General features: G+C 48.1%; 53 protein-coding genes (2 of these 53 cut by a window edge). 24 read left to right on the forward strand and 29 right to left on the reverse strand.

Annotation, left to right across the window (positions count from 1 at the left end):
* The 6 genes from GWC95_RS00275 to GWC95_RS00300 form a co-directional block, all read left to right on the forward strand.
* Nucleotides 1-110, forward strand: partial view of an amidase gene (locus GWC95_RS00275; protein WP_161816670.1) — the end only. Its footprint begins 1,549 nt before the window's first position; only the last 110 of its 1,659 coding nucleotides appear in the window; its start codon lies off the left edge, out of view; its stop codon occupies nucleotides 108-110.
* Between the two features lie 50 nt (nucleotides 111-160).
* On the forward strand, nucleotides 161-1,282 hold the full coding sequence (locus GWC95_RS00280; protein ID WP_161816671.1) for an esterase-like activity of phytase family protein: 1,122 nt from the start codon (nucleotides 161-163) through the stop codon (nucleotides 1,280-1,282).
* Between the two features lie 73 nt (nucleotides 1,283-1,355).
* Nucleotides 1,356-1,940, forward strand: a complete 585-nt coding sequence (locus GWC95_RS00285; RefSeq protein ID WP_161816672.1) for a peptidylprolyl isomerase — start codon at nucleotides 1,356-1,358, stop codon at nucleotides 1,938-1,940.
* A gap of 189 nt (nucleotides 1,941-2,129) precedes the next feature.
* A complete protein-coding gene (locus GWC95_RS00290; RefSeq protein WP_161816673.1) occupies nucleotides 2,130-2,705 on the forward strand; it encodes a DUF4136 domain-containing protein in 576 nt (191 codons plus the stop codon).
* Nucleotides 2,706-2,832: 127 nt separating this feature from the next.
* On the forward strand, nucleotides 2,833-4,872 hold the full coding sequence (gene uvrB / locus GWC95_RS00295) for an excinuclease ABC subunit UvrB (RefSeq protein WP_161816674.1): 2,040 nt from the start codon (nucleotides 2,833-2,835) through the stop codon (nucleotides 4,870-4,872).
* Between the two features lie 29 nt (nucleotides 4,873-4,901).
* The gene (locus tag GWC95_RS00300) at nucleotides 4,902-5,972 is read left to right on the forward strand and encodes a TlpA disulfide reductase family protein (RefSeq protein WP_161816675.1); all 1,071 of its coding nucleotides are present in this window, start codon (nucleotides 4,902-4,904) and stop codon (nucleotides 5,970-5,972) included.
* A gap of 36 nt (nucleotides 5,973-6,008) precedes the next feature.
* Here GWC95_RS00300 and GWC95_RS00305 read toward each other — a convergent pair whose 3' ends face one another.
* The 8 genes from GWC95_RS00305 to GWC95_RS00340 form a co-directional block, all read right to left on the reverse strand.
* On the reverse strand, nucleotides 6,009-6,452 hold the full coding sequence (locus GWC95_RS00305) for a DMT family transporter (RefSeq protein WP_161816676.1): 444 nt from the start codon (nucleotides 6,450-6,452) through the stop codon (nucleotides 6,009-6,011).
* Nucleotides 6,453-6,510: 58 nt separating this feature from the next.
* Entirely contained in the window at nucleotides 6,511-7,584 is a 1,074-nt protein-coding gene (locus GWC95_RS00310) for an iron-containing alcohol dehydrogenase family protein (protein WP_161816677.1), read from the reverse strand.
* A gap of 80 nt (nucleotides 7,585-7,664) precedes the next feature.
* Nucleotides 7,665-10,103, reverse strand: a complete 2,439-nt coding sequence (locus tag GWC95_RS00315; protein ID WP_161816678.1) for an outer membrane beta-barrel family protein — start codon at nucleotides 10,101-10,103, stop codon at nucleotides 7,665-7,667.
* A gap of 134 nt (nucleotides 10,104-10,237) precedes the next feature.
* The gene (kdsB, locus tag GWC95_RS00320) at nucleotides 10,238-10,963 is read right to left on the reverse strand and encodes a 3-deoxy-manno-octulosonate cytidylyltransferase (protein ID WP_161816679.1); all 726 of its coding nucleotides are present in this window, start codon (nucleotides 10,961-10,963) and stop codon (nucleotides 10,238-10,240) included.
* A 95-nt stretch (nucleotides 10,964-11,058) separates the two neighbouring features.
* Nucleotides 11,059-11,880 (reverse strand): sterol desaturase family protein, encoded by an 822-nt coding sequence (locus GWC95_RS00325; RefSeq protein ID WP_202630177.1) that lies wholly within the window; start codon nucleotides 11,878-11,880, stop codon nucleotides 11,059-11,061.
* Nucleotides 11,881-11,962: 82 nt separating this feature from the next.
* On the reverse strand, nucleotides 11,963-12,133 hold the full coding sequence (locus GWC95_RS00330) for a hypothetical protein (RefSeq protein ID WP_161816680.1): 171 nt from the start codon (nucleotides 12,131-12,133) through the stop codon (nucleotides 11,963-11,965).
* A 241-nt stretch (nucleotides 12,134-12,374) separates the two neighbouring features.
* Nucleotides 12,375-13,490, reverse strand: a complete 1,116-nt coding sequence (dnaN, locus tag GWC95_RS00335) for a DNA polymerase III subunit beta (protein WP_161816681.1) — start codon at nucleotides 13,488-13,490, stop codon at nucleotides 12,375-12,377.
* A 149-nt stretch (nucleotides 13,491-13,639) separates the two neighbouring features.
* On the reverse strand, nucleotides 13,640-14,044 hold the full coding sequence (locus GWC95_RS00340) for a response regulator (protein WP_161816682.1): 405 nt from the start codon (nucleotides 14,042-14,044) through the stop codon (nucleotides 13,640-13,642).
* An 81-nt stretch (nucleotides 14,045-14,125) separates the two neighbouring features.
* On the opposite strand from GWC95_RS00340, the gene GWC95_RS00345 reads away from it, so the two are divergent.
* The 4 genes from GWC95_RS00345 (at nucleotide 14,126) to nagA (ending at nucleotide 17,589) form a co-directional block, all read left to right on the forward strand.
* Complete coding sequence (locus tag GWC95_RS00345) at nucleotides 14,126-14,614, forward strand: regulatory protein RecX (protein ID WP_317164058.1); 489 nt, start codon at nucleotides 14,126-14,128, stop codon at nucleotides 14,612-14,614.
* Between the two features lie 24 nt (nucleotides 14,615-14,638).
* A complete protein-coding gene (locus tag GWC95_RS00350) occupies nucleotides 14,639-15,592 on the forward strand; it encodes a lipid A deacylase LpxR family protein (protein ID WP_161816683.1) in 954 nt (317 codons plus the stop codon).
* Between the two features lie 103 nt (nucleotides 15,593-15,695).
* A complete protein-coding gene (locus GWC95_RS00355; RefSeq protein WP_161816684.1) occupies nucleotides 15,696-16,496 on the forward strand; it encodes an amidohydrolase in 801 nt (266 codons plus the stop codon).
* Nucleotides 16,486-17,589, forward strand: a complete 1,104-nt coding sequence (gene nagA, locus GWC95_RS00360; RefSeq protein WP_161816685.1) for an N-acetylglucosamine-6-phosphate deacetylase — start codon at nucleotides 16,486-16,488, stop codon at nucleotides 17,587-17,589. Before GWC95_RS00355 ends, nagA begins: the two co-directional genes overlap by 11 nt.
* 18 nt (nucleotides 17,590-17,607) lie before the next feature.
* Here nagA and GWC95_RS00365 read toward each other — a convergent pair whose 3' ends face one another.
* From GWC95_RS00365 to GWC95_RS00380, 4 genes are all read right to left on the reverse strand, one after another.
* Entirely contained in the window at nucleotides 17,608-18,300 is a 693-nt protein-coding gene (locus GWC95_RS00365) for a hypothetical protein (RefSeq protein WP_161816686.1), read from the reverse strand.
* A gap of 128 nt (nucleotides 18,301-18,428) precedes the next feature.
* Nucleotides 18,429-19,907 carry a S41 family peptidase gene (locus GWC95_RS00370; protein WP_161816687.1) on the reverse strand — a complete coding sequence of 493 codons (1,479 nt, stop codon included), beginning with the start codon at nucleotides 19,905-19,907 and terminating at the stop codon, nucleotides 18,429-18,431.
* Nucleotides 19,908-19,913: 6 nt separating this feature from the next.
* The gene (gene thiL / locus GWC95_RS00375; RefSeq protein WP_202630178.1) at nucleotides 19,914-20,945 is read right to left on the reverse strand and encodes a thiamine-phosphate kinase; all 1,032 of its coding nucleotides are present in this window, start codon (nucleotides 20,943-20,945) and stop codon (nucleotides 19,914-19,916) included.
* 75 nt (nucleotides 20,946-21,020) lie between these two features.
* Nucleotides 21,021-21,800 (reverse strand): inositol monophosphatase family protein, encoded by a 780-nt coding sequence (locus GWC95_RS00380; RefSeq protein ID WP_237722012.1) that lies wholly within the window; start codon nucleotides 21,798-21,800, stop codon nucleotides 21,021-21,023.
* 161 nt (nucleotides 21,801-21,961) lie between these two features.
* On the opposite strand from GWC95_RS00380, the gene GWC95_RS00385 reads away from it, so the two are divergent.
* The 7 genes from GWC95_RS00385 (at nucleotide 21,962) to mtgA (ending at nucleotide 29,180) form a co-directional block, all read left to right on the forward strand.
* Nucleotides 21,962-23,881 (forward strand): glycosyltransferase family 2 protein, encoded by a 1,920-nt coding sequence (locus GWC95_RS00385; RefSeq protein WP_161816688.1) that lies wholly within the window; start codon nucleotides 21,962-21,964, stop codon nucleotides 23,879-23,881.
* A 108-nt stretch (nucleotides 23,882-23,989) separates the two neighbouring features.
* Nucleotides 23,990-25,519: a GH3 family domain-containing protein gene (locus GWC95_RS00390; protein WP_161816689.1), complete on the forward strand. Its 1,530-nt coding sequence runs from the start codon at nucleotides 23,990-23,992 to the stop codon at nucleotides 25,517-25,519.
* 19 nt (nucleotides 25,520-25,538) lie between these two features.
* Nucleotides 25,539-26,165 carry a peptidylprolyl isomerase gene (locus GWC95_RS00395; RefSeq protein WP_161816690.1) on the forward strand — a complete coding sequence of 209 codons (627 nt, stop codon included), beginning with the start codon at nucleotides 25,539-25,541 and terminating at the stop codon, nucleotides 26,163-26,165.
* Between the two features lie 133 nt (nucleotides 26,166-26,298).
* Nucleotides 26,299-26,955 carry a LysE family translocator gene (locus tag GWC95_RS00400; protein ID WP_161816691.1) on the forward strand — a complete coding sequence of 219 codons (657 nt, stop codon included), beginning with the start codon at nucleotides 26,299-26,301 and terminating at the stop codon, nucleotides 26,953-26,955.
* A 26-nt stretch (nucleotides 26,956-26,981) separates the two neighbouring features.
* Nucleotides 26,982-27,755 (forward strand): FkbM family methyltransferase, encoded by a 774-nt coding sequence (locus GWC95_RS00405; protein WP_161816692.1) that lies wholly within the window; start codon nucleotides 26,982-26,984, stop codon nucleotides 27,753-27,755.
* Nucleotides 27,756-27,808: 53 nt separating this feature from the next.
* Nucleotides 27,809-28,354, forward strand: coding sequence for a hypothetical protein (locus GWC95_RS00410; protein ID WP_161816693.1), 546 nt, complete (start codon nucleotides 27,809-27,811; stop codon nucleotides 28,352-28,354).
* Nucleotides 28,355-28,430: 76 nt separating this feature from the next.
* On the forward strand, nucleotides 28,431-29,180 hold the full coding sequence (mtgA, locus tag GWC95_RS00415; RefSeq protein WP_161816694.1) for a monofunctional biosynthetic peptidoglycan transglycosylase: 750 nt from the start codon (nucleotides 28,431-28,433) through the stop codon (nucleotides 29,178-29,180).
* 2 nt (nucleotides 29,181-29,182) lie between these two features.
* Here the strand turns inward: mtgA and GWC95_RS00420 are convergent, their stop codons facing one another.
* The 10 genes from GWC95_RS00420 to GWC95_RS00465 form a co-directional block, all read right to left on the reverse strand.
* Complete coding sequence (locus GWC95_RS00420; protein ID WP_161816695.1) at nucleotides 29,183-29,773, reverse strand: AAA family ATPase; 591 nt, start codon at nucleotides 29,771-29,773, stop codon at nucleotides 29,183-29,185.
* On the reverse strand, nucleotides 29,766-30,413 hold the full coding sequence (gene pnuC / locus GWC95_RS00425) for a nicotinamide riboside transporter PnuC (RefSeq protein WP_161816696.1): 648 nt from the start codon (nucleotides 30,411-30,413) through the stop codon (nucleotides 29,766-29,768). The genes GWC95_RS00420 and pnuC overlap by 8 nt, the downstream gene beginning before the upstream one ends.
* 18 nt (nucleotides 30,414-30,431) lie before the next feature.
* Nucleotides 30,432-31,532 (reverse strand): DUF2891 domain-containing protein, encoded by a 1,101-nt coding sequence (locus tag GWC95_RS00430; protein ID WP_161816697.1) that lies wholly within the window; start codon nucleotides 31,530-31,532, stop codon nucleotides 30,432-30,434.
* A 161-nt stretch (nucleotides 31,533-31,693) separates the two neighbouring features.
* Complete coding sequence (locus GWC95_RS00435) at nucleotides 31,694-33,205, reverse strand: hypothetical protein (protein WP_161816698.1); 1,512 nt, start codon at nucleotides 33,203-33,205, stop codon at nucleotides 31,694-31,696.
* A gap of 70 nt (nucleotides 33,206-33,275) precedes the next feature.
* The gene (locus tag GWC95_RS00440; protein ID WP_161816699.1) at nucleotides 33,276-33,875 is read right to left on the reverse strand and encodes a NifU family protein; all 600 of its coding nucleotides are present in this window, start codon (nucleotides 33,873-33,875) and stop codon (nucleotides 33,276-33,278) included.
* A 123-nt stretch (nucleotides 33,876-33,998) separates the two neighbouring features.
* A complete protein-coding gene (locus GWC95_RS00445; RefSeq protein WP_161816700.1) occupies nucleotides 33,999-34,277 on the reverse strand; it encodes a hypothetical protein in 279 nt (92 codons plus the stop codon).
* Between the two features lie 94 nt (nucleotides 34,278-34,371).
* Nucleotides 34,372-35,163, reverse strand: a complete 792-nt coding sequence (locus GWC95_RS00450; protein WP_161816701.1) for a hypothetical protein — start codon at nucleotides 35,161-35,163, stop codon at nucleotides 34,372-34,374.
* 25 nt (nucleotides 35,164-35,188) lie between these two features.
* Entirely contained in the window at nucleotides 35,189-35,779 is a 591-nt protein-coding gene (locus tag GWC95_RS00455) for a c-type cytochrome (RefSeq protein WP_161816702.1), read from the reverse strand.
* Nucleotides 35,780-36,024: 245 nt separating this feature from the next.
* The gene (locus GWC95_RS00460) at nucleotides 36,025-36,657 is read right to left on the reverse strand and encodes a response regulator (protein WP_161816703.1); all 633 of its coding nucleotides are present in this window, start codon (nucleotides 36,655-36,657) and stop codon (nucleotides 36,025-36,027) included.
* 99 nt (nucleotides 36,658-36,756) lie between these two features.
* Nucleotides 36,757-39,804 carry a sensor histidine kinase gene (locus GWC95_RS00465; RefSeq protein ID WP_161816704.1) on the reverse strand — a complete coding sequence of 1,016 codons (3,048 nt, stop codon included), beginning with the start codon at nucleotides 39,802-39,804 and terminating at the stop codon, nucleotides 36,757-36,759.
* Between the two features lie 465 nt (nucleotides 39,805-40,269).
* Between GWC95_RS00465 and GWC95_RS00470 the strand changes: the two genes are divergently transcribed.
* From GWC95_RS00470 to GWC95_RS00480, 3 genes are all read left to right on the forward strand, one after another.
* A complete protein-coding gene (locus tag GWC95_RS00470; protein WP_161816705.1) occupies nucleotides 40,270-40,461 on the forward strand; it encodes a hypothetical protein in 192 nt (63 codons plus the stop codon).
* Nucleotides 40,462-40,681: 220 nt separating this feature from the next.
* Entirely contained in the window at nucleotides 40,682-41,503 is an 822-nt protein-coding gene (locus tag GWC95_RS00475; protein WP_161816706.1) for a nuclear transport factor 2 family protein, read from the forward strand.
* Nucleotides 41,504-41,698: 195 nt separating this feature from the next.
* Nucleotides 41,699-42,472: a hypothetical protein gene (locus tag GWC95_RS00480; protein WP_161816707.1), complete on the forward strand. Its 774-nt coding sequence runs from the start codon at nucleotides 41,699-41,701 to the stop codon at nucleotides 42,470-42,472.
* Here GWC95_RS00480 and GWC95_RS00485 read toward each other — a convergent pair.
* Together GWC95_RS00485 and GWC95_RS00490 are read right to left on the reverse strand one after the other, a co-directional pair.
* The gene (locus GWC95_RS00485) at nucleotides 42,420-43,061 is read right to left on the reverse strand and encodes a hypothetical protein (RefSeq protein WP_161816708.1); all 642 of its coding nucleotides are present in this window, start codon (nucleotides 43,059-43,061) and stop codon (nucleotides 42,420-42,422) included. The two genes, GWC95_RS00480 and GWC95_RS00485, sit on opposite strands and share 53 nt — an antisense overlap.
* Nucleotides 43,062-43,069: 8 nt before the next feature.
* On the reverse strand, nucleotides 43,070-45,424 hold the full coding sequence (locus tag GWC95_RS00490; protein WP_161816709.1) for an ATP-dependent helicase: 2,355 nt from the start codon (nucleotides 45,422-45,424) through the stop codon (nucleotides 43,070-43,072).
* Nucleotides 45,425-45,541: 117 nt separating this feature from the next.
* Between GWC95_RS00490 and GWC95_RS00495 the strand changes: the two genes are divergently transcribed.
* Both GWC95_RS00495 and GWC95_RS00500 read left to right on the forward strand, forming a co-directional pair.
* On the forward strand, nucleotides 45,542-45,922 hold the full coding sequence (locus GWC95_RS00495; protein WP_161816710.1) for an SRPBCC domain-containing protein: 381 nt from the start codon (nucleotides 45,542-45,544) through the stop codon (nucleotides 45,920-45,922).
* A gap of 409 nt (nucleotides 45,923-46,331) precedes the next feature.
* Nucleotides 46,332-47,018, forward strand: coding sequence for a murein L,D-transpeptidase catalytic domain family protein (locus tag GWC95_RS00500; protein ID WP_237722014.1), 687 nt, complete (start codon nucleotides 46,332-46,334; stop codon nucleotides 47,016-47,018).
* Nucleotides 47,019-47,150: 132 nt separating this feature from the next.
* Here GWC95_RS00500 and GWC95_RS00505 read toward each other — a convergent pair whose 3' ends face one another.
* Nucleotides 47,151-48,770, reverse strand: a complete 1,620-nt coding sequence (locus GWC95_RS00505; RefSeq protein WP_202630180.1) for a L,D-transpeptidase family protein — start codon at nucleotides 48,768-48,770, stop codon at nucleotides 47,151-47,153.
* Between the two features lie 180 nt (nucleotides 48,771-48,950).
* On the opposite strand from GWC95_RS00505, the gene GWC95_RS00510 reads away from it, so the two are divergent.
* Nucleotides 48,951-49,808, forward strand: a complete 858-nt coding sequence (locus GWC95_RS00510) for a helix-turn-helix domain-containing protein (RefSeq protein WP_161816712.1) — start codon at nucleotides 48,951-48,953, stop codon at nucleotides 49,806-49,808.
* 87 nt (nucleotides 49,809-49,895) lie between these two features.
* Here the strand turns inward: GWC95_RS00510 and GWC95_RS00515 are convergent, their stop codons facing one another.
* The 3 genes from GWC95_RS00515 to GWC95_RS00525 all read right to left on the reverse strand — a co-directional run bounded on the left by GWC95_RS00515 (nucleotide 49,896) and on the right by GWC95_RS00525 (nucleotide 56,111).
* The gene (locus GWC95_RS00515) at nucleotides 49,896-52,349 is read right to left on the reverse strand and encodes an outer membrane beta-barrel family protein (protein WP_161816713.1); all 2,454 of its coding nucleotides are present in this window, start codon (nucleotides 52,347-52,349) and stop codon (nucleotides 49,896-49,898) included.
* A 213-nt stretch (nucleotides 52,350-52,562) separates the two neighbouring features.
* Nucleotides 52,563-53,642: a cytochrome-c peroxidase gene (locus GWC95_RS00520; RefSeq protein ID WP_161816714.1), complete on the reverse strand. Its 1,080-nt coding sequence runs from the start codon at nucleotides 53,640-53,642 to the stop codon at nucleotides 52,563-52,565.
* A 111-nt stretch (nucleotides 53,643-53,753) separates the two neighbouring features.
* The gene (locus tag GWC95_RS00525) at nucleotides 53,754-56,111 is read right to left on the reverse strand and encodes an ATP-binding protein (protein WP_202630181.1); all 2,358 of its coding nucleotides are present in this window, start codon (nucleotides 56,109-56,111) and stop codon (nucleotides 53,754-53,756) included.
* Between the two features lie 279 nt (nucleotides 56,112-56,390).
* Here GWC95_RS00525 and GWC95_RS00530 point away from each other — a divergent pair, with 279 nt between their 5' ends.
* A complete protein-coding gene (locus GWC95_RS00530) occupies nucleotides 56,391-57,260 on the forward strand; it encodes a serine hydrolase (protein ID WP_161816716.1) in 870 nt (289 codons plus the stop codon).
* Between the two features lie 13 nt (nucleotides 57,261-57,273).
* Here the strand turns inward: GWC95_RS00530 and GWC95_RS00535 are convergent, their stop codons facing one another.
* On the reverse strand, nucleotides 57,274-57,671 hold the 3' portion of the coding sequence (locus GWC95_RS00535; protein WP_161816717.1) for a response regulator transcription factor. 238 nt of this gene lie beyond the right edge of the window; the window shows 398 of its 636 coding nt (coding positions 239-636); the start codon falls outside the window, past its right edge — the gene reads right to left on this strand; the stop codon is at nucleotides 57,274-57,276.

The following is a 57,671-nucleotide window of genomic DNA, read 5'->3' on the forward strand; positions in this document are numbered from 1 at the left end:
CACTGATAGGCCGTTTGTACGACGAGGCCTCTATCCTCGCCGCTGCAAAGGCCTACCAGGATGCAACACATAGGGATGAGATGCACCCGCCTTTGTTTACGAACCCATAATGCCCGAGGCAAAAAAAATGAATGTACGGGCGACCAACAAAACAATCTACATGCGGAGACCTTTTGTATTCATATTGCTCCTATGCTCTTGCCTGTTGGCCGGCGCACAAACCAGCGTTGGTGGATTGAAATTGCTGGATGTATACGTTGTGCCGCACAGCCTATCGTTTCAAAACACAACCGTAGGCGGGTTGTCGGGCATTGATTACGATGCCAAAACAGGATTGTATTACATGATCAGCGACGACCGTTCGAGCATAAACGATGCGCGTTATTATGCGGCAAAGATCCACATCCATCAAAATAAAATCGACAGCGTTGTTTTTGTAAAGGCGGTAACGCTGCTCCGGAAAAACGGCCGCCCATACCCGGGCACCAAACAGGACCCGCACCACACACCCGATCCCGAAGCAATGCGTTACGATCCGGTGCGCAAACAATTGGTATGGTCCAGCGAAGGCGAGCGGATTGTAAAAGGAAAAGATACCGTGCTGGAAGATCCGGCCATTACCATCATCAAAACAAACGGAAAATACGTTGACACGTTTCCGCTCCCGGAAAATTTAAAAATGCACGCAACGGAGCAAGGCCCCAGGCAAAACGGTGTACTGGAAGGAATGACCTTCGCAGACAACTTCAGGTCGCTTTACATAAACCTTGAAGAACCGCGCTACGAAGATGGCGCGCGGGCAGAGGTAACGGAAAACGATGCCTGGGTGCGCATCTATAAATTTGATGTGGCATCCCGAAAGAACACGGCACAATATGCTTATAAACTCGATCCCGTTGCTTATCCGCCGTTGCCGGCAGACGCATTTAAAGTAAACGGCATCCCGGATATCCTTTCCATCGGCAATGGCAGGTTCATCGTTCTCGAACGGTCTTTTTCAACAGGAAGATTACCCTGCACCATCAAAATATTTCTTGCCGATACAAAAGGCGCAACAGATATAAAGAACAACCCTTCCCTCAAAAACAAACCCGCTGCAAAACCCGTTTCAAAAAAATTGTTGTTGAACATGGATTCGCTCAACGCGTATGTTGACAATGTAGAAGGCGCAACACTCGGCCCCCTGTTGCCGAACGGGCACAGGTCGTTGCTTCTCGTGGCCGACAATAATTTTTCGGATAAGGAACAGACACAGTTTTTCCTGATGGAGATATTGCCGTGAACTTTCAGCGGCCCGCGTTAATGCTGCCCGTTTACCAGGGCGCAGGTTTCAAAGCATCCACTATCTTTATTGCATGAAACAAGCCGCTCTTATTTTTCTCACGCTGTTTTTCTTTTCCTGCCGGGAAAAGAATACAACAACGCCGCATGTAGAAATACGAACAGACAAGGGAGATATTGAGATAGAATTGTATCCCCTTCAGGCGCCAAAAACGGTGGCGGCTTTTCTTTCTTACGTGGATTCCGGGTTTTACACCAATACAAGTTTTTACCGTGTGCTGAACGATGAGAACCAGCCATCCAATGCCGCCAAAACAGAATTGATACAGGGCGGCATGTGGCGCACGAGAAACAAGGAGGCCACGCGCATAAAGGGAATTCCGCATGAAACAACGGAACAGACAAAGATCCTGCATACAGACGGCGTAGTATCACTCGCGCGGCGCGAACCGGGAACAGCTACCACGGAATTCTTTATCTGCCTGGGCAAACAACCCGGCCTTGATTACGGCGGCGAAAACATTGAAGACAAACAAGGCTACGCCACTTTCGGAAAAGTGGTAAAGGGCATGGACGTGGTGCGCAAAATCTACCGGCAGAACGAGAGCGACCAGTATTTTGATCCACCCATTTCCATTTACTCCATCAAGCGGCTCTAACGCGCAGCTATTAGCGTTTCTTTAACGGGGCGCGCCAACAACTCCGGGCCATAATTTCAGTCTAACCAGTAAGGTATGTGTCAACGGCTGATGCGTATCGCTTTTAAGATTTCCTTGGCTTGCCATGGCATGTGTATTGCATGTGTATAAGCAGGCAGATTAACCTAACAATTAAAAAAAGGATGAGTTATGAAAAAGATTCATTGGTTGCTTGGCGTAGTGGTGAGCGCGATCGTCCTTGCAGCTTGTGGTAACAAGGCTTATGTACAGAAAGACCCAACAGTAGATTTTTCAAAGATCAGGACCTACGCCTGGGTAAGGGCGGAGAAAGAGAAAGGTTCGGCGAGACCGGGCCGTACAAATGACCTCACGGATAACAAGATCCGCGCGAGCATGGATAAAAATTTATACGCACAAGGTTGGCGCATGACCAGGAACAGGCCCGATGTGTTACTGGTGTATGATGTAGACATCCAGAAAGAAGTAAGGAACATAAAGGACCCGGTTTATTCACAACCCATGACGCGCTGGTATTACAGTCCGTACAGGCGTGGCTATTACCCGGTTTATTATCCATCAGAATTCCTGGGCTACAGCAACCAGCAGCAAACCGTTAACGAAGGAACGCTCACACTGACCATACTGGATGCACAGACGGAAAAAACGATCTGGCAGGGATGGACAACCTCCGATGTAAACGGCCGCCGCATGACGGACAAAGAAATTGACGACAATGTGAAGGCAATAGTAAAAAAGTTGGGATAACAATCTGTCTTCCCCATTTCCCAACAAGGCCACCTGTATCGGACAGGTGGCTTTTTAGTTGTGAGGTACCGCAGTGATTAACCAAACTCCTGGCTCCAAACTCTTAACTCTTAACTAACTTTGTAACATGCCTTTCAAACTTCATGCACCCTATGCCCCGGCCGGCGACCAGCCTTCTGCGATCAGGCAACTGACAGACGGGATCAACAGTGGCGAACAATTTCAAACCCTGCTGGGTGTAACCGGTTCGGGAAAAACATTTACCATCGCCAATGTGATCCAGAATACACAAAGGCCAACGCTTGTGCTTACCCACAACAAAACACTGGTGGCGCAGTTGTATGGAGAATTCAAACAGTTTTTCCCGGAGAACGCCGTTGGCTATTTTGTAAGCTATTACGATTACTACCAGCCCGAAGCCTACATGCCGGTAAGCGATGTGTACATCGAAAAAGACCTGAGCATTAACGAAGAGCTTGATAAATTAAGGTTACAGGCTACCTCGCAGTTGTTGAGTGGCCGCCGGGACATTATCGTGGTGGCAAGTGTTAGTTGTATTTACGGTATGGGAAACCCTACAGAATACGAGAACGGCATTGTACGTATTCAAAGAGGGCAACGCATTTCGCGGCAGGGTTTTTTGCATTCGCTCGTGAACTCACTTTACAACCGCTCACAGGAAGAGTTCAAACGCGGAACATTCAGGGTGAAGGGAGATACGGTTGACATCAACCTGCCTTACGTAGATTTTGGCTACCGCGTGACCTTCTTCGGCGATGAGATCGAAGAGATCGAAAGCATAGAAACGGCATCCAGCAAAAGAATAGGAACGATGGACAATGCCGCTATCTTTCCCGCAACACTCTACCTCGCTCCCAAAGACATGATCGTAAATGTGATGCACGAAATACAGGACGAGATGATGGCACAGGTAGAGTACTTTAAGGCCTCCGGCAAATACATAGAGGCGCAGCGCCTGAAGGAGCGCGTTGAATACGATATTGAAATGATACGCGAACTTGGGTATTGCAACGGTATCGAAAACTACTCAAGGTTTTTCGACCGGCGCAAACCAGGCACGCGCCCCTTCTGCCTGCTTGATTACTTCCCGAAAGATTATCTCTGCGTGATCGATGAGAGCCACCAAACCGTTTCGCAGGTAGCGGGCATGTATGGCGGCGACAGGAGCCGGAAACTGGTGCTCGTAGATTATGGGTTCCGTTTGCCAAGTGCCATGGACAACCGCCCGTTGAATTTTCATGAGTTTGAAAGTTTAACGGGACAAACCGTTTTTGTTAGCGCAACGCCCGGCGATTATGAACTTGAAAAAACAGGAGGCGTGGTGGTAGAACAGATCGTTCGCCCAACGGGACTGCTCGATCCGCCGATCGAGATCCGCCCAAGCGTAAACCAGATAGACGACCTGCTCGACGAAATAGACCGCACCGTAAAACGCGGCTTCCGCGTACTCGTTACCACGCTCACCAAACGCATGGCCGAGGAAATGGACAAGTACCTGGGCCGCATCAACATCAAATCAAAATACATTCACAGCGATGTGGATACGCTGGAGCGCGTGGAAATATTACGCCAACTGCGCCTGGGCGACATCGATGTATTGGTGGGTGTGAATTTATTGAGAGAAGGGCTGGACCTTCCCGAAGTGGCATTGGTGGCAATATTGGATGCAGACAAGGAAGGATTCCTGAGGAACGAACGCTCGCTCACCCAAACCGCCGGCCGCGCCGCGCGTAACGTGGAGGGTAAAGTTATTTTCTACGCCGATAAAATGACAGAAAGCATGCAGCGCACCATAGATGAAACATCGCGGAGAAGGGAGAAACAGGTTGCGTACAATACAGAACACGGCATTGTTCCAAAAACGATCATAAAATCGCGCGAGCAGGTTTTTGCACAAGGATCGGTGCTCGACATAAAAGGTTATGATCCTTCAAGACCCTATGCTTTGCAGGGCGACGAAGAGATCGTTCAGAAAGTAGCGGCGGAAGAACAGGAAACCTACAAAACAATTCCGCAGATGGAAAAGGCCATCGCCAAAACAAAAAAAGAAATGGAGAAAGCGGCGCGCGATCTTGATTTTATCGAAGCGGCGCGGTTGAGGGATGAAATGTTCAGGTTACAGAAAGAGTTGGCAAACATGAAATAGCAACAGGCTTTTCGAAAACAAAATTGCGTATGCACAAAAAAATTTTCCCGTTCTTTTTCATGTTACTGATTGCCGGCGCTTGTTTTTCGCAGGGCGACCGGTTTTTCGAGATAAATGGTTTTATCGAAAACAGGGCAAACGGAAAAATATTCCTGCAGTGTTACGATGAAAAAGGAAGCATTACCGACCAGGCCTCGGACATCACGGATCATAAATTTTATTTCAGGGGAAGATTGACAGAACGCGCAAAGGCCTCGCTTGCAATGGGCGGCGGCGGCGTGTCGGATTATTTTTTCTTAGATACGGGAAAGATCGATATGCGGTTAAGGGTCGATACACAGCAAATAAACGGCAACCGTGTATTACACCTCTCCGCAGCGATCACGGGCTCAAAGAGCCAGTTGATATGGGAAGAAACCGTTGATCATTTCGGAAAGATCAGCCGTTGCGAAGCGCCGGATTCTGTGAAGTCGGAAGACTTTTACAACGCGATGCTCAAGATCGCCAAAACCTATCCCGAGCTGTATGTAACGCGCGAACTTTTGTTTTACAACGATAGCTGGTCGTACGAACAATTGAACAACCTGTTCAGCCTCATTCCCAAATCAAAGCAGGAAACTGCTTTGGGTGAAAAGATCAAAAAGCGGCTGGCATTGCTGAAACAAACAAGGGCCAATACATACATCTTCTTTCCAACACAAAAAGACCCGCAGCAAAAACCGGTAACACTGGATGATCTTGAATTTACTTACCTCCTGATCGATTTCTGGGCAAGCTGGTGCACACCCTGCAGAAGGGAGCACCCGGGACTGGTACAATTGTATAACAGGTACAAACAAAAAGGATTCAACGTACTCGGTATTTCACTTGATAAAGAGATTGATAAAGCCAAATGGCTGCAGGCGATCAAAGAAGACCAGTTGCCGTGGAAACAGGTTTCGGACCTGAAAGGTTTTCAAACCGAAATAGCCACACATTATGCGCTGGATTATATACCCTATAATATTTTAATAGACCGGAACGGGAAAATTCTTGCCCGGGACCTGCGTGGGGATGAATTGCAGAATAAATTAAGGTCCCTCTTTGAAAAAAAGAAGTAATCAGCTGTTCAATTTTTACCTGCACTTCCGGTCAGACTATTTTTTATTGATCAGGTAAGCGCCAAGAACCAGAAACAATACGCCCACAATTTTTGTAATGCTGATGTTTGATTGCGGAAAGCCGAACAAACCCAGGTGATCGTATAAAAGTGCCATGAGTAGTTGTCCTGCAATAACGAGCGCAAACACATTTGCCGACCCGATTTTCTGAACGGTAACAATGATAACGGTTACAAAGAATGCGCCGAGCAATCCGCCTGCATATTTATACAATTCAATATTGCGTAGCTGCGAAACGCCGGGAACGGTTTGCCTTGTTGCTACGATATATGCACCCAGGATGATCGTTCCCGTAAGAAAAGAAATAAAAGCGGCAACAAAAGGGTTGTTAACGGCCACACGCAACTGGCTGTTCACACCCGCCTGTGTTGTAATGGTTATGCCAGCGATTGCGGGAAGAATGAAGATGAGGTATTTCATTCAGCGAATATAAAAAGGAACGGCGAACATGTAATGCATGTTCGCCGTTCGCTGTTCGTCAGAGTTTTTCGTAGAGCAGCCGCAGCTTCTCGCGTGTCATGGTCTTTTCCCAATCTTTCCCGAGGGCGTTTTCCCAGAGTGGCTTCATGCCGAGGGAAACATCGATCATGGTGTCGAATTGTTCATCGGTCAATCCTTTGCAGATGCCCTGCGGGATCTCGATCCGGTTTTTTTCAACCATGAATTTGAATTCTTTTACACCTGCGGGATAATATTCTTCGAGATGGTTCATCACAATGCAATTGCCGATGCCGTGCTTGGTGCCGAGCAGGTAACTCAACCCATAACTCACGGCATGTGCAACGCCTACCTGCGAATACGCAATGCTCATACCGCCTGCGTAGGAGGCCATCATGAGCTGGTCGTCTGACTCATCATCCCAATGGTCTTTTTCAACAAACACTTTCTGGCAAAGCTGCAAAGCCTTTTCGCCATAGCTTTTGCTGAACTCGTTGAGATAGGTTCCTTCAAGGCTTTCTATGCAATGAATGTAACAATCCATGCCCGTATAAAAACGCTGGTTAGCGGGTGCGTTCTTTGTAAGCTCCGGGTCGAGAACGATCTGGTCGAACGGCGTAAAATCGCTGTTCATGCCAAGCTTACGGGTGGGGCCCGTTAATACGGTTGTACGGCTCACTTCTGCGCCTGTTCCGCTCAAGGTTGGGATGCCGGCCTTGTAAACGCCGGGATTCTTAACAAGGTCCCATCCCTGGTAGTCTGCAGAAGAGCCGGGGTTGGTCATCATCAGGGAAACCGCTTTGGCAAGATCCATCGCCGAACCGCCGCCGATGCCGATCACACCGCTGATGGTGCCGAACTCTTCTTTGAGATCCTGCGCAAGCTTGTCTACGTAAGTGGTTTTGGGTTCATACGTTACATCCACAAAAACGATCTTGTCTTTGCCGCGCAAAGGGATACGGCCCGCAAGGGGTTTTCCTTCGAAGAAATGATCAACCAGGAAAACCATCGGCGCATCGGCCTTTCGCTGCGGTGCGAGGATGCCATCCAGCTGGTTAAAACTTCCGCGGCCATAAACCACGTAACTCACCATTTTAAAATTGCGGAAACTCATGTGGGGTTGTTTAGACGCAAAGATATTGAAGATGGAACAAGGAACAAGACGCCCCGACACAAGTATTGTAGCCCTGCCTGCTATCCCCCCGATCCAACACGCTGCATCTCGTCTCCCGCACTGCCGGCATTCCTGCGCGCGGCTTTGAGCGGCTTACCGAAGCGGTAGGTGAGCGATAGGTTTACAACGCGGCTGTCCCTTCGCAGGATAAAATACTCATCGGCATTCGGGAAATCGGTATTCCCCTCCATTACCTGTGTATACAATATATCGCGTACGCTCAGCTTCAGGGTGCCTTTTTTATTGAAAACGGGTCGCGCAATGCCGGCAGACAACTGGCCCGTTGGCAACAGCAATTCCTGGAGATCGTTCCTTGCCTGCGTGGTGTAGAAGCCCGAAACTTCTGCCGTGTATATTTTTCCAAGGCGCAGCTGGTTGTTCATGCTGATGTTGAGCTGTGATACATTGGAATTGTAATTTACATTGCTGTATCCCTTCAGCTCCTTGTAATTGTAGATCGCCTGGCCGGACAACGTCCACCAGCTAAGCGGTGTGGCCTGCACGGCAACGGACACGGCGAGGTTGTACATTTTTCCAACATTACCCTGCGTGTAAACAAGGATATCGCTTCCTTCGGAAAGGAACAGTTGTGAAAAATAATCTTTGATGATGCTGTACGAAACCGTGGTGGTAAGCAGTTGTTTGAACTGGTGGCTAAGCTCCATGTTCCAGCTGTATTGCGGGCGGAAGAAGGGGTTGCCACGCTCATACGTGTATTTGTTGATGATGGTAACAAAAGGGTTCAACCGCTGAAACGCCGGCCTGTCTATGCGCCTGCCCGCTGTAATGGAAAACGAATTAGATGAGTCGGCGCGGTAGCTGATGTATCCCGAAGGGAAGAATCCACCATAATTATTGGCGAAGGAAGAATCTTTTCTCGCCGCATTGCCCAGTTGGTGGCCATCGTAGTGCGTATTCTCGTACCGCAGCCCGAGTTGAAAACTTACCCTTGCCGATTTCTGCTCGAAACTTGTATACAGCGCATTGATGTTTTCTTTGTAGAGGAAATGATTGCTTTTGTCGAGATCCTCTTTCCAAACCGAGCCATTGAATTTTTGATAGGACGCGATATTGTCTGTATTGATGCCCGATAACTTATAACCCGATTCCAGTTTTGCTTCTTTACCGATCTGTACGCTGTAATCTGCTTTTGCAGAAAAAATAGAAATGGAAGAAGGCAGGTTGCCCCGCGAGCCCTCGTTGTAACCACCGCTTGCCTGCAACTGGTTGCTGAACGATTGATCGTTGTTGATGCTGTACCGGAGGTAATCGAGATCAACAGAAAGGTCCTGCGTTTTTGAAATATTGTGTTTTGCATTCAGGTTGATGCCGCCGTTTGTAAAACGATAGCTGGTTGCGCTCAACGTTCTGATGCTTGAATCTGTAATACCGGCAGCATTCTTCCAGCTCGCTGTTGCATCGCTGTTGCCTGTTCTTGCTACGGTAATGCCCGTGAGCGCTATACCGAGTGTTGTTTTCTGCGAAGCATAAAAATCGAAACCCGTTTTAAGCGTATTGCTGAAATTATTGTTGATAAAGATGGTAGGCTGGTCGAGCAACGACAGCAATGCACCACTGTTGCTGTAATACCTGCGCAGCGCATAGATGGTTGTAAAATTCTTGCTGAGGTTGGTGCTGTAGGTAAGGAAGGTATTGAATTTGCCGTTGCGGTAGTTCAACACCAGGCTGTTGTTGTTTTTTGGATAGCGCCCCTGCGCAAAAGAAGTGGTTGCCACACCATTGAAGCCGATCTGCCTGTTCTTTTTTGTTTTGATGTTGATGATGCCGGCATTGCCGCTTGCATCGTATTTTGCCGAAGGACTCGTGATGAGCTCGATCGTTTCAACCTGCGAGGAGCTCATGCCGCTGAGCAGGTTGTTGAGATCGTTGCCGGAGAGGTAGGTTTGTTTGTCGTCGATCAATACCAGCACACCGGCTTTTCCCTGCAGGCTGATGCCGCCGTTTTTATCAACCATCACGCCGGGCGATTTTTCGAGCACCTCGAGAACCGTGGTGCCGGCATTGGTAAGCGATGCATCTGGGTTAACGATCACTTTTCCCTGCGCCATCTGCACAAAAGGTTTGCGAGAGGTAACACTTACGTTGGCCAGCGATCCCGAAGCGGGCCGCAAGGCAACGGTGACCTTCCTGTCGGCCAGAACCGTCCTGGAAAGCGGAACGGACTGCGTTTCCTGTCCTACAAAACTCACTTTCAAAACATACTCCCCCAAAAGAGAAATGTAAAAAACAGACACGCCGTTTTTATTAGTGACGGCCGATTTCACCAGTTTTTTCGTGGCGCCATCGGTGATTTCCACTACTGCGCCTTCCAGCACGTCGCTTTGCTGGTTGGTTACGGTAACGGTGAGGGCCTCTGTATTTGCCTGTGTTTGTGCGGAAGAAGTAAATACGCAGGCGAGGAACAATGCACTATAAAGGATGTGTTTCATTTCTCTCATGGGTGAAAATTAGAGAAAATGAAAGGTTGCCGGGGGAGATTTTGTTTGAGTGGTGTGTGCGTAATTCCGATACCAATACGGCCCGTAGATCACGTTGTTCCGCAACGGCCTCGTTCGGGAAACACGCAGCGTGGTTACAACAGTTTGGCGGCCCGCTCCAGGTCCTCGCGCGTATCTATTTCCACCCCCATGTATTCTGTAACCACCATCTTCAGCGGAACGCCGTTTTCCAGGTAACGGAGGCATTCGATCTTTTCTGCTTTCTCGAGCGGCGTCATTTCCCACGAAGTGAAATTGAGCAGCGCCTGTTTGCGGAACGCGTACACGCCGATGTGTTCGTAGTAAACCGTTGCGGCATCTTTGCTCCTGGGGAAAGGGATCACGCTGCGCGAGAACAGGAGCGAGTTCATGTGCTTGTCAACCGCCACTTTTACATAGTTCGCGTCTTCTATAAACTTCTGTTCCGTCATTACCTGCATCAGCGAGGCAACCTGTATTTTGTTTTCTGCATCGTCTGTAAAAACACGAAGCAGTTTTTCGAGGGGCCCGCGTTTTACAAAAGGCTCATCGCCCTGCACGTTTACCACAATATCAACGTCCAGGTCAACAATGGCTTCTGCAATGCGGTCGCTGCCGCTTTCGTGTGTGCGTTTGCTCATCACGGCCCTGCCGTTGTTGGAAACGATCTCGTTGAAAATGATCTCGCTGTCGGTAACAACAAAAACCTCATCAAACAAACCCGTTGCTACGGTATTGTCGTACGTATGACGGATAACCGTTTTATCGCCCAGCATCTGCATCAGCTTTGCGGGGAAACGTGTGGCGGCATAACGGGCGGGGATGAACGCACAGATCTTCATAAACAAGATTTGTGCAAAGATGCGTTAGAAATACAAAAGAAAAACAGGATTCACCCAAACCGGACCGCGAATGCACCAGCAGAAAATTAAATCGCTCAGTAATCCGTTTTTATTTTTTTGTTGAAGGGAACGCGGAGTTGGTAGGGAATGTTCTCGTCGGTTGCATCATCCAATACATCGAGCCCATAACGCAGCTGGTCAACGGGTGTATAATTGAATGTACCGAAAAGGCGGTCCCACACAGAGAAGATGTTGCCATAATTGCTGTCTGTTTGTGGCCTTACGTAATGGTGGTGAACCTTGTGCATATTCGGAGAAACGAGCACCCAGCTGATCGCGGTGTCCAGCCACAGCGGCAGGCGTATGTTGGCGTGGTTGAATTGGGTAAGTACAACGCTTATGCTCTGGTACATCATCACCAGCCACATGGGGGCGCCGCAAACGATCACGCCAAGCAGCGTGAACACAGCGCGGAAAACGCTTTCACCGGGATGGTGGCGGTTGGCGGTCGTTGTATCAACATGCGTATCCGCATGATGCACCATGTGGAACTTCCACATGAACTTTATTTTGTGTTCGATGAAATGTACGGAGTAAGCGCCAACCAGATCAAGCAGTAACAACCCTGCCAGCAGGAAAACCCAGAGCGGCATATCAACAAGGTAGAGCAGCCCAAACCTGTGCGCTACGGCCCAGTCGCTTGTTTTTACGATCAATAAGGCAAAAGCAAAATTGACAACGATCGTGGTAACCGTAAAAAAGAGGTTGGTAGAAGCGTGTTTCCATTTGTTGTACCCAAAACCGAATAAAGGGATCACACCTTCGATCAGCCAGAAAAAAAGGATTCCCCCGGCCAGTATGAGTGCGCGGTGCGTACTCGGTATATGATCAAAGTAATCGATGATGTGCTGCAACATGTAAGCCGTGGTTAGAACATCAAGTTAGCAAAAAGCAGCAAGCTATCAACCGTGAGGCGATGCTTTTTTCAACCATTGCTCCCTAATTGAACACAACTTTTCTCACGGTTCTTATTCTCCTGCTGCGCTGGATGCTCCACAGGTCGGCGGTGCCAAAAGAAGAACCTGGTTTTACCACCGGCGCGCCAACTACCGTGTTGTTAAGTGTGTTGATGATCTGTGTGCCCCCGGTAAGTGTGTTTGAAGTTTTCATGACTATGATTTTAATGTTTGATGATCGTTTCGTGCCAATCTTACTTTAAAGGATGTGCCAAAACGATAATTCATTCATAATCAATCGATAGCGAGTTCCGGCCACTGTTGAAGTGTACGGAAATGAACGCTGGGGTGTATGCACATGATACACAGGCTCCCGCTCTTGTTGCTGCGGGGTGAATAAAAAAAGACCGGCGTTTAGCCGGTCTCATTCTATAATTTAAAAGCCAGGATCTTTTTTAGTTGTTCAACATCAAAGGCATCACGAGCATCAGGAGGTCTTCTCCTTCCTGTTGTTCTGTTGGTTTGATAAGGCCGGCTTTGGTGGAGGTTGACAATTCTATGCGAACATCATCCGTATCTGCGGCATTGAGCATTTCGATGAGAAATTTGGCATTGAATGCGATCTGCAGATCCTGCCCGTCGTACTGGCAATTCATGCGCTCATTACCTTCAAAGCTGAAATCAACATCCTGCGCAGCCATCTGCAATTCGCTGCCGGTAATATTGAGTGCCACCTGGTTGGTGCTCTTGTTGGAGAACACGTTCACACGGCGGAGCGCATTCTGGAAATCGCCTTTGTTTACGATAAGTGCGTATGGATTGTCTGCCGGAATTACCACTTTGTAATCCGGGAAACGCGCATCGATCAACCGGCAGATCATCTGTGTTGATCCATGATTTACGAAAAGATGGTTGCTGTTGTAGCTAACCGTAAGCTCATCATCGTTATCGGGCAAAGCGTTCTTCAACAGGTTCAATGGTTTTTTGGGAACGATGAACGAATCTGTTTTTGAAGCCTTGGTATCTGTTCTCTTGTATCGTACCAGGCGGTGCGCATCCGTTGCTACAAACTGAACGCCGTCTTTGGTAAGTTCGAAAAATACACCCGTCATGGCCGGACGAAGATCGTCGCTGCTCACGGCAAACAGGGTTTTGTTGATGGCGGTAAGCAAAGCGCTGCTGGTCATGGTAAAACCGGTGGTATCATCCGCCGCCGGCTCCTTCGGGAAGTTGTCTGGGTTTTCGCCCATCACTTTATACTTACCATTGTCGCTGGTGATCTCTACCGCAAAATTTTTGTCAATATTGAAAGTAAGCGGCTGGTCGGCGATATTCTTCAGAGAATCCATAAGGATCTTGGCCGGGATACACACTTTGCCATTGGTCTTGCTTTCCACATCCATCTGAACGCGCATTACCGTTTCCAGGTCGGTAGCTACCACGTTGAGTTTTTTGTCGTTGATCTCAAATAAAAAGTCCTCGAGTATCGGTAAAACCGTGTTCGCATTGATCACACCGCTGATCTGCTGCAGGTGTTTTAAGAGGGAAGAGGACGAAACAATAAATTTCATTCTACAGAATTTAGGTTCGCAACAAACCTAACGCAAAATGGTTAAAATTCCCGGGGAGAAATCAGGGTTGTTATTCACATTTACCTGGATGCGAGCTTTGGGATGGTTCCGGTAAAACCCCGTGACGCATGGCTCACGGCGGGCGGCTGCTACAGGGCTTCCATCAACTCCTGGTACTTGCTCCTGTTCACGGGTTTCACCAGGTAATCGCTTACGGCTTTGTAGGAGCGCGATTTCTGCATGTCGCTGCTGTTTACCGAGGAACTTACCATGTAGATCAGGATGTTTTTGGGCAGGCGGCTGTACAGCTTGTTGAATTCGTCCAGGAAGGCCCATCCATCCATGATGGGCATGTTGATGTCGAGAAAGATCACATCCGGCAGGGTCTCTGCCGAGAAATTGGACGGGTGGCTCAGGAAATTGATGGCATCGCTCCCGTTGTAGAACGACTGGATCTCCTTGGTGAGCCCGGTGGCTTCGAGGATCACGCGCGCGGTGTATTGATAGATGTTGTCGTCATCTATCAGGCATACGATGTGCTTCGCGTGTGGCATGTTTTAAAAATATATTGTTACTTTAAAGAGGATAGTGGAAGAAACCGGGGACCTTTGTAAATATAAACTATTATCAAATAAGTGACAACACTCAAAAAGAACCTTACACCGTTGCTGGCCTATCCTAAAATCAAGCATTACTGCGGGTACAGTGAGCGCTGTCATTACGAGGTGAGGGAGAAACTGTTTGGCATGGGTTTGGTAAAAAAAGACGTGGAGATCCTGCTCTCAAGGCTCATCGAAGAAGATTACCTGAACGAAGAACGGTTTGCGGTGTTGTTTGCCGGCGGACATTTCAGGCAGAAAAAATGGGGCAGAACGAAGATCATTCATGCTTTGCGGCAAAAAAGGGTGAGCGAGCCCAATATAAAACGGGCCATGAAGGAGATAGCGGAAGAAGATTATCTGGCAACCCTCCGCAAGCTCGCCGACACCAAATGGAAAAGCCTGAAAGGCGAACAATACATCACCCGCGAAGCAAAAACAATGGCGTTCCTTATGCAACGCGGGTTTGAGAGCCCGGCCATACGGCAGGTGCTGGCGGTGATAAGGGCAGGAAATAAAGAATAATCAGTAATATCGGAAGACGAAAGCATGCGCAGATTTTTTTTGATACCGCTATTGGCCACATTGCTCCTCAATACAACATCCGCTCAAACAGGAGAGCAGAAAGTGTATTCGAGAGAATTCTCTTTCACCACGGAGAACGATGCCTACCTTTTCCGTAAAAACGACGCGTATTATACGAACGGATTTTTTTTCGCACTCAAAACAGCAAAAGAAAGGAAGGGACGTAAAATGACCAGGGACTGGTCGCTGGTGCAGAAGATCTTTACACCGCTGATCAGGAAAACAGCGGGGCCGGCAGACATAGACCGCCCGTATTGCGGTTATCTTTCCCTTACCTTTTCAGAAACGTTTTTCGCCACGGGCAGCGATGATGTGTTGCGGTACCATGCCGGCATAGGCCAGGTAGGCCGCGCCTCTTTTGGCGAAACCGTACAGAACGGTTACCACGACCTGCTCGATTATGCCCGTTTTCAAGGATGGAAATACCAGGTACAAAACGCAATTGGCCTTGACCTGGGTATCATGTATGCGCATACATTGCTGCAAGACAGCAGCCTGGTAAAACTGGTGCCTGTTCTCCAGGCAAACCTGGGTATGAATTATACCAATGCGAATCTCGGCGCCTATCTATGCATTGGCGCTTTTGAACAAAACAAGAACAGCACGCTATGGGGAGCGGGTGTGCAGGCACGGCAAACGGATACGCGCAGGAAACACGAGTTGTTTTTTTATGCGTACCCGCAATTCATCCTGCAGGGATACAATTCAACCGTACAGGGTGGTTTGTTCAGCAAGGGCAGCGGCGCTGCGGTATTGAGGGATCCGGAGCGGATCATGTTACAGTATTGCCTTGGAGTGGTGTATTCAGAGGGTCGTTGGGCCACCAATGTTTCCTTTGTGCACCAGTCGGAAGAAACGGTTACCCAAACCAAGCCGCAGCAATATGCTTCGGTGATGGTGAGTTACAGGTTTCATTAATGCCCCGCTTCGGCGCATGCGTTTTTATCGCTTACTTTGCGCCATAACCATAACCAATGGCCCGCAGCCATCGTTTTCGCAAGAACGAATTACCACCAGCCACATGTCTACACTTACTTTTACCATCATACAAACCCAATTACACTGGGAAAACAGGTCTGCCAACCTTGCGATGCTCAAAGAGAAGATCATGGGCATCAAAGAAAGAACGGAAATAGTTGTATTGCCCGAAATGTTCACCACCGGCTTCAGCATGCGGCCCGCCGGTCTCGCCGAACAAATGGACGGCGAAACGGTACAATGGATGAAAGACATCGCGGCAGCAAAAAAAATAATCCTTACCGGCAGCATTATCGTTTCGGAAAACGGGAACTATTACAACCGGCTTCTCTGGGTGCTGCCCGATGGAAAGACCGGCGTTTACGATAAGCGCCACCGCTTTGCTTTTGCAGGAGAGGACAAGGAATACACAGCAGGCAATAAACGCCTGATCGCGCAGGTTAAGGGATGGAAGATCAACCTGATGATCTGTTACGACCTGCGTTTTCCCGTTTGGGCAAGACAACAACCGGGCGAACAGCCCGAGTACGATGTGCTGCTCTACGTTGCCAACTGGCCGCAGCGAAGGGCGCATGCCTGGAAAACATTGCTCACCGCACGTGCCATCGAGAACCAGTGTTTTGCAATAGGCGTGAACCGCGTTGGCAACGATGGCAACAACATTGAATACAGCGGCGAAAGCATGGTGGTTGACCCATTGGGAGAAGTATTGTATCAGAAGGAAAACGATGAAGACATCTTTACCATCACACTTGAAAAAGAAACGATAGAGCAGGTGCGCACAAAATTTCCTTTCTGGAAAGATGCGGATCATTTTAAAATCATTCCGGGCGATGAACACTAGCGAAACCAGGTTTTACAAGGCAGAAAAAATATTTACCGGTAACGAATGGCTCTACGGTAAAGCGATCGCCGTTGCCGGCGGAAAGATAGCCGGCATCGTAGAAGCAGCTGTGGTAAAAGAAGGCCCCTGCAAAGAAAGCCACATCATTGCACCCGCATTTATTGATGTACAGATCTACGGGGCGTACGGAAAACTGGTTTCGGTTTATCCCGAAGCGGCATCCTTGCATTTGTTGTATGACTATTGCAGCAAAGGCGGCGCCTCTCATTTTCAACCAACGGCGGCCACCAACTCGCACGAAGTTTTTTACAGGTGCATTGATGCGGTAAAACAATACTGGAGCGAAGGTGGCAAAGGCTGCCTGGGGCTGCACATAGAAGGCCCATGGATACACCCGGCAAAAAAAGGCGCGCACATAGAATCATTCATTCACCCGCCCACCGTTGAAGAGGCGCGGGCACTGCTCGAGTACGGGGCAGGTGTGATCACCATGATCACACTCGCACCAGAGGTATGTAGTAAAGAAGTTATTGAATTGATACGTTCCTATGGCGTGATCATTTCTGCCGGGCACAGCAATGCCACCTATTCAGAAGCCACCACCGCATTCAATGAAGGCATTGAAACGGCTACGCACCTGTACAATGCCATGAGCGCATTCCAGCATCGAGCGCCGGGTATGGTGGGCGCGATCTTTGATCACCCCAAAGCAATGACGAGTATTGTGCCCGATGGCTACCACGTCGATTTTCCTGCCGTTCGCATCGCAAAAAAAATATTGAACGAGCGCCTTTTTGCCATCACCGACGCAGTAACCGAAACAGACAGTGGCCCATACCCGCATTACCTTGCCGGCGACAAATACGAAGCGGGCGGAATACTCAGCGGCTCTGCATTAACAATGGCAAAATGTGTACGCAACCTGGTGAACCATGTTGGCATTGAATTGGGCGAAGCATTGAAAATGGCAAGCCTCTATCCCGCACAGGTTATGAAGAAAGACGATGCGATAGGAACAATTACAGAGGGAGCATCCGCAAACCTGGTGATGCTGAACGAAGGGCTTGAAGTTACGGGGCTCGTTACCAACTAATGCTTACCGGAACAGCAGCTATTCGTTCGCGGCCTTTTTTGCTTTTCTGCCGTTCTTGATATCTGCAAAAATTTTGTCGAGGAAGATGGCGGTACCAATGCTCCAGTACCAGCCGTCGAAATTGTATTTCAGGTCGCTCTCAAAAACGGCCTTGCGGAGCCCGATCATGCCGTTGAGGCCCATGTAGGTGAGAAAATGCAGGTGCCTGATATCAGGGATGATAAAATTTACCGAGTAGCCCATACCCGCCGGAATAAAAACCTGCTTTTCTGTTTTGGTCAAAAAACGCCCGCGGATCTTGTTCGTGGAATCGAGCACCGCTTTTCCGTATCCGAGTTCAAACACCATGCTCATCTCCCAACGTTTTCTCCTGAAGAGATAGGGTTCATAATAGATGGTACCGAAGTATAAGCTCTTTTTTAACTGGTTGAACGGGATCCCATCGGCATCTACACGAATGCCCGATGTTTCCTGTTGCAGGAAATAGCCGCCGATACCGGTTTTGAACTTATCGTTCACCAAAACACCCACACGGTAACCCCATATGTTCACACCACCACCGCCGATGAATGAAAAGCGCTGGTCGAAATCTGTAGTGGGTTTTAAAACGAGTCTCTTTTTTACAACAGAATCGGTTTTCTGTAAACCGCTATCGGCGGTTTGAGGGAACGCATGTGCACAAACGAATGCGGCCAGCAAACAGGCAACCATCCGTATTTGTGTTTTTGCAGTTAACATGAACACTGCAAAACTAAACCTTCTGCGCTTTAGGAAATATTAATAATCGCTGAACTGGTTGAATGGATCGCCGGACAAGGATCGCTTCATCCCCCTCCGGCCTATAACTTACCGTTCCTGATCAGCTCATGTATGGTAAACAGTTTCACATCCGTTCCATTCCTGATTGCCTGTACCGAAGGCGGGATCGGAAGATCGGGAATAATGCCCCTGCCTTTCGGCCTTGAGGCATCCATCACCAAACGGTACATGGGCAAACTGATGCGGATCTTTGAATTGGGTAATGTGATCGTTGGAAGGTACATCGCCGAATTTCCATAATAACCACCTCCACTTTCTTCCCCGGCAACGGTCGTGTTTTTTTGTCCCTTCAGGTTGGCGACAAACATGGTGGTTGCAGAAAAACTGTAGCCGCCCTGTAACAGCGTGAGTTGCCCATCGAAGTGATACTTCTTTTTCGGCTCAAACAGTTTCCGTTCGTAGCGCCGGTAATGGACCAGGCCGTCTTCCATTTTACGAGAGCCAAAATTCATCGCGAGCCAGTATTGCAATGTTGGGTGTATGTATTTATGGTATTTGAATTTTCGGCTAATGGCAAATACACTGTCGCCTACTTTAAAGGGATGATCACTCAGGTATTTTGTAAGTAAAATGCTCGTGGAAACATCGCCGCCGCCGTTCTCCCGCAGATCGAGCACCACGTGCTCAATTTTTTGTTCTTTGATCTTCCTGAACGATTGCCGGAAAAAAGTGCGCAGCCGCCCGCTCGAAAAAGTTGTTAGCCGGATGATGGCCGTGCTCAATGCGGTATCGATCACCATCACTCTTTTTGCAAGCAACTGTGCACGGCGGATCTCACGGCGTGTTGGTTTTTTGAAGGGAACGGTGATGGTGCCCGGTTTTGCGCGTTTCGATGTATCGGCAACGGGCCTGAAATTTTTCAATACCGCCATCGCCTCCTTCCCTGTTGAATCGATGTAGGAAACGCGGTAGCTGCTGTCGAGCCCAAAGATGTTTTTGTACCAGACCGGGAAATTACCACTCAGTACCTGGCTCTTGTAATTGAACGCATTGCCATCAGAAGAAATGAACTGGAAAATAGAATCGAGGATCTGTTGGTTGCTTCTTCCATTGATGCCGGTGATGATGGTACCGCGTTTGAAAATGGAATCTTTCTGGAACAGGTTGCCGATTACCACCAAACTGTCCTCCCATGTTTTCAGGTACAATGGAAAAGAAGGAAAGCGGTATTGCGTTGCTGGAAATTTTTTGGAAGGTAAAACGGTTGTGTGCCCGCAGCGGATCCGGCTCACCACCCAGGCCACGCGGTTCCTGAACTCAACCTCGTTCATCGAATCGCTGATGCTGTTGATGCCCTGGCTGAAATAAAGATCCATACTGTCTTTGGGCGTGTACCAATACAAACTTGGGTGGTTGGCCTCCAGTATTTTCTGAAACAAAACAAAATCGCTCTTCAGCGCGGCGGCGCTTTTTTTGGGAAGTGCGCGCAATGGTTTTTGCGTGGCGGTGCAGGCGCCGAGCAGTACAATTCCGATCGCAACAATTCCATACCGCACCATAAAAAATTATTTCTGAAAGGCGTTCCAGCCCTGCGCTGTAATGTCAAAACGATTGCCGCCTTTGGTGAGCAGCTTGCAGCCATCGGTTATGTCTGTCATGTAACCGATCACACTGATCTCTTCATTGAGGGTGATCTTGTCGTGGTCCTCCTGTTTTAAAGTAAAGATCAATTCATAATCCTCTCCACCATTGAGCGCGCAAACGGTGGGGTCGAGGCCGAATTTGTAGGCGGCCTTGCGGCTCGCTTCAGACACGGGTATTTTTTCTTCGTAGATCACACAACCCAGGTTGCTTTGCCTGCATAAATGCAAGACTTCGCTGCTGATGCCATCGCTCACATCCATCATTGCCGAAGGGAGGATATCGTTCTTTTCAAAGAACTCGATCATGTCTTTTCTTGCTTCGGGTTTCAACAAACGGCCAACGATGTAGTCTTCGTTCTCGAGATCCGGCTGTAGTTGCGGGTTTTCGAGGTAGATCTTTTTTTCTCTTTCCATCAGGGTGAGCCCCAGGAAGGCGCCGCCCAGGTCGCCGGTAACACAGATCAGGTCGCCTTTTGCGGCGGTGCTGCGTTTTACGATCTTGTCTGCATTGGCTTCGCCGATCGCGGTGACGGAAATGATAAAGCCTTTGTTGGACGATGAAGTATCGCCCCCTACCAGGTCAACACCATGTTTTTCGCAGGCGATGAAAACGCCCTCGTAAAATTCATCCAGCGCCTCCAGGCTGAAACGGTTGCTGATCGCTATGCTCATCGTGATCTGCGTGGGCGTGGCATTCATTGCATAAACATCGCTCAGGTTCACCATCACGGCTTTGTACCCGAGGTGTTTGAGCGGTGTGTACATGAGATCGAAATGGATACCTTCTATGAGCAGGTCGGTTGTAACAACTGTTTGTTTCCCGAAATGATCAAGCACCGCCGCATCATCACCAACACCCATTACTGTTGATGCGTTGTGTGTTTCGAAGTTTTTGGTAAGGTGTTCGATCAGCCCAAACTCGCCCAATTCTGCTATTTCAGTTCTTTGTTCCATTATATACAGTTTTCGGAATACAACTACGGGTTACGAAGTACGATTTATTTTTTTGACCGGGGCCGCTTTTCCTGCTCACAGCTCCCCGCCATTGACCACCTTAACCAGCTCATCGTGGATCTTTCCATTGGTTGCGATGATGTGTGGCTGGTACGGCGAATAATGATCGCCTTTGAAATCCGTTACTTTTCCACCCGCTTCTTCTACAATAAGGAAGCCTGCCGCACTGTCCCATGCCTGCAGTTTGTGCTCGTAAAAACCATCGAACCTGCCTGCGGCAACCCAGCAGAGGTCTATCGCCGCGCTGCCGAGCCTTCTCACCGGAACGCCTTTGCGGATGAGCTTCTCGAATACCTGCAGGGGCCCGTTTGGCGCGTCGAGGTAAGTGTAGGGAAAACCGGTAACCAGGCAGCTTTTGATCAGTTCTGTTTCATCGCTCACCTGTATCTTTTTATCGTTCAGTGTTGCGCCAAAGCCTTTCTGGGCAAAGAACAATTCATTCAGGAACGGGTTGTACACCGCGCCCAGGATCATCTGCCCATCGTGTTCCAAGCCAATGCTTACACAACAGATGGGAATGCCGTTTGCAAAATTCACGGTTCCGTCTATCGGGTCGATGATCCATTTGTACGAAGAATCCATCACGATCTCACCCGTTTCCTCGCTCAATATATAATGATCGGGATGCTCGCGTTGTATCACTTCAAAAATCGCTTTTTCTGCGGCGTGGTCGGCTTCTGTAACGAGATTGTTGATGCCTTCCTTGTTCGAGATCTTGAATTCACCATTGAAAAACCGGCTCAGTTCGGCCGCGCCGGCTTCCGAGGCTTTGAGTAGCGTTTGTTTTAACATCATGCTGCAAAAGTAGGAAATTAGCGGCTAGCTATTGGACATCGGCTGCAGGAGAAGACGGCTGACCTGGATTGTTGAAGCTGCGCATGTATCAAATTGCTGTTTCCATCCTCCTTGTTTCCTGTTCCTTATCCTTGTATCTTGAATTCCCGAACCGTGTTTCCGTGCAGCTATCCATCGTCATAATAAATTACAACGTACGCTACTTTCTTGAGCAGTGCCTTTCTGTTCTGGAGCGGGCCATGGCGGGTATTGAGGCGGAAGTGATCGTGGTCGACAATGGCTCTTCCGATGGCAGTGTGGCCTATCTCGCGCCACTGTTCCCGTTTGTACGTTTCATCGAAAGCGCGGAAAACCTCGGTTTTGCCCGCGCCAACAACCTCGCGCTGGCGCAGTGCAGTGGCGAACTCGTGTTGTTTCTCAATCCCGATACACTGATCGCAGAAGATACGCTGCAGAAATGCATCGGTCATTTTTCAGAAAACCCCTCCACCGGCGCACTCGGTGTGCGTATGATCGATGGCAAAGGAAAATTTCTGCCCGAAAGCAAGCGTTCGTTTCCCTCGCCATGGGTTTCGTTTGCCAAGCTGAGCGGGCTCAGTGCTGTTTTCCCGCGGTCCGGCACCTTCAACAGGTATGCATTGGGTTATCTTGATGAACACACCGATCACCCTGTTGATGTGCTTGCAGGTGCATGTATGTTCGTACGCAAAACGCTGCTGACACAGCTGAACGGTTTTGACGAAAGCTATTTTTTATACGGCGAAGATGTTGACCTTAGTTACCGTGTTAAAAAAGCGGGATACAACAATATATATTTTTCACGCACCTCCATCATTCATTTCAAAGGCGAGAGTTCACGCACGCAAAGCCTGTTGCGTGTAAAACATTTTTACCATGCCATGCTCGTTTTTGTAAAGAAACATTACAACGCAGGAGCGGCTAAAATATTTTCTGTTTTCCTTTCCATGGCCATTGCATTACGCGGACTGATTGCGGCGGTTGTAAAATTAGTGAAGCCGGTGCTGCTTCCGCTGGTTGATGGTGCGCTTGTTTTTATATCACTGCAATCCATGCGTTTTTCCTGGATCAGCAAGATCCGTAACGGAGAAGACTTCAATGTTCCTTTTGTAGTTTGGGCGATGCCATTGTTCTCCGTTCTTTTCGTAATGATGGCAGCATTGGCGGGCGTATACGAAAGAAGATACAAAACTTCCAGGATGCTTGCCGGCACTGCGTTTGCCACCATCTGTATGCTCGCCGTTTATTCCCTGCTTCCTGAAAACATCCGCTTTTCCCGCGGTGTGATCCTGGGCGGCGGATGTATGGCTGCCTTGCTGCTGCTTTTGTTCAGGCAGGTATTGATCGCATCAAATAGTTCTTTACTCATTGCGGAAAAAGAAGCCGGCGGACAAACCGTTGTTGTTTCATCGGAAGAAGAATACATTGAAATAAAACGTTTGCTGTTATCCACTTTGCATGCAGAACCGCTGGGAAGGATCTCTATCGGCAAGAACGATACAGGCGCACTGTGCAACATTGATGAACTTTCTTCCCTTGAAAAAAGTTTCGCGATAAGCCGTATCATTTTTTGCATCGGCGAAAACAGCATGCGCAGCATCATCGCAGTTTCGGAAAGCGTATCGAAACAAAACAAACGTTTCCTGTTTCATACGGCCGGAACCAACAGCATGATCGGAAGCCAAACACTCGCGCCCGGCAAAGAAATGATCGTTCCCGAGATCGATTTCCGCATCGCCCATCCATATCAAAAAAGAATGAAGCGACTGCTCGATGTAATATTGGCCTCGCTTTTCCTGCTTGTTTTCCCGCTTCATTTTATTGTTCACCCGCATCCCGTCCTTTTCCTCAAACATAGCTTAAGTGTTCTGCAGGGATCAAAAACATGGGTGGGCTACGGCCATCCTTCGGGGAGTCTCCCGCATTTGAAACCGGGCATCCTTTCCCCGGGTGAAAAAACATCGAATGCCCTGCTTTCTCAAAAAGCCGATCAGCTCTACGCAAAGAACTACGATTGGTGGCAGGATTTTTTAGTTGTATTGCGCGGCTACAAACGCCTGTAGTTGCCCCCGGTTCGGCGTGTTTGCACACATCTGTGTCAATCTGTGAAATCTGTGGCAAAAAGCTGATCATTCACTACTTTTGTCCATTCTAAAAACGAGCTTCTAACGATGGCCATACTTGATATCAAGCTCCCGAATACCATTTTAAAGGCCCTGCGGTTGCCACAGAACAATCCCCGCAGGCAGCAGCTGAAGGTGCTCAGGAAATTACTGCGCAAAGCTCGTTTTACAGAATTCGGGCAGCAATACCGGTTCGATGATATACTTGCCAGCAAACATCCCGGTAAAAAGTTCCAGGAGCTGGTGCCCACGTTCAATTACAACAAGATCTACAACGAATGGTGGCACAAGACCCTCGAGGGCAAGCCCGATATATGCTGGCCCGGCAAGATCCGTTACTATGCCCTTAGCAGCGGCACCAGCGAATCGGCCAGCAAATACATTCCCATCACAAACGACCTGCTGCGCGGCAACAAGATCGTAATGATCAAACAACTGCTGAGCCTGCGCACTTACGAAGGCATTCCCTATTCCTCTATCAGCAAGGGCTGGCTCACATTGGCGGGAAGTACGGAGTTGCAGAAAGCGGATCATTACTTTGCCGGCGACCTCAGCGGCATCACCGTTAAAAAAGCGCCCTTCTGGTTTCAACCGTTTTATAAGCCCGGAAAAAAAATCGCAAAACAGAAAGACTGGAACAAAAAATTACAGGAGATCGTAGAGAAAGCGCCGGAGTGGGACATAGGCTTCATCGTTGGCGTTCCCGCCTGGGTGCAGATGTGTATGGAGATGGTGATCGAGCGCTACAAGCTCAACAACATCCACGAAATGTGGCCCAACCTCGATTTTTTTGTGCACGGCGGCGTAAGCTTTGAGCCCTATAAGAAGGGGTTTGAAAAATTACTCGGCAAACCCATCACCTACATCGAAACCTACCTGGCCAGCGAAGGGTTTATTGCTTACCAGGAACGCCAGCACGCCAGCGGTATGCGGCTTGTAACCGGCGAACACATCTTCCTGGAATTTGTTCCCTTCGACGAAAAGAATTTTGATGCAGACGGCGAAATGATCCCCAACCCGGAAGCATTGATGATCCACGAAGTGGAAGAAGGAAAAGATTATGCGCTGCTCATCAGCACCGCTGCCGGAACATGGCGCTACCTGATTGGCGATACGGTACGGTTTGTTGACAAAGAAAGAAGCGAGATCATCATCACCGGGCGCACCAAACATTTTCTAAGCCTGGTGGGCGAACACCTGAGCGTAGACAATATGAACAAAGCCATCCAGCTTGCCAGCGAAGCGCTCAACATCAGCATACCTGAGTTTACAGTGGCGGGCGTGCCGCATGGAAACTTTTTTGCGCACCATTGGTACGTGGCCTGTAACGCAAAAGTGGATAAGGATAAACTCGTATCCCTCATCGATAACAAACTCAAAGAACTCAACGACGATTACGCGGTGGAAAGAAGAAGCGCCCTGAAAGACGTAATGCTTACCGTACTTACCGAACAACAGTTTCTTGATTTTATGAAAGCCAAAGGAAAAGTGGGCGGCCAGCATAAATTTCCAAGGGTTTTGAAAGGAAGTTTGCTGGAAGACTGGCAGAAATTTCTCGACGGGAAAAACATCTCTTAAATGCGATCAACAGAAGAGAATGAAAAAAGGGTTGTTACTCGTTTCCATATTTGTTTTTTATACTGCAACCGCACAGGTTCCCTCACCCGCTGTTTTACAGCAAAAAGCACCCGAAACGTTCCGCGCAGTTTTCAAGACAACCAAAGGCGAATTTGTTATTGAAGCGAACCGGAAATGGTCGCCGCTCGGCGTAGACCGCCTGTACCAACTGATCAGCTCCGGCTTTTACAACAACAACCTGCTTTTTCGCGTGGAGCCGGGTTTTGTAACGCAGTTTGGTATTGCTCCCGACCGCGCCACCAACCGTTTCTGGGATCCCAAAAAAATAAAAGATGAACCACGGCTTCATAAAAACACAAAGGGTACGCTTGCTTTTGCAAGGGGCGGGAAGAACGACCGTTGTACGCAGCTCTTCATCAACAACACCGATAACCCAAAGCTCGACACCGAAACGCGTCTTGGCGTAACAGGATATACACCCGTGGCCCGCATCATCAAAGGCATCGGCGTGCTTTCAAAATTCAATGCGCGTTACGGGAAAAAACCGGCACTGGTCCAGGACTCCCTTTACAAATACGGAAATTTTTATTTCGAAGAAAGGTTTGCGGGTCTGGACAAAGTGATCAGTGCCAAAATTATAAATTAGGAAAGACAGGAACAGAAAACGACGTTGTTTACTTAAACAAAACCCGGTCGCCCTGCCGTTTTGTTTTCTTGTAACTTGTACCTTTTGCTGTAACTTGTGTCTTGTCCTTTATAACACACAATAAGAACATAACATGCTGGCACCGTTGATCAAAGGATTGGTTTTGGGAGTGTTTCTTGCTATTTCCGTAGGACCTGTAATTTTTGCTATTCTCAAACAGAGCATCAACAACGGGCACAAGGCCGGGTACGTTTTTGTGGCAGGTATTTCGGTGAGTGATATCTGCATCGTTCTTGTATGCAATCTGTTCACTTCGCTTTTCAATTTAGCGCTTAGTCACAAAACAGCGATAGCCATTGCGGGCAGTGTTTTTTTGGTGAGCCTGGGCATCTATACCCTGTTCTTCAAAAAAGTAAAAACAGACGAGGACAATAAGATCGTGAACAAGACATTCCGCAAGCGCGACCTGGCAGCGATATTTGCATCGGGCTTTTTGATCAATGTTTTGAACCCCGGTGTGTTTCTTTTCTGGTTTGCCTGGACAACCGCGATCATTGTAGATTCGCAAACCACGCCGCATCCCGCAGAGTACCGGTCTATTGTTTTCATTACCTGCCTTTTGTTTGTGTTGTTTACCGACATTGCAAAAGTGGCGCTGGCCTCGCGCCTGCGTTCGAAGCTTACGCCTGAGATACTCCGTATCATCAACAAGATTTCCGGGTTGATCTTGATCGGTTTTGGCATCGCACTCTGCTGGGGTGTTCTTGCCTATGGGGATAAGATCGCATAATGATTTCTTAATGTTATTGTCGTTACATGGCAATTTTTAATAAAAATCACCTTCGTATATCTGTAAGCAACATGGCGCGCAGCATGGTGTACCGTGGCTATCTATTCTATCAAAAATGGGTCTCTCCAAAATTGCCGGTGTACGATATGCAGGTAGCCGCCCTCATCGGGCAATTGCCACAAAACGCGGTGTGTATAGATGTTGGTGTAAATGAGGCGCAGCTTTTTTCGCGGATGGTTAAGCGATGCACAGCCGGTATGGTATACGGGTTTGAACCCATCCCCGAATTATTCAGTTACCTGCAAAAAAAATTTCCGGGCAGATCAGTGAAACTGTTTAACTGCGCATTGTCAGATACAAACGGGGAAGCTTCCTTCTATTCGTTCAAAAGAACAGGCGTAAGCGGGCTGTCAAAAAGAAGGGGTTTTTTAGGTGATATCGAGGGCAAAACCATCCGTACAAAAATTGCGTCGCTCGATGCACTTTTATCGTTGCCCCGAATCGACCTCATCAAGATCGATGTGGAAGGTGCTGAATTAAAGATGTTGACAGGCGCCAGGGAACACATAGCCAGGTGCAGGCCTGTGGTGGTTTTCGAGTGCCAGCATTCAGGGCTGGATTTTTTTGACACGACCCCGGCCGCATTGTTCGATTTTTTTTACGAATTGGGATATGGCATATCGCTCACCAGTTATTTTCTCAGGCAACAACCGCCACTCAACAGGCAAACCCTGCTGAACCTTACAGAACATCGCTACGAATACCAGTTTGTTGCATGGCCGCTGTTGAAGGGCGAATGATGAACTCCCCGCCCTTAACGTTTTCTTTGCAACATGCATTTTATCTTAGGCGCGTGAAACAACTGCTACCCGCAATCTTATTGCTCCTGTCCGTATCCTGTTTTTCGCAGAGTGATCTGCTGGTGTTAAAGCAGAAGAACCAGATCATACAGACATGGGTGCCGGGGAGCGTTTTTCATTTTCAGTTCAGCAGCAAACAATGGATACAGGGCATCATCAAACAGATCAAAAATGATTCTGTGCTGGTAGACCAGATCTCGGTGATACAGGTACCCAATGCTTTCGGTTTTCCAAGGATAGATACTGCCCACATGGGCCTCCTGCAATTTCACGTAAGCGAAATTTACGGCATGCCCAAACGAGACTATGCCGGTATATTTACGAACGGCGCGCTTTTTCAACTCGGCAGCGCAGCCTACATTTTATTAAACCTTGCAAACACCGCCATTCACAAAGAACAATTGTTCAGTGCGGTGAACGCTACACGGCTCGGTGTGGCCGGTGGTATTTTTGTGATCGGCAGCCTTTTGAGCGCCACCCATAAAACATACATCAGGCTGGGAAAGAAATACACGGTAACGACAATACATACCAGGTAACGGTCGGTTTTTCTATCGCATCTACTGGCGCCTGCTACCGTAACTTCCTGTCCTATCTTTTATTATCTTGTAACTGATGAAGGCCAAAACAAAACGCATCCTTAAGAAAACATGGTGGTGGACGAAAAAGATCCTGCTATGGGGTTTTATTTCTTCGCTGTTGTATCTCATCATCTGCCGTTGGGTAATGCCGCCGATAACGGTTACACAGGTGGCCAACAGTTTTGGATATGGTTTGAAGAGGGATTATGTGCCGTGGGATGAGATCTCGTACAATGTAAAACTTGCGGCCATCGCAAGCGAGGACCAGTTGTTTCCTGATCACAATGGGTTTGACTGGGATGCGATCGATAAAAGTTTCAAACCGAAAAAAAACAAGAAATCAAAGATCCCGCCGGGCGGCGGTGCAAGCACCATCTCCCAGCAATGTGCCAAAAATGTTTTTTTATGGCAGGGCGATGGATGGCTCAGCAAACGCATACGCAAAGCCGGCGAATTTTATTTTACACAGATGATCGAATGGGTGTGGGGGAAGAAAAGGATCCTGGAAGTTTACCTGAACGTGATTGAAATGGGCCCTGGTATTTTCGGAGTAGAAGCGGCGGCCCAAACCTATTTCAACAAGAGCGCAAAGAATTTATCGCGCCAGGAAGCGGCGATGATCATTGCCTGTTTGCCTAACCCGAAAAGATTTACCGTAAAGCCGGTCAGCCCGCGCGTAGGGAGCCGCTATCCGTGGATCATGCGGCAGATGACGAACATTGAAGACGATGAAGATGTACAGGCCATCATAAAGAATAAGGTCAATACAGCAAAGAAGAAATAAAATTACTGAACAAATTCCTCCACCGCATCTATTGCCGTGATCAACCGTTCGTCGTAATCACCGCTGATCTCAACCCAGGGAACGTTTTGGTTAATAAGCAGGTCTTTGTAGATATGAAAAAGCTCCCTGCGGTTTTTTTCATCCGGGTACTCACGCAGTTCGTCTTTTACCCAGGGAAGATCGGTATTGCACAAAAGATAAAGATCGTATTGGCGGCTCACGATCTGGTCGAGCACAAACTGGTGGCACTTCTCAAACACATATTCGCACCACACTTTCATCACATACATATCGGTATCGATAAACAAAAACGGGGAATGGTGTTTGGTGATGAGTGAATGAGGGTTAACCCAGGTGCGGTCGTCTACAAGCGACCACTGGCTTTTTACCAGCGTGGTGTATTCATCTTCCAAAGCGAGCTGTCCTTTGGCAATGGTAAGCAGGTCGTCGAACGTATAATCTTTTCCATTGGTAAGCAGGTATTCTCTTGCAAATTCAGGACACCACTGCATTCCGTAATGCTGGGCCAGTTGCTCGCAAAGCGTGCTTTTGCCAGTGGATTCGGGGCCTATGACGACGATCTTTTTAATCACGCCCTAAAAATACTGAATGTTTGCTTGCCCGCCGATTCCATTCGGCCAAACCCGCAACGGCAAGGATAAACAATACCACGAACTGCACACTCGTAAAAACATATCCTTTTATAAAATACAAAGGAATGGATGCGAGGTTTGTTGCGAGCCACCAGATCCAGCTTTCTACTTTCTTTTTTGCCATCAGCCACATGCCCGTGTAGGCCGTTGCCGATGCAAAGGCATCTGCCCATGGAATGGCTTCCGGCGCAAATGCCTGTTTGGCCCAACTGAGCGCGGCAAAAATGACAACGTAGAACAGCGCAAAAAAACCAAGCTGCTGCACCCACTCCTTTCCATTGCTCCGGGTGATGTGAAGCACGATCTCGTGGTTTACCTTATCGCGCTTTGCCCACAGTATCCATCCATACACACTCATGATGGTGTAATAGAGGTTCACACTTGCTTCGCCAAGTAAATGCCCTTTTATGTTTAGGTAGATGTATAATATTGTGTTGATCAGTCCTACCGGGTACACCAGTATGTTTTCTTTCCGGCTGAACCACACGCTCGCAATACCGGCAAACACGGCTATGTATTCAACAGCCGTGGTGCTTTGCATGCCCTGGATAAACTGGTTGTATACTTCTGAAATTGCCATGGGGTCTGATTGGATAATTTATTCGTTTACCAGCGCATACACCGCAAAACTTGCCAGCCAATGCTCACCGCCATAACTTCCGCTTGCGATATGCGGCAGGCTTGCATTAAGGTGTTGTATGGCCGAGCGGAGCAACAGTTGTTTTCTTTTATCTGTGGCGGGTAATTGTTTGGCAATGCCCTTCATGCACCAGCTCCTGCTGAAACACAACCCATCCAGGTGAACGATCTGGAGATCGTTCCTGTCTGATACGATGGGCAGTTCGGTCAGGTGCTGCAGGGAGGGCAGGGGAATCCATGCATTGAACCATTTTAAGAATTCTTCCTTACCCAGCACATTGCGCATAAGGTCCGCTTCTTCAAGCGAGGGTGAAAGAAAATCCGTTCCATCGGGTTCCCAAACAGAGGGTGCGTTCTTGTCTTTGAGGTACAATCTTTTTGCGGCGTTTACAATTGCCGTCTCGAATATTTTATTGCCGGCCGTTCTTGCATAATCCAATGCGAACACCAGGCCGAACGCGGTATTTGGATGAACGCCGGTTCTGTTAGGGTAGGTTTGTTTGGGAAGGTAATTCATCCACAGCTGTACAATGGTATCGCACAAAGGCTGCATTGCCGTGCGCCATTTTACGGCATCGGCATCGTTCCAGGTAAGCAGCTCCTGCTGCAGTTTCAATGCCCATGCCCAGCCATAGGTACGCTCGTAACTTTTTGAAAGTACTGCGCTGAAATATTTTACCTCTTCTTTTATGTTTTCCGTGTTGATGTTTTTCGAGATCGATGCACGCACCTGTGCCGCTTCAGGAAGGTTGCTGAACTGCTTGAGCAGGCGCACCAGCATCCAATGCCCGTGAACACTGCTGTGCCAATCGTAACAACCGTAAAAAGAAGGATGCTGCTGGCTCGGCGTGCGCAGGTGATCCGCATTGCCGGTAGAGGTATGGCCCGTCTTGTTCGGATACTCCTGCTGCAAACATTTCAACGGCAACGATGCAAGATGCGATGCGCCCTCAACCGTTAACGTAAAAACGGTGCTGTCTTTGGTTACGGTAAAAAGCGGTTTCGTTTGAGCAGATGCAATTGATGTTGCGAATACGAACAGGAAAAGTAAACGGTACATGTAAAAAGGTTTGAAGCAAGTTACACAATTGATTTCAGGGAATGGGGGTGGAGATGTTGTAGTGCTCTTTTTGCCACAGATTTCACGGAAGGACACAGTTGGTTGCAGTGGGTATTGATCTCTAAACAACAACTGTGTCCTTCCGTGAAATCTGTGGCAACTTATTTTGTGCCCCCGAAAACGTAAATACCACCATTCTCCACCTCAACCACAGAGAGCAGTTGCCGGTGTTGCTTAATAAAATCGAGGCTTACAAGGTCGGGGTTGTCTCCGTCTACAAACCAGATCACCGTAAAGGAAGGATGCCGGAAAAGCGCATCTATCTCCGCCTGGATCTCTTTGTGCGGAAGCGGCATTGCATGAATGCCGGCCATAAAGTAGGCCGCATCATTGGCATTGGCATAAAGAGGCTGCACAAGATTCGCCTTATTGGCGCGAACCATTGCCACTGCAGGGGATTCGCGCCAGGAACCTTCCGCATACCCAGGCATGCCCGAGTCTTTGATGCCCTCCCACGCCGCCGCATTTGTTTTGTAATGATGCGAATGGAATGAATATAAGATCAAGAGGCAAACGCCGGCGGTTAAGATTCGTTTTGTACGTACCGACCGCTTCATAAAGCCGATGATCCACCCGGTAGCGGTAAGGAGCATCGGGATATACAGCGGCGACAACAACCGCCCACTCAGGTCTTCAAACCTCGATATGCTCGCAATAGCGATGATGAAAACGGCATACACCACAAAATAACAGGCAACGATGTTTTCGGTAAAAGCAAAATACTGTTGCTGCAACAGCCGGTACACAAGAAACGCCACGCCCATCAATAAAAGGAAAATAAAAATGCAGGTGGAGAGGGATGCGTGGCCGTTCAGAAACGGCAGCCATTCAGACAAAACGTTTCCTGCCTGTTCAAGGTTATCGCCTACGGTCCGCAAGGCTTTCTCGCGAACACCGGTAGAATGCCCGGCGGCTTGTTTGTTGCGCAGCAGGTTGATCACCACCAGCGAAACACCGGTGAGGGTGAAAAGGAGCAGATGTTTTATCTTTTTTGCTGTTGGGAGTTCGCCGTTGAAAACCAGGATATAAAAACCGGTGGCCAATAAAGTAATGCCCGCATACCGGGTAACAAACCCAAGCGCGGCAACAATCGCCACGGCGAACAATGCGCCGGTGCGGTAGCTACGGCAATAGTTTTTCAGCAATACAATGAACAGCAGGGAGAGAAAAAGAAAAAATGTTTCCGACCAAAGCATCGCATAAATCTCCAGCAGGCAGGGGCTGCAGGCGACCAGCGAGAGGAACGCTGTTTTATAAAGCTTTGCGGTTGGTTTATAACTTTCAATGATCAGGCTGGTAAGGATGATGACGCCGCTGATCAAAATGCAATTCACCAGCGGCGCAATCTGCAGTACAGCGCTTCCGCTGATCAATGAAGCAAGTGCGAGAAAACAGGGATAACCCAACGGGAAATCCACCAGCGGCTTGCCGTTGAAATCAGTAAAAGAAAAATGATCGCGGATATTGGTAGCGGCGCTCATGTAATTCACGGAATCCGGTGAAATGCCAATGCCGCTGACCCTCGTAAAAAGGCAAATAAATGTGCAGGCCGCAATGGAAGCAAGCAAGGCATCCCAATGTTTGCTGAGAAAGAGGGAAAGGTTCTTTTTCATCGGTGATGCGAAGATGCAAAAAAAATGTCCCGCATCTGCAGGACATTTCCAAAATCAAATCGAATAATTATCATTCTGCTTCCGCAACAACTTCTTTCACTTCGGGGATCATGCGTTTCATCATTCCTTCAATACCAGCCTTCAGCGTGATCATTGACGATGGGCAACCGCTGCAGCTTCCCTGCAACATAAGGTTTACGGTGCCTTCGTTGTAGCTTTTGAATTGTATGGCGCCACCATCCATTTCCACTGCGGGTTTTACGTAGTTCTCGAGCAATTCTTTTACGCGTTTAACGATGTCGTCGTCGTCTGCGCTTACTGTATTGGTAGCTTCCTGTTTTACTTTGGCAACCTCGTCTTCATTCACCACAACACCACCGTTCTCGAGGTAGTCTTTGAGAAATTCCTTGATGGTAGGGATCACATCCTGCCAGTCTTCCGTATCAGCGGTTTTTGTAAGCGTAACAAAATTGCTCGCGATAAACACACTTTTGATAAAAGGGAAACTGAACAGTTCTTTCGCCAGTGGTGAGGGGGAGGCCAATGTTTCGTCTGCAAAATCAATGCTCTTGCCCGGGTACAGCAATTTGTTGGCAACAAATTTCATTGTTTCCGGGTTGGGCGTCATTTCGGTATAAATGCTGATCACTGGATTTCCTGTTTTGATCATAGGGCTTGTTTTAAATGCCGGACGTATCGTCCTTCACTACAAAAATAAACAAAAGCCAGGCAGTAAGGTTCATTAATAGCCTTTCAAATAACAGGGAGTTCCTTTTTTTCGGATATCGAAAAATCACCAGCAGGCAAACCGGATGGTCTTTTCTTCAATAGAGGGCCGCGCGGCTTGAACGTTATAAGCGGTAACCGGCTGATTCTTAACCGCATTCGACGCGCATTTTGCCGGATTGTGCATGTTTTGGATGGACTTGAATAAACTGATGGATTGGTGGGGGGCAGCCAATACAACCGTTGCCAGGCACAGCAAACTGATCATTGTATTTTGAAAAACTGCTTTCATTAGTTTTGATTTACGTTGCAAAAATATCCTATTTATGCGGGTTTCAAACCACATAAATGGGTGAGTTTGCGGGTTTTTGCAGGATTTTCATAAAAAATCCCGGCGCCAAACAGCGCCGGGAGCTGGTTTTTCATGGTGATTCCGGATCTTAATAGGAGAAACCTGCGTTTTCGGTATACTCGGCCTGCCCGGTTGGTTTGGTAACCGTTTTGCGGGTCAGCGGGTTGCCGTAATTATCGTAGGTATAAGAAATGGTAATGGATTCAGATACGCCCCCATTTGCATCGTACATGGTTTGTTTGAGCGGGTTGTTCTGCGTAAAATTGGCAAGCGGGAGAAACGGATTGTTCTCGAACAACGCATACGTATTGAATTTTTCATCGTACTCGGTGCAGACGATTTCGCTTACTTTTTTCATGTTGCCGCCTTGTGCCGGTGAATAGAAGGTGATCTTCTTGAGATTGCCATTGGCATAATATTCATTCTCATAACGCATGGTGGGCGTTGTTGGAATGTTTGTGCCCGGCGTGCGGATGAAAGCCTCCACTTTTGTTACTTTATCGTCGGCATAAGTGTACTGGTAGTAACCCAGCAGGTTTCCGCCCTGCATAAAGATTTCTGTCTTGATCACTTTTTTTCCATCGTAAGTGTATTTGAATTTGCTGCCGTCTGTTCCGTTGAGTTCAGAAATGAGTGCATTCGCATACACCACGTTGTATTCGGTGTGGTCTGCGCCGCCAACATAGGCTTCGTGGTTGACGATCTTTTTGAGTGTGCCGTCGGTATTGTATTCTACCGCTTCGTAACTGCCGCCTTCGTATTCGATCCTTGTCAACTTCTTCGCGTCCGGGTTAACGGATACGCCTTCTTTTACGCATGCGGTGAAAAGAAAAGCAGTTGTTACCAGGAGGGAAAAAAGCCGGGTTCTTCTAATAGCCATTTGTTTCATCTGTTGTGGATTCTGTTTATTTAAGCGCCGTAGGCGGAACCGGTTGCGGCACCACATTGTTCACGGGCCTGGTTGTTTTTAAATAGGCAAAGATGGATCTGAGGTCCTCGTCTGAAAGGTTCCTGAAATTGGCCCACGGCATTGGCGGAAGGAGATCCCTGTTGCCTGCCAGGCCTTTCGATTTCCCTTCGCGCATTGCGCGGAAGAAATTCTCTTCTTTCCAGTTGCCGATACCGGTTTGGTCGGATGTAATGTTTGATGCATAAGAAATGCCCCACGGACCAACAGCCGCTGTGAGGTCGGGCGCAAACAGCATCCATCCGTTCTGGAGGGTTTTACCGTCAACCGGTGGCAGTTTTCCATCTTTCTGAAAACCCGAGAAGCGCAGTTCGGGAACAAGTTCCGGTCCGTGTGCGCCCATTCTTTTTGGCGAGTGGCAATCGTCGCAGCCAATTGTGGTAACCAGGTATTGCCCGCGTGCTACCCGTGCGGCAGTATCTTTTGTGGCGCCGGCGGTATTGTTCTCATTGCCGGCTGTGTTGTTGCAGGCAATGACAGTGGCTGCAGCAACAACAATGGAAGCCAGCAGCATAAGTTTGTTTTTCATAAGTTATCAGCATTGATTAATTCGGCGCAAACGTAGAAATGTAAAGGCGCGGAACCAATCACATGAAAATGTGGTTGGGATAAGAGGAAGATATTGGGTAGGAATGGTAGCGGATAAACAAAAACAGGACCCTGGCTACAAAGCAAGCCTCACGTGTTTGATTTTTGTATACGGTAAATTTTTATGACCTGCGTCAAACACCCATCCACATAGGGTTACATTCAAATCATGCAACCCGGAGCGGGTTACACGAGCTTGTCCTTAAACGCTTTTGCCACGGCTTCGCTCTTGCTGTTCACGTGGAGTTTTTCATAGATTTTTTTGATGTGGCTGCGCACCGTATCTATGGCGATGAACATTTCTCCGGCGATCATTTTGTAGCTGTATCCTTCCACAAGAAATTGAAGCACCTGTTTTTCGCGATCGGATAAATTGTAGTCTTCGCCTTTTTCGTTGTTCATCGAAGAAAACATTTTCAAAACCTGTGTGGCAATGCTTGCCGTCATGGGCGCGCCGCCGCTTTGCGCTTCAGCGATGTATTCGAGTAGTCGTGAAGGGGGTGTTTTTTTCAGGATGTATCCGTTCGCCCCATTGCTGATGGCCTGGAAAACATTTTTATTGTCGTCGAAAACGGTGAGCATTAATATTTTCACCTCGTCGTTTACCTGGCGTATCTTTTTCAACCCCTCAATGCCATTGATGCCCGGCATATCTATGTCCATCAATATCACATCCGGTTTCCATGCATTCAGCTCTTCTATCACGTTGTTGCAATTCTTAAAAGCGGCCAGCACCTCAAACCCATCGGAACCATTGATCAGCATTGTTAGTCCTTCACGTAACTGCGGGTTATCCTCGTAAATCAGCAATTTTATCATCGGGGGCTTTTTATCGTATCAAATGTAAGGTCGTTTGCAGAAGGAGCCAATAACATAAATATGTGTAAGGGTGGAACGTGGTTGTGACAACCTTACCGGCTACCCCACCGGCACATTCAAGGTTACATGCGTTCCGCCGCCGGGGGTGGACTGGATCTGCAGGCGTGCGTTCATGGCGTCGGCGCGTTTCTGCATGTTGCCGAGGCCGTTGCCGTTGTCGGATTCGTGGGGATCGAAGCCCTCGCCATCATCCGAAACCACGAGCACGAGGCGTTTGGCGTGCAGCCCGAGCTGTATCGTTACCATGCTTGCCCTGGAATATTTAGCCGCATTGTTGATGGCTTCTTTGAACACGAGGAAGAAATCGCGGCGGGCCTCCATGTTCAGTTTTACATCGTACACCGCCTCATCGATCCTGAAATCCATTTCAATCTCTTTTGCCTCCAGCACACTGGTTGCGAACTCGCGCATGCGCGCAGCGATCTTCTGCATGCTGTCGTTGGCGGGTTTGATGCTCCATACGATATCGTCCATCGCATCCATCATGCGCTGGCTGTTGTCGCTGATCTTACCCAGGTATTCGGTGGTGCGTACGGGGTCTACATTGATCTTGCTTTTGGCCATGGAGCTGAGGATATTGATGGTGCTCAGCGTACTTCCCATATCATCATGCAGATCGCGCGCAACGCGTGTTCTTAATTTTTCAACCGCGAGCAGTTTGTTGATGCGGAGACGATCGATCGCGTACACGCACAAACCGATCAGCACGATGCAGAGGATCATGAACGTATACGTTCGCCAGAAAGGCGGTTTGATTTGTATGGTCAGCTCCGTAATGTTCTTCGACCGAAGGCCGTCGATGTCTTCGCAGAACACGCTGAATGTGTACGTACCCGGCGGTAACAGGGAGTAATTGATAAAATTCTGCCGGTCGCCCTTGATCCAGTCTTTGTCAATGCCCGTCATCTTGTAATAATACGTGAGCTTCTCTCGCTGCAGGTAACTGAGCGCCGAGAAATAAATGCTGAACGAGTTCTGCCCACTGGTAAACTGCACTTTCGGAAGCGCCAGTAATGAGTCAACAGAAACGTAATTGTTAAACAATTTGAAATCGGTGATCATTACATCGGGCGGCTGTTTGGTTTCAAACACACCGGGTTTGAAGAACATCAGCGCGTTTCCGCCCGCGAACATTACAAACCCGTCGCTGCTGAACCAGTCTGCCTCGTTGGTAAGATGCGCCAGGGTGATGCCGTCTTTTCTTCCGTAGGAGGTTACGCGTTTGGTAACCGGGTTGTAACGGCACAACCCATTGAGCGTAATCATCCACAGGTAACCCGAACCATCTACACGGATGCGCTGGATGGTGTTGCTCGGCAAACCCTCATCGAAGGTGAGCCAATGTACCTTTCCTGTTTTTTTGTTGATGAAGTTCATTGCGCCGGCGCCGAAAACAATGGTACTGTCGTCGAGCTGCTCTATGTCCTTTCCCGTATTGATGAAGAGTTTGTTGGTTTTGCTGCCGGATGTGTAATGGTGAAGGATCTTTGTTCCATCCGCGCTCAGGCAAACCAGTCCATTGTTCTCACACGCGATCCACAAAAGCCCTTCGTTATCCACCAGTATTTTTGTGATGTTGGAGCCGAGTTGCTGAACCACGCTCATTTTTTTCCCGTCGTATTTCAGCAGGCCCCCGCCAAAAGTGCCGAGCCATATGTTTCCTTTCTTATCCCCGGTGATGTAACGGAAGGTCCAGCCGCCGCTTTCGGGTGCGTACAGGTATTTTGTTTTCCGGGTGGCCGTATCATAGATCATGTAGTTACCGGCCTGGCAACCGATCCATACTTTTCCATCGCTGTGCTGGTAGAGCGCCCATGCCTGCCGGTATTCGATCCATTTTTGTTTGCTCATCGCAGGCATGTTGTCGTACACATGGTTGGGCCTGCGCACCATGTTCCTGTCTAAAGTATAAATACCCCTTCCCCAACTGCTCACCCAATAGCCGCCTGCGTTTTTCAGCTCCAGTATGTCGGTGAACTCGAGGCCGCCTCTTTCGGTATCGAACAACATATCTACTACACCGTAAGTGCCGCTTCCGGGCGAGGTAAAGTAGAGGCCGTTATCGGTACAAACCCAGATGCTGCCATCGTGATCCTCCATCACCTGGTAAACAGAACGGAACTGGATACCGGTGGAGCTACCTGCCGCATGGTCGTACATGAAGAAACGTTTTTCATTCCGGTCGTAATTGAACAGTGCGTTTGCGCCGTACATCCACAGCAAACCTTTTTTGGTTTCGTAGAAATTGCGCATTTCAGAATAATCGGGGTTGGTATTTAAACCCAGTGTATCATTCAGCTCTTTTCCTGTAGAATCGAAACAACGTTTGTAATGAACGCCACCGGGCCAGTTGAAGATCCAATAGCGCCTGTTGCGGTCTATAAAAACATCTGTTGTTGCGGCCTGGATCTTTTTGATGTTCAGGTGAGGGATGTTCTCCGGGTTATAATTCTTTGTAAACAGCCGTCCCGATTTTTTATCGAACACCGCCAGTCCATTGCCCGCACAGGGAAACCAGTACTGGTGTTTAACGGTATCTTCAAAAAAACTCAGGGTGGGCGACCAGCCCTTTGGGAATTTGAAATAATTATCGTCTACAAACAGGTTCTTTTTCTTGTTGTAGTGAAGAACGCCGTAGGAGAACACGCTAAGAAAAACTTCGCCATAGCTGTCTTTCCACAATTTGAACTCGCTTTTGCTCACCATTATCTCGGGGTGTTCAACGGCAATGCGTGTGTATTTGAACGTGGTGGTATTGAAGATGCCGAACTCCTGCCTGTATGGGAAAGCGAGGAAGATGGATACACTGTCGACCGGAACGATCTGCGTAAGGTTAGATACCAGCAGCGACCGTTCGCTTTTTTCGGAACTCAGCTGTACAAATTTGCTGCCATCGAATCGCTGGAGCCCGTTAGCGGTGCCCACCCAGATAAAGCCTTTCGCATCCTGGTAGGTACAGTACACCACGTTGGAGGCGAGCCCTATGCCATCGTCGGTACCGATCCGGTTAAACGTAAAAGCCTGCTGCGCAAACAAAATGTTTGCCGCCAACAGCAGAAAGCCGGTAAGGGTAAGGGTTTTCTTCATTTGTGCGGCACAAATCTAAAAACAAAAAGGGGTATTACCGGGGGAATCACCCGTTTATGTGGGAGCCGCCCTTTACAAAGCAGCTGTTCGGTTGAATCAGGTGTCTGATGTATTGCAGCTTTTGGTGTGCGTAAAACAAAAGCCCCGCTAAGAATAACGGGGCGACTGTTAACTGCGTATTACGAAAAAGTTTTTTGCGGCGTTCCTGGAAAATTCGCACCGTCGGTGAAAAGGGATGGGCCGATGGCTTGCGGCAACGGTTCAAATTTGAAAACAAAACGGGCGCAAAGAACGATAACAAGGATAAACGGATGATTCGGATCGATGAAAGGTAAACGCCATCGCATACACATGTGATACCTTTGAAACGCAGTGTGGTAAAGGGTTTCACATGAACATGTGGTTGCAGGAAAGAGCGGGTTGATTCATTTTTGCAGTATCAAATCATACTGAAAAAAACGAATCATGAAAGGCAAATACATCACAACATCATTGATGCTCGCTGTTATGGCTGCAGCAAAGAATGAAAGCACTATTCTTGTAGAAGAAACCACAGCATCAACCAACGATCATACACTTATCTGGAGCAAAACCGTTTCCACCGCGAAAAAAGCGATGTTGGAAATGGCCAGGCCGGATGAGTTGAAAATGGCATAACACATTCAACACACAAGAAGACAACCAAAATGGAAAAGAGATTTTTGCAGGTAATGGACCAGTTCTTCACGCTCCTGCTGTTGATTTCGGGGGAAGAAGATCTTGAAGGCGTTTCTATTGAACACATTCTCTAGAACAGCGGCAGCCGATGCTGAAATTGATGTTCAACATCTATCCGCACACGGTAGTAAATAAACTGTTGCGCAGATAAAACAACCGTATGAAAAAGCACCTAGTATTATTGTCCGCAACAACGCTCCTGGCTGCTTCTGCGTATTCGCAGAAAACAATCAAAGGATTGATCGGTGCCGAAAGGGCATTTGCTTCCTTCACAGAATCCCACACCATCCGCGAGGGCTTCCTGCAGTTTTTGGACAGCACGGGGCTCATCTTCAGCAGGGGAAATGCGATCAATGCATTTGAAGCTTTTGGAAAACAGAAAGCCGGACCTGCCGTATTGAGCTGGGAACCTGCCTTTGCCATCATCAGCGCTTCGGGCGAGCTCGGCGTTACCACCGGGCCGTTTACCGTAAAAGCCTCTGTGGCCGATACGGTTTCGGGGCGTGGCAATTTTTCATCGGTCTGGAAAGTGAACGGGGCGGGCGACTGGAAAAACATGGTTGACCTCGGTGTTAATTACACGAAAAAAGCAGGGGCCGTGCAACAGGTGCAGGAGATCGTTCTTGCAAAACAGGTGATCCCTCGTATTTCTTTTTCAGAGATCATGGAGATGGACAACAAATTCAACCAGGCGATCAAAGAGAAAAGCGGCAACATCCTACTCACCCAATTATCGGCCGATAGCTGGCTGAATGCAGAGGGCGAGACCCCTGTTATCGGAACAAACCTCATCACTAATTTTTTGCTTCATATTCCCGAAGCCATCGCGTTTACGCCCAATGCGGGTGGCATCTCTTCTTCAGGCGATCTCGCTTATGTGTATGGTACCGTTCAAAACGGAACCAAAAAAGAAAACTACCTGCGCGTTTGGGCAAACAGGAACAAGAAATGGCGGGTTGTTCTGCAAACGATCAAATGGTGAGCGGCCGATTACCGGTTGTGCGCTGCTGTTGCCTGTAACAAAGCCGCTGTTGAATGATTTATCTGACACTGTTTTTAGTTCCGCACCAGCTATTCACCATTTAGCACTGGCTATCACCTTTCATCACACATACATATTTGTGCGATTGCACGCACGGTTTCACGAAGAGATATTTGCCCCCTAATTGTGAAACGAATGAAAAAAATAGTACAAAACATTTTACTGGTAACAGCATTGTTCACCGCTGCAGCATCCTGCAAAAAAACGGTTGAGCCGGTGATCAATAATCCCGGAAACCCGTCGGTTGAAAAGCCTTTTCCTATACAGCTTAACAAAGAGGGGAACGCTGTCAATGTTAATTACAATACAGACGGAAGCATCCAGTCTCTCATTACAAGCGATGCCAATGGGAACATCCTCGTCAATTATATATTCAGCTATGAAAATGGAAAGCTGAAGGAAGTAAACTTTGGCGGTAAATGGAAGTATACATACACCGGCAACCAGCTTACGCGTATTGAAAGCTTTAACCAGCAAGGGCAGAACCGCTACACCTACGATTTTGTTTATAACGGTGACAAGGTATTACAGAAGACAGAATATTATTCTTCTACCATGACACCAAGGTTCAAAACAACCTATACGTACCGGGCCGATGGAAATATTGAAAAGTGCGGGATACAGCAATACATAAACAGTGCATGGGAAATGTCGGAAGAAGTTATTTTCAATGAATACGATCAGCATGTGAATGTGAGTGATGCTTTTGAAAGCTATCCATACTTGCCTCCAGCCATGTTCTCGGTAAACAATCCCATCAAGGAAACCTGGAGCGCTTCAGGGGTTCTTGAGCAAACGGTGGACCATGTTTATACGTACGATCAAAAAGGCAGGCCCAAAACAAAGAAATCAACTTTCAAATCACCCGGGTTTCCAGACACGTTCTCGGAAATAAAAATATTGTATTAACAGGCGGCACACAGGAGCGCGGCAGGTAAAGGGTTTTAAAGGCAAACCGTTCCGCTCTCGATGATATAAGCAATCCCAGGCAGCGAACCGCGTTTCTGTGTGCAGCCTGTTCCACTTTCTTCAGTTCTATGTATTCCAACCAGTCGTCTCCCATCTGCAACTGGAGAAATTGCCCGTTCCAACGGAATACCTGTTTCGTGCGGGAAACGGAACCATCCGCATTTTTGTTTTCGCAAAGGATCTCTTTTTTTTCAGCGTCGATCGTATACGTTGCCAACTCACTTACCTGGTCGCCCATAGCGGAAAAAACGGTTTCGTATCGGCCGTCTGCACGAAATGTGTGAACCATTGTTTTTGCCATTAGCTTCATCATACCCAGCATCATATTCACAACAGTGGTATCGTAGGAGCCGTCTTTGATGCCCAGCTTTACTTCTTCGGTCATAACGATGGAATCCTTATCAGCATACCAGTTGAACAGGGACGTTTTGAAAGCTACAGGTTTCCAGGTTCCTGTAAAACCGGTGGGGTGCTGGCCATAGGTAGCAAGGCCCAGCAGGAGCAATGTAAAAACGAAAACGATCCTCATACAAACGGTTATGAAATGATGCGAAGCTTTGCGTAGTTCAGCATGATCTTTTTTTCTCCATTCAATTTGAAAACGATGGTAGCCACAGGGTTGTGTGCGGAGCCCTCAACCTTTGCAACCGTTCCAAAGCCAAATTTCTGGTGTTCCACTTCCTGGCCCGCCTGTAAATTGCTGGTATCGCTTGCCACGAAGTCTGCGCCCGGCTTGTGTTCCACTACTTTGGAGGAAGGTGGTGTGATGGGTAAATATTCCGGTTTGCTGTTTGTTTTTTTTGCGGGTGGAGGGCCATATTTCTTTTCTGCATCTGCTGCCTGGCTTCCAAAACCAAATCCGCGTTGCATGCGTTCGAAGGCGCTGCCCATATCGGAGCTGAAATTGTTTCTCGCTCCGCCGCCGGCATAACTCTTGTCAATGTATTGCTCCGGCATTTCTTCAATAAAACGGCTGGGCTCATTCTGCACGAGCTGGCCAAAGCGGTAACGCGTATTGGCATACGTTAACCAAAGACGGTGTTTGGCGCGCGTAATGGCCACATAAAACAAACGCCGCTCCTCTTCCAGCTCTTCGCGTGTATTAATGCTCATGGCATTGGGGAAAAGCATTTCTTCAATACCGGCAACAAACACACAACCGAATTCAAGCCCTTTGGCTGCGTGAATGGTCATCAGTTTTACAACATCACTGTTTTCTTTATCGTCGTCTGCATCTGTAAGCAATGTGATCTGTTGCAGGTAGGCGCCCAACGACTTTTCACCCACTTCGCCATCTTCTTCGTTGAGCGGGCTCTCTGTCCACTCTTTAATGGAGTTGAGCAACTCCTGTATGTTCTCGTAGCGTGCAAGGCCCTCGGTTGTTTTGTCTGCAAACAATTCTTTGGTGATGTTTGTGTGTTTGCCAACCTGCACCGCTACATCGTATGCATTTTTGTCTGTAAGCAGGCTCTGGAAGTAACGGATCATTGTTACAAAATTGCTCAGCTGCTCAAGCGTGCCGCCTTTGAACCCAAACTCACCTGCGCGCGAAACCACTTCAAACAGGGGTATGTTTTGTTCATTGGCATAGATGGCGCATTTCTCCAGCGTTGTTTTACCGATGCCGCGGGCGGGGTAGTTGATGATGCGCAGCAAAGACACTTCATCGTTCGTATTAACGATCACCCGCATGTAAGCGAGAAAATCCTTGATCTCTTTTCTTTGGTAGAAGCTTACGCCGCCATAAATGCGGTAGGCTATACCCATCCTGCGCAGGCTTTCTTCAAACGCGCGGCTTTGGGCATTGGTGCGGTAGAGAATCGCAAAATCGCGGTTGTGGTAGTGGTTGCGCAGTTTCTGCTCCTGTATGGTGTCCGCGGTAAATTTTCCTTCGTCGTTATCGGTCATTGTCCGCACCAGGCTGATCTTCTCGCCGGCGCTGTTTTCTGTCCACAGGTTTTTAGGGATCTGGCCTTTGTTGTTGCTGATCACTTCATTGGCCACATTCAGTATGCTCTGGCTGCTGCGGTAGTTCTGCTCGAGCTTCACCACTTTTACATCGTCGTAGTCTTTCTGGAACTGCAGTATGTTTTCAATGGTTGCGCCGCGGAAGCTGTAGATGCTTTGCGCATCATCACCCACCACGCAGATGTTTTCGTGCGCCGCTGCCAGTAATTTGGTGATCTGGTACTGTACAGCATTTGTATCCTGGTACTCATCAATCAGGATGTATTTGAATTTGTGCTGGTACTTGTGCAATGCTTCCGGGAAATTCTTCAGCAGTTCGTACATCTTCAGCAGCAGGTCGTCAAAATCCATTGCGCCATTCTTGAAGCAGCGTGCGGCATAGGCGGCATAGATCTGTGCAATGGCCGGCCGGTTGGCGCGCATGTCTTCCTGCTGGATGTAATAATCGGTTGCATACTCCGCAGGACCCACCAATGCATTTTTTGCAGATGAGATGCGGTTGCCTACCACACTGGGTTTGTAGTGCTTGTCGTCCAGGTTCATTTCATTGATAACGGTCTTGAGCACAGAGCGGCTATCGTCCGTATCGTAAATGGTAAAATTATTCGGGTACCCGATCCGGTGCGCCTCGCCTCGGAGAATGCGGGCGAACACGCTGTGGAAAGTGCCGATGTAGAGGTTACGCGCCTCGGAGTTGCCCAGTATTTTCTCGATCCGCTCTTTCATTTCGGCGGCGGCCTTGTTGGTAAAGGTGAGCGCGAGGATATTGAACGCATCAACCCCCTGGTTCATCAGGTGAGCGATGCGCGTGGTGAGAACCTTTGTTTTTCCGCTGCCGGCGCCCGCTACGATCATGAGCGGCCCGTTTATATGTAGAACGGCTTCTTTCTGCTGTTCATTCAATCCCTTCAGATAATCATGCATGAGCGCAAGTTAAGACGTTTGAAGAAACAAGGAACAAGAAACAGCAGGGCAAAAGGGCAATTTAATATCCACACTTTACTGAACCCTTGTATCTTGTGGCCTGTTAATTATGCGGGTATGAAAGACTTCAAAAAATATTACATCATTACCGAAGAGCCGGAAATTGTATACCAGGCGCTTACCAATGCCCATACCATCCAGCTGTGGACGGGCGAGCCCGCGGTAATGAGTACAGAGCCGGGTTCTGAATTTTCTTTGTGGGATGACAGCATCACCGGGAAGAACCTTGAATTTACAGAGAACAAAAAAATCGTTCAGCAGTGGTATTTTGATGGACAGGAAGAGCCGTCGATCGTTACCATACTATTACATCCGCACAAACAAGGCACTTCGGTAGAACTTCGCCATTCCAATATTCCCGATGAGGCGTATGAGGATATTACGACAGGATGGTCCGATACCTATTTCAGATCACTGGGCATGTTTTACGAAGAATAGGAACGCAGTAGTCTCGAAAAGCCATCCATACAAACACCAATCTATTTTCGATAACCTCCGGGATTATTTTTGATGCCAGGATAGCCGGATCAGGCGCCTGAATTTATCTTAACGTTTTCTTTTTTCTACGCAACCTGGAAATATTTCATTTTTACATTTCGTTAGGTTTTGTGTTAAAAATTTTAACGAATCGTTTATGCGATTATGTTAAACCATTAGGAATGAGTGTCTTGTTAACACCATGTCTGAGGTATTCTATCTACATTTGTTCTCCACTACTTCACTGCGCTTCCGACAACAATTATTAATTTTTAAATCAAAAAGTAAGCAGCGAATTATGAAGAGAAGAAAATCAGAAAACAAACATTGGAGTTCGAGACTTTTGATCATTGCTGGGTTATTGGTTTGTATGAGTCTGGCTTTCACAAACAAAAAATCGACATCAACCACTGCTGTTGCTGCGAACACGACCACCACCCTTAAATCGAAAGTGGAAGAGAAAATGCCGTTGTACGATAGCCTCGATCTCGGCGCTTTGGGTCTTTCGCGCCAGGCATTTGAGTATGCGCTTATGGGTTTCAACAACTTATTGGATGCGGGCAAGATCAAAAAAGACAACCTGCTTTCCATCCTTGATTTTTCATTGCCATCAGGCAAAAAAAGACTGTTTGTAATTGACCTTGCCACCGGCGAACTTGTTTTCAACACCTATGCCGCACACGGCAGGAACTCTGGAACAAGCGTGGCCACCAGGTTCTCCAACAAAATGAACAGCTACCAGAGCAGTCTCGGTTTCTACATCACCGGCGATACTTACAACGGCAAACACGGAACCTCATTGCGTTTGCAGGGAGAAGAAAAAGGCATAAACGACAACGCACTTGCACGCGGCATTGTAATGCATTCCGCGTCTTATGTTGACGAGTCGATCATCGCTTCACAAGGTTTTATCGGCCGCAGCCAGGGTTGCCCGGCGTTGCCTGGTAATGTGTACAAGGACGTGATCAACAAAATCAAAGACGGCAGCTGCCTTTTCCTTTACAGCCCCGATAAATTTTATACAACACATTCAAAATTCCTGAATGAAAAAGCGTAAGTAATAACACAGGAAACAAGAAGACGAGGTTCAAGATTCATTGTTTTTGCTCCTGTCCCTTTAAATAGAAATGCCCGCATAAAAGCGGGCATTTTTCGTTCGGGGGAGAACGGGTACTAAAACGAGTTTGTATCAATTTCGGGTAAACATTTTGGATGCAATGTTTTCATCATTGCCATAAATGTCTTCGCGGAAGTTCAATGCCTTGTTTTCATCAACCCAGGCGGTATAATAAGTAATGATCACCGGTACGGGTTGCTTCAGCTTCACTGTTTTTTCTACGCCGGCATGCATGGCTGCATCGATCTTTTCGGGCGTCCATTCAGGAGAATCCTGTAACAGGTAGTTGGCCATTTTAACAGGGTCTGCGAGGCGGATGCAACCATGGCTTGCTGCGCGGTTGTCTTTCTCAAACAAACTTTTTGCGGGTGTATCGTGAAAATAAATGTTGAAGCTGTTCGGAAACAAAAATTTCACGAGCCCAAGCGAATTCTTTGGGCCAGGCAATTGCCTGATCTCAGGTACATCGCCACCACTCACAATCTCCATATTGTTTTGGCTCAGGTAATTTTTATTTCTGCTTATGGCAGGCAGGATCTCGTTCTTTACAATGCTGGAAGGGATGTTCCAGTAAGGACTAAACACCACGAGCTCAAGGTCGTCAGAGAACATGGTAGTGGTGTGCCCTTCTTTACCAACCACCACCGGCATATGGATCACATGGTTGTCGCCTTCGGTAACGTGTAATGTAAATTCAGGGATGTTGACCATGATCAGTTTGCCTTCTTTTTTTACGGGCAGCCAGCGCATGCGTTCCATGTTAACCAACAACTGTTCAACCCGCTGCATCGCCGGCACATTGAGGCTCTTTACAAGCGGCGCCGTGATCTTGCCATCCGGCGTAATTCCTACGCTAGCCTGGTAGGCCTTGATGGCTGCTTCCAGTTCAGGGGTAAAAACAGCGGTGGTATCGGCAGTTGCGAGCTGCCCTGTGGCGCCCAGGCGTTTTTTGAATGACAACATTTCGGGGAAAGCTTTCCCCACCTGGTATTTTGTTTTGGAAGAGAAGGAAACGGTATCCCATCCACCTTTCTTTTGAATGTCTACAAACTTGGCCAGCTGCGCCTTCAGGTTGTTGTAAGAAGGATTGGAAGAAGCGTAGTTGTCGTTCTCTTTGTTCTTTTTAGACAGCACAGAATCGGCCAGCGCGAGCGCCGATACTTTCTTAATGGGAACAAAGGTCTCAAACGCGCGGTCGTTTACGTCGGTCTCTTTGAAACTCTCCAGTATGTAGCGCATGAAGCGCTTGCTCAGCTCCAGTTCTATTTTTACGATGGTGGGATCGGTTGCTTCTATCGTTTTTTCGTGCAGCAACAGGTCATCCATCTGCCTGTCGATCTTTTTATCAGAACTGTCGGTTGAATATTTGTAAAGGCTCCTGAAACCAAGCGCCTGCTCTGTCAACCCCTTAGAATCGAACCACGCAAACTCAAAATTGCGGATGTTGTAAAAGTCGCGGAGGTTTTCAACAATACTATCGCCGGGTGCAGCGCCTGCAATAAATTTTTCAAAAGCCGAACTGTCGAGAAAAAGATCGTTGTATGCGTTCTCTTTGGTAACGGAGTAGTCTCTCGGCAATGGCCCCGCTTCCTGGGAAGCCCTGTTCCATAACCTGCGGCCGCCGGTTTTGCTCTTGCAGGCCGCACCCACCAACGCAATAAGAATAAATAAGTAAGCGAATTTTTTTATCATGAGAGAGAAAATACAAAATGCATGCCTTGGGGAGGAGGGCAAGCCGGCTGAGTCTTTATTGAATCATCCGGCGTTGGAATTTCCCGCTTCAAACCCCTGGTTCCCTGCTCAAACAATCCTCCCGCCGTTTATCATGTTTCCCTGTAGGAACGTTGATTTCGTTAGTACATTTAAAACACTGTGCAACACGTAGAATTCATCCATACCGACCATTTTGAGCAGAAGTACCACCGCGTGAAAGCGGCGCCGGAACTGGCATTGTTCATCGATTTTTTTTGGGAGACGGATTTTGACGATCTCTGGAAACAATATCCCGAAGGTTTTTCCGATGTGCTTTTCCCGAATACGGGCTACAGTTATCTCATCAACCTGGGAACGCCATTCGTGATGCAGGTGGGCGATAAAAAATTCCCGATGAAAACCGATGGTTTTTTACCGCGGCACAAGGCCATTGAGTGTTATCACAAAACAGGCAATAAAATTTTCGGCATCAAGTTCAAGACCTCACCGGTGATCTTTGAAAAGAAGATCAATTTTGCCGAGTACCGCGAATCGATCTTCCCGCTCAGTTACCTTGCAGATGCGGCCATCATCAAAAAAACAAAAGAAGCCGGATCGTTCAAAGAACGTGTGGCCATCGTGTCTGATTATTATTCAAAACTGGTACGGCAATATTCCGGCTCCCTGCTGCCTGTAAAAATTGTGACGGAAATACTGGCGGAATGCGACCAGAACAACGATTTCAGCAAATCTGTTGAAGCGCTTGCCGCGCGGTATAATATTTCAACAAGAACGCTTCAACGTTATTTTGAAACTCACACGGGCATCAGCACAAAAAAAGTGATACAGATACTGCGGGTACGCAAAGCGGTTGAACAACTGCTTGCGGCGCCGGCGCAATTTTCTATAACGGCATTCAATTATTACGATCACAGCCATTTTTACAAACACCTCAAAAGTTTTTTACAGAAGAGCACCCTGCAAAAATTACAGCCACACCTTAAACTCCTCGAAACCCTGCACAAGACCGAACATTGAATAAAGGTTTAGCTTACCGAAAATAAAAAAGAGCGATGGTTTACCATCGCTCTTTTTGTATACAGGCTTTGGTTCTTTTTGGTTCCGTTAGTTACCCGCCCGCTGTCTTTCTTCTTCCGAAGCCGTTGTTCTTTTTCTTGCCGCCTGTACGGTATTTTTTCCGAAGCGGTAAGTGAACGAAAGATTCGCCACGCGTGATTCCCTGTAAGCGTGCCATTTTTCAATGTAGTTATCGTAAGTGATCGTTGCTCTCGGGAGGTCGGTCCAGAAGATATCCGTAATGTTGAAACGGATGGTTCCGCGGTTCTGCATTACTGTTTTCTGAACACCCAGCGCAATGCCCCATTGAGGATTCGATACCATGAACCCGTTTTGCCCGCCTGTGCTGAAGTTGCCGTTCAGCTCTGTTGTCCATCCCCTGCCCAATGTAAATGTGTTGTTCACGCGGTAGTCGAACGCAGGTTTGCCGCGGTTGAGGTTGGTTATTCCGAGCCGGCCATTGAATTTATTGATGTACATGTTTGCGTTGTTGATCATGTTCCATCTTTTGTTTACGCGGACCGGCGCTGAAACAGATACCCCGTAGTAATCAGATGTGCTGAGGTTGATCGGGATCTGCACCGTAACATTATCCGCCTGCGGAATGGTTGGGAAAACATCTTTGAAACGCGCGATGGCAATGTTCTGGTTTTGTGTTGTATGGCTGTAGGCCAAAGTGAAATTGATGCTTTTGACGGTATAGTTCAGCTCATACGACCAGGTGAACTGCGGAAGCAAACGGGGATTGCCGGTTCCGTAAGTGGTAACATCGATCAAAAATAAAAATGGATTGAGTTGTGAGTAACCCGGGCGGTCGATGCGCCTGCTTACAGATATGCCGAGGATCTGGTCGTCTTTGATCTTGTAATTCAGGAAAGCGCTTGGAAATAATTTCAGGTAGCTCGAATCGAAATAAGTATTGCCTTTTACCTGGTGTGTTTTCAAACGCGTATGTTCTGCACGCACACCCACCTGGAAATTGAAACGTTTGAATTCTTTGGCCAGGTTAAAATACGCTGCGTTGTTATACTCTTCGTAAAAGAAACGGTTTGTTTTGTTTACATCATCAACCGGGGAACCGCTGCTCATGTCAAAGAATTTCGCGTCGTTGTCTGAAGAAACATAACTGGTTTTTAATCCCGTTTCAAAACGCGCGCCCTGCGGCAGCGGGTTTGCGTAATCGATTTTAGCGGTCCGGAGTTTTAATTTCCCGGATTGATCGCCGTTGAGGATGTAGTCTGGTTGCAGCGCACCTCCGTTGAGGGCGTAGTATTTTGTTGCGGTTGTTGACAGCGAGCCCGATTTGAATTCACCATAATCTATGTCTGCGGTCAATTCTTTTCCTGCTGTATTAAAACTGTGTTTGTAATTGATGTTTGCGATCGTATTCCTGTTCGTGCTGTTGGCGAAAGCTTTTGTCTGGAAGGTAGAAGCGGCCTGCTTCGAAGAATTGAGTACAACAGAATTGTTATCGGTATTGGATTCGCCCAGGCCGTAATTGTGCGTAACCACGAAGCCGAGAATGTCTTTCTTCGATAAAAAGAAATCGGCGCCGCCGCGAAACGCGTGGAAGTTGGAAGGGCGTTTTGCGTAGTTGTCTTTCAGATCACCACCGCTGTACACGCCATTTGTATAAAAGTTCCTGTCGAGGATGAGGTGGTTCAGGTTCATCCGGTAGGCATAGTTGTAGTTGCCGAACAGGTTCACTTTTTTATTGCGGTAGTTGATGGTTCCCCCGGCGTTGGCCTTGGGATAAATGCCTTGCCCGTAGCCCGCCGTAAGCGTTCCGTTGGTACCCAGGCGCTGGTCCTTTTTCATCCTGATATCGATGATGCCTGAATTGCCCGCTGCCTCGTATTTGGCTGACGGATTGGTGATGAGATCGATCCTTTCAATTGCATTCGAAGGAAGTCCACGCAGGTAACTGGCAAGGTCGGCGCCGGTTAACGGCGTGGGTTTTCCATCGATCATTATGGTAACGCCCTGTTTGCCACGCAAACCAATGGCGTCGTTCTGATCTACCGAAACGCCGGGGGAACGTTCCAGTACATCCATCGCCGAACTTCCGGCGCTTACAATGCTGTTCTCTACATTCACCACCAGCCTGTCGGCCAGTCGCTGTATAAAAGGCTTGCGTGTTGAAACAACCACTTCTTTCATTTCAGCGGCGCGTGGTTGCAACACGATGGTTGGGATAGCGATGTTTGGTTGGTCTGCAGTAATGGTAACAAAAGATGTAAACGTTGTTGCATAGTTCACAAAAGATATTCTTGCAAAATAAGATCCCGCGCGGATGTTGTCGAATTCTGCCACACCGTTCCTGTCTGTGATTGCTGTTTTTGCGAGCGAGGAGTCTTTGCTCTTCAATAATTCAACCGTTGCATTTTCGAGCGGTGTGTTCTTTTCATTCGTAACCACGGTTGTTACCTTGCCACGAACCGTTGTCTGCGCAGACAAAAAACCGGCAATGAGCAGGCAAAGGGCAAGAAATATCTTTTTCATAAACATCATCTTTCGATAAAGATGAAAGGAAAAAGAAAGGATCGCCGCCGCTGTTTTACCAACTGCTGTATGGTAGCGATGAAAGGGTTGCGTGGCGCAAGCGGGTGTCTGTTTTTTACATCGTGTTATTTAGGTGCGAATGACAAAAAGTATATAGTAAGCATCGAACCGATGCTTACTATTTGGGTGATGTCGTTCTGTTCCCCGTTAGTATCATTTAAATGGATTCGAGAATTTCTCCTCCTTTATCGTAACGTTATCCGTTAATGTCAACAGGAAGGCAAGGAGTTTCTGCCTGTCTTGCGGGCCCACGGAGTGTGCCGGAATGTTTCCCGCCAGCATGTTCTGTAAGGAAGCGATACTGCCATTGTGAAAATACGGGGCCGTATTGGCAATGTTGCGCAGGCTGCTTGATTTGAACCGGCGTTGGTTGTTGATACCCAGGTCAAGCGGATCATTGAGCGCAAAGGGACCTGTGGGGTTCGACGTCAGGAACATCGGTGGCGCATGGCAACCCGCGCAGGTGCCGCCTCCATTTGGCCCCGCGGTAAGGAACAGGGTTTCTCCATCGCGTTCATCTGTTGTAAAAGTGGCGGTGCCTTGTTTTACCTGGTCGTATTTTGATTGACAGGTAACGATGGACCTCACGAACTGCGACAATGCCCTGGAGATCCTGTCTGCTGTTACCTGCTTTGTGCCGAATGCTTTCTCAAACAATGCCGGGTAATAACTGAGCGCCGGTAATTTTTCCTGCAGCTCCGCAAGCGTCATTCCCATTTCTGTTGTGTTCTGGATGGGTTGTAAAACCTGTTCCTCCAGCGTGTTTGCCCTTTCATCCCAAAACATTTTTCCCGAACGGTAGAAGCGCACATTCAATATGGGCATAGAGTGCCTGTCGGTTCTGCCGCCTGCAAAGCCAACACTTTTAACCGCAGAGTCGGAAAAAGAGAGCTCCGGGTTGTGACAGCTTGCACAGCTAACCGTATTTGATTTGGAAAGATTTTTATCGTAGAACAGTACGCGCCCGAGCGTAGCGCCGTTGTCGGTAATCGGATTGGTTGCAGGCGTATTGTCGACCGCCGGCAATACCGATGCGACGTGCGCCGGAAAAACAGCATTGCTGTAATTGAAAGGAACGCCGGGCAATAACGGCGAAGCAACGGTGGTAACAACAGTTTGTGTAAGGGTTGGGGTGGTTGGTGCAACCGCAGCAGTATCGCTTTTGGAACAATACTGGAACATCATAGCAGCAACCACCAGACATACAAGTATGCCCGATTGTTTAGGTTTCATAATGGCTGGTTTTAAGATCAGGAGCCGGGGAAGGCGCTGTCTCTTTAATGAGATACCATCCGGAGCAAAAACCTACGCCATTAACAAAAAATTAGGATGTGTACCCGATAATCACTGCTCGCCGGGTTTCCTGTAAATATTTGTGTGGTGCAATATCACCGCGAATAAATTATCGGGCACGAATGGTTTTACAACGATATCGTCGATGCCGGTGTCTTTTATCCGCTCATCCACATCGCGGGGCAGCGAAGCGGTAAGGGCCACGATCGGTATGGTTACGCCTCTTTCGCGCAGGCGGCGCGTGGCCTCATAGCCATCCATTACCGGCATGTGCATGTCCATAAGAATGAGCCGGTGGCGGTTCACATCAACTTTGTCCAGCGCCTCCTGGCCGTTCAAGGCAACGTCGATGGTGGCGCCCCATCTTTCTAAAAAGGTCCTGGCAACAAGAATGTTCACCTCGTTGTCTTCCACCAGTAAAATTGAAACACCTGTAAGCGGCCTGCTTTCTTCTGTTGGTGCGTTTTCTGCACGTGACTCCATCTTTTTTTCTGTTGTGATAACTTTCGGAAAAGTTTGTGTGAAATAAAAAACAGAACCCTTGCCATGTTCGCTGCTGAGCTGAAGCGAACTGCCCTGCAGTTCCAGCAGTTTTTTTGAAATGGCGAGCCCCAATCCTGTTCCGCCGAAGTTTCTTGAAGTGGAGGTATCTGCCTGTGTAAACTGTTCAAATATCATCTTCTGTTTTTCCGCCGCAATGCCGATGCCCGTGTCTTCTATGCGAACAAGCAATGTGATGTGGCTGTTGGTTTCGCTTTCCACCTTCACCTCCACCGCCACATGTCCTTTCCTGGTAAATTTGATCGCGTTGCTTACCAGGTTGGTGATCACCTGGCCAATGCGTGTAGGATCGCCAAGGATCCTGTTTTTTAATTTTGGATCGATGTGAAGCCGCAGGTCAATGTTTTTTTCCTCGGCAGATGTGCGCATGCCCGATACAATGTTCTTCACCGTATTGGCAAAATCCATTTCGATCACTTCGAAATTTACTTTGCCGGCTTCTATTTTATTGTAATCCAGGATATCGTTCACGATCGCCAGCAGGTTGTTCGCAGAAAAAAGCAATACGTTCAACTGCTCCTTCTGTTCTGTCCGCGGGTTGTCGCGCAGGATGAGATGCGTCATACCAAGGATCGAATTCAACGGCGTGCGGATCTCGTGCGACATGGTCGACAAAAACTCGTTCTTCGCTTTCAACCCCTGCTCTGCCTGTTCTTTTGCCTGTTTGAGCATGGATGCAAAACGGAAAGAGAGAATGAGCGACTGCAGGAAGAAGAAACTGATGTATCCGATGAATAGAATTTCCTTTTGCGGCGATACGATGCCGAAGTACTGGAGGTTGATCACCACAAACACCAACAGCACCACACCTGTGCTCAGCAGTGCATACCCGGCGCCCAACCGCCTGTTGCGCATCGCTTTTATATACACATAGAATGCGTAGCCGATAACAACAAACATCACCACCAAAAACGGGTTTATCAACTGCGTAAAAACACTTGGCGGAAAGATCACCACGATGGCCGAAAGGATGAGGCACGACCATGCCTGCATATACGTAACGTATTTGTTCGAATCCTTTGGATAGAGATAACGTGTATACAGGCTGAAAAAAGTAACGCTTACAAACAGCGACAAATATTCAAGATGCGTCGTGATGGTCCATGGGATATCCGGGAAGATCGAGTGAAGGGCATAACTGCGCGCACCTACCATGCGGTAGCTGTAGGTCATGCAGAACAGCGCGAAATAAAGAAGCGACCTGTCGTGGCGGCCAAACAGGAACAACCCAAAGAAAAACAGGCCACCCATGAAGAGGCAACCCATCAAAACAAAATCGAAGGCATTGTCCCTGTCGCGCTCCTGTTTAAGCAAGGGATAATCGCCTATGAACAACTGTTTATAGGGCCCGCCCTTGGAGTGCCAGAAGTTGGCCACCTGCAGCACCAGGTGCAGCGTATCGGAAGAGCTGGTGAGCTGTACGGTTTGCTGCAGCCATTTCGGAACGGCCCTTTCTTCATTCGAATCGGGGTTTCCCGCTTCGCACAACAATTCGCCGTTTACAAAGAGCCTGTACGATGCATAGGTGTCGGGAACGTCGAACCCGATCTTATTCGAATGTTTGGGCAACAGCACGGTAAGCGAATAAGACGCATAACCCATATTGGGAAGCGGCTTGCCGTTTACCAGCGTTTTGGTCCACAACCTGGGAAAAGGAACAATGGCCGTTGGCGCCGCAGCATCCTGGGGGGTGAGGATTCGTTTCCAGTAAAGCACCCAATCGCCGTCCAGTGGAATTTTGTCTTTCGAAAGATCCGTGTTACGCAGATCGATCACCCCGTTTTTAGCCAGTGGAAAAGACGCTCCCGCCTTTGCGATGTCGGTAAAGCCGCAAAAAAACAGCAGCAAAAAAAAGGGAACCTTATGTAAACGGGTCACGGACATTCCGGCTGAAAAATTAAATAGATGATGGGCGCGGACATAGGATCATTAAATTTAATAAAAATCCCCCGGCTTAAAAAAGACGATTAAACTCCGTTTTTACCAGCGAATCCTGCACAATACTGCAAAAAAACGCTATTTTGTTGTTATTACGAATTAGAAACAGGTACGAAGCAAGGATGGGAGGTACGAACGGTACCGCGTAACCAGCCGCAGCCTTGTACCTGGTACCCCAACGCCCCTGTTATGAAAAAAGCAATCTTTTTTTCCCTTCTTGTATTTGCCCTTGCTCCTGCAACCGCGCAAAAAACGGATAAAAAATTAGAGTCGCAGCTCAACGAGTTGTTAAAAGGCTTCAATGGAAACATGGGTATTTATGTGCATGACCTGAAAAAGAACCGCATCGCCGCCATCAATGCCGATACGGTTTACCCTACGGCCAGCATGGTTAAAGTGCCGATACTGGCGGGCATTATGCGCAAGATCGAAGATGGCGAGCTGCAATACCACCAAACCCTTACGTATAAGGACTCGTTGTTGTACGCGGGTGTAGACATACTCGGTTCATTCAAGAACGGCGAGAAAATAGAATTGAGTAAGGTGATGATGCTGATGCTCACCATGAGCGACAATACGGCGAGCCTCTGGCTACAAACGCTTGCAGGTACGGGAACGCGCATCAACCAGCTGATGGACAGCCTCGGGCTGCGCGAAACACGTGTGAACAGCCGCACGCCGGGAAGAGAAGCATTTCGCACGCAGAATGGCTGGGGACAAACAACCCCGCGCGAAATGGCGCTGCTCATGGAAAAAATAGTGAATAAAGAAGTGGTGAGCCCTTCTGCCAGTGAAAGGATGCTGCGCATACTGGGCAGGAACTATTGGGATGAGAACGCCATCTCCCAGATCCCGGCTGATGTTTTCGTTGCCAGCAAAAGCGGCGCCGTTGATGCAACACGCAACGAGGTGCTTTTTGTGAACAGTAAAAAGAACCCTTACATATTCTGCATCTGCAGCAAAAACAACAAAGACACCAGCTGGAACGAAGAAACCAACGAGGCATGGGTTTTAACCAGGAAGGTTTCGGACCTGTTGTGGAAGTATTTTAACCGGTAGTGTGTGCAGCGGCTTACAGGTTAACCAATCCGCGCCTGATCGCCTCCATTGCCAACCCTACCCTGCTTTGCACCTTTAATTTTCCAAACAAAGTTTCGCGGTAGCCGTCTATCGTTCGCTCGCTGAGGAACATGAGCGATGCGATCTCCTTGTAGGTTAGGTCTGAACAGGCGTACTGAAGAAATTGTTTTTCTTTCTCTGTAATGGGAACCGATTCTTTTTCAGATTGCAACAGCCTCCTGAAATTGATATTGCTCGCATCCGCATTGTAAAATCCTTTGATATGGATCTCATGCAGCGCTTTTTCGAGCTCATCGGGATGTGTTTCTTTCAGCAGGTAAGCGCAACAGCCGGCTTTGATCATGTCGATGATCACGGAGTCGTTATCATTCATAGACAGCGCCACCAGTT

It is taken from the genome of Sediminibacterium roseum, from assembly GCF_009939005.1.
In the GTDB taxonomy this organism is placed as follows: domain Bacteria; phylum Bacteroidota; class Bacteroidia; order Chitinophagales; family Chitinophagaceae; genus Sediminibacterium; species Sediminibacterium roseum.

Bases quoted from the DNA above. Each gene is read 5' to 3' on its own strand.
- GWC95_RS00285 (WP_161816672.1), top strand. From the start codon at position 1,356: ATGAAACAAGCCGCTCTTATTTTTCTCACGCTGTTTTTCTTTTCCTGC.
- GWC95_RS00470 (WP_161816705.1), top strand. From the start codon at position 40,270: ATGAAAGGCAAATACATCACAACATCATTGATGCTCGCTGTTATGGCT.
- GWC95_RS00475 (WP_161816706.1), top strand. From the start codon at position 40,682: ATGAAAAAGCACCTAGTATTATTGTCCGCAACAACGCTCCTGGCTGCT.
- dnaN (WP_161816681.1), bottom strand. From the start codon at position 13,490: ATGAAATTTATTGTTTCGTCCTCTTCCCTCTTAAAACACCTGCAGCAG.
- GWC95_RS00530 (WP_161816716.1), top strand. From the start codon at position 56,391: ATGAAAAAAGCAATCTTTTTTTCCCTTCTTGTATTTGCCCTTGCTCCT.
- GWC95_RS00380 (WP_237722012.1), bottom strand. From the start codon at position 21,800: ATGATGTTAAAACAAACGCTACTCAAAGCCTCGGAAGCCGGCGCGGCC.
- GWC95_RS00460 (WP_161816703.1), bottom strand. From the start codon at position 36,657: ATGATAAAATTGCTGATTTACGAGGATAACCCGCAGTTACGTGAAGGA.
- GWC95_RS00490 (WP_161816709.1), bottom strand. From the start codon at position 45,424: ATGCATGATTATCTGAAGGGATTGAATGAACAGCAGAAAGAAGCCGTT.
- kdsB (WP_161816679.1), bottom strand. From the start codon at position 10,963: ATGAAGATCTGTGCGTTCATCCCCGCCCGTTATGCCGCCACACGTTTC.
- nagA (WP_161816685.1), top strand. From the start codon at position 16,486: ATGAACACTAGCGAAACCAGGTTTTACAAGGCAGAAAAAATATTTACC.
- GWC95_RS00465 (WP_161816704.1), bottom strand. From the start codon at position 39,804: ATGAAGAAAACCCTTACCCTTACCGGCTTTCTGCTGTTGGCGGCAAAC.
- uvrB (WP_161816674.1), top strand. From the start codon at position 2,833: ATGCCTTTCAAACTTCATGCACCCTATGCCCCGGCCGGCGACCAGCCT.
- GWC95_RS00515 (WP_161816713.1), bottom strand. From the start codon at position 52,349: ATGAAAAAGATATTTCTTGCCCTTTGCCTGCTCATTGCCGGTTTTTTG.
- GWC95_RS00370 (WP_161816687.1), bottom strand. From the start codon at position 19,907: ATGGTGCGGTATGGAATTGTTGCGATCGGAATTGTACTGCTCGGCGCC.
- GWC95_RS00520 (WP_161816714.1), bottom strand. From the start codon at position 53,642: ATGAAACCTAAACAATCGGGCATACTTGTATGTCTGGTGGTTGCTGCT.
- pnuC (WP_161816696.1), bottom strand. From the start codon at position 30,413: ATGGCAATTTCAGAAGTATACAACCAGTTTATCCAGGGCATGCAAAGC.
- GWC95_RS00315 (WP_161816678.1), bottom strand. From the start codon at position 10,103: ATGAGAGAAATGAAACACATCCTTTATAGTGCATTGTTCCTCGCCTGC.
- mtgA (WP_161816694.1), top strand. From the start codon at position 28,431: ATGAAGGCCAAAACAAAACGCATCCTTAAGAAAACATGGTGGTGGACG.
- GWC95_RS00310 (WP_161816677.1), bottom strand. From the start codon at position 7,584: ATGAGTTTCCGCAATTTTAAAATGGTGAGTTACGTGGTTTATGGCCGC.
- GWC95_RS00450 (WP_161816701.1), bottom strand. From the start codon at position 35,163: ATGGCTATTAGAAGAACCCGGCTTTTTTCCCTCCTGGTAACAACTGCT.
- GWC95_RS00350 (WP_161816683.1), top strand. From the start codon at position 14,639: ATGCGCAGATTTTTTTTGATACCGCTATTGGCCACATTGCTCCTCAAT.
- GWC95_RS00445 (WP_161816700.1), bottom strand. From the start codon at position 34,277: ATGTGGTTTGAAACCCGCATAAATAGGATATTTTTGCAACGTAAATCA.
- GWC95_RS00440 (WP_161816699.1), bottom strand. From the start codon at position 33,875: ATGATCAAAACAGGAAATCCAGTGATCAGCATTTATACCGAAATGACG.
- GWC95_RS00500 (WP_237722014.1), top strand. From the start codon at position 46,332: ATGAGTCTGGCTTTCACAAACAAAAAATCGACATCAACCACTGCTGTT.
- GWC95_RS00290 (WP_161816673.1), top strand. From the start codon at position 2,130: ATGAAAAAGATTCATTGGTTGCTTGGCGTAGTGGTGAGCGCGATCGTC.
- GWC95_RS00280 (WP_161816671.1), top strand. From the start codon at position 161: ATGCGGAGACCTTTTGTATTCATATTGCTCCTATGCTCTTGCCTGTTG.
- GWC95_RS00325 (WP_202630177.1), bottom strand. From the start codon at position 11,880: ATGTTGCAGCACATCATCGATTACTTTGATCATATACCGAGTACGCAC.
- GWC95_RS00405 (WP_161816692.1), top strand. From the start codon at position 26,982: ATGGCAATTTTTAATAAAAATCACCTTCGTATATCTGTAAGCAACATG.
- GWC95_RS00390 (WP_161816689.1), top strand. From the start codon at position 23,990: ATGGCCATACTTGATATCAAGCTCCCGAATACCATTTTAAAGGCCCTG.
- thiL (WP_202630178.1), bottom strand. From the start codon at position 20,945: ATGGAACAAAGAACTGAAATAGCAGAATTGGGCGAGTTTGGGCTGATC.
- GWC95_RS00340 (WP_161816682.1), bottom strand. From the start codon at position 14,044: ATGCCACACGCGAAGCACATCGTATGCCTGATAGATGACGACAACATC.
- GWC95_RS00355 (WP_161816684.1), top strand. From the start codon at position 15,696: ATGTCTACACTTACTTTTACCATCATACAAACCCAATTACACTGGGAA.
- GWC95_RS00300 (WP_161816675.1), top strand. From the start codon at position 4,902: ATGCACAAAAAAATTTTCCCGTTCTTTTTCATGTTACTGATTGCCGGC.
- GWC95_RS00305 (WP_161816676.1), bottom strand. From the start codon at position 6,452: ATGAAATACCTCATCTTCATTCTTCCCGCAATCGCTGGCATAACCATT.
- GWC95_RS00330 (WP_161816680.1), bottom strand. From the start codon at position 12,133: ATGAAAACTTCAAACACACTTACCGGGGGCACACAGATCATCAACACA.
- GWC95_RS00495 (WP_161816710.1), top strand. From the start codon at position 45,542: ATGAAAGACTTCAAAAAATATTACATCATTACCGAAGAGCCGGAAATT.
- GWC95_RS00400 (WP_161816691.1), top strand. From the start codon at position 26,299: ATGCTGGCACCGTTGATCAAAGGATTGGTTTTGGGAGTGTTTCTTGCT.
- GWC95_RS00395 (WP_161816690.1), top strand. From the start codon at position 25,539: ATGAAAAAAGGGTTGTTACTCGTTTCCATATTTGTTTTTTATACTGCA.
- GWC95_RS00480 (WP_161816707.1), top strand. From the start codon at position 41,699: ATGAAAAAAATAGTACAAAACATTTTACTGGTAACAGCATTGTTCACC.
- GWC95_RS00505 (WP_202630180.1), bottom strand. From the start codon at position 48,770: ATGATAAAAAAATTCGCTTACTTATTTATTCTTATTGCGTTGGTGGGT.
- GWC95_RS00455 (WP_161816702.1), bottom strand. From the start codon at position 35,779: ATGAAAAACAAACTTATGCTGCTGGCTTCCATTGTTGTTGCTGCAGCC.
- GWC95_RS00430 (WP_161816697.1), bottom strand. From the start codon at position 31,532: ATGTACCGTTTACTTTTCCTGTTCGTATTCGCAACATCAATTGCATCT.
- GWC95_RS00485 (WP_161816708.1), bottom strand. From the start codon at position 43,061: ATGAGGATCGTTTTCGTTTTTACATTGCTCCTGCTGGGCCTTGCTACC.
- GWC95_RS00365 (WP_161816686.1), bottom strand. From the start codon at position 18,300: ATGGTTGCCTGTTTGCTGGCCGCATTCGTTTGTGCACATGCGTTCCCT.
- GWC95_RS00435 (WP_161816698.1), bottom strand. From the start codon at position 33,205: ATGAAAAAGAACCTTTCCCTCTTTCTCAGCAAACATTGGGATGCCTTG.